Origin of the sequence: Pseudoalteromonas sp. DY56-GL79, from assembly GCF_041414765.1 — a bacterium.
Classification (GTDB): domain Bacteria; phylum Pseudomonadota; class Gammaproteobacteria; order Enterobacterales; family Alteromonadaceae; genus Pseudoalteromonas; species Pseudoalteromonas piscicida.
In genome coordinates this window covers 16802-74472 of sequence record NZ_JANHZS010000014.1, presented here as the reverse complement: position 1 = coordinate 74472, position 57671 = coordinate 16802, and the positions used below count along the sequence as shown (strand labels likewise).

Annotated in this window: 29 protein-coding genes and 3 tRNA genes (1 of these 32 cut by a window edge); 4 read left to right on the top strand and 28 right to left on the bottom strand. The window is 46.2% G+C overall.

Annotated elements, in window-relative coordinates; all coding sequences use genetic code 11:
* The 11 genes from NO992_RS11600 to ggt form a co-directional block, all read right to left on the bottom strand.
* Positions 1 to 848 carry the 5' portion of a prohibitin family protein gene (locus NO992_RS11600; protein ID WP_253105803.1) on the bottom strand. The gene continues 232 nt to the left of window position 1, outside the view, so the window shows 848 of its 1080 coding nt (coding positions 1-848); the start codon lies at positions 846 to 848; its stop codon lies beyond the left edge, outside the window.
* Positions 845 to 2506, bottom strand: coding sequence for a cyclic peptide export ABC transporter (locus NO992_RS11595; protein WP_253105802.1), 1662 nt, complete (start codon positions 2504 to 2506; stop codon positions 845 to 847). The genes NO992_RS11600 and NO992_RS11595 overlap by 4 nt, the downstream gene beginning before the upstream one ends.
* A 155-nt stretch (positions 2507 to 2661) precedes the next feature.
* Positions 2662 to 2838: a hypothetical protein gene (locus NO992_RS11590; RefSeq protein WP_017217212.1), complete on the bottom strand. Its 177-nt coding sequence runs from the start codon at positions 2836 to 2838 to the stop codon at positions 2662 to 2664.
* Positions 2839 to 2918: 80 nt separating this feature from the next.
* A complete protein-coding gene (locus NO992_RS11585) occupies positions 2919 to 3479 on the bottom strand; it encodes a YcjF family protein (RefSeq protein WP_010368778.1) in 561 nt (186 codons plus the stop codon).
* A gap of 266 nt (positions 3480 to 3745) precedes the next feature.
* Positions 3746 to 5122, bottom strand: coding sequence for a serine hydrolase domain-containing protein (locus NO992_RS11580; RefSeq protein ID WP_371377253.1), 1377 nt, complete (start codon positions 5120 to 5122; stop codon positions 3746 to 3748).
* Positions 5123 to 5203: 81 nt separating this feature from the next.
* Positions 5204 to 6172, bottom strand: coding sequence for a TauD/TfdA family dioxygenase (locus NO992_RS11575; RefSeq protein ID WP_010607107.1), 969 nt, complete (start codon positions 6170 to 6172; stop codon positions 5204 to 5206).
* 32 nt (positions 6173 to 6204) lie between these two features.
* Positions 6205 to 18261 carry an amino acid adenylation domain-containing protein gene (locus NO992_RS11570; RefSeq protein ID WP_371377250.1) on the bottom strand — a complete coding sequence of 4019 codons (12057 nt, stop codon included), beginning with the start codon at positions 18259 to 18261 and terminating at the stop codon, positions 6205 to 6207.
* Positions 18261 to 28088 (bottom strand): amino acid adenylation domain-containing protein, encoded by a 9828-nt coding sequence (locus NO992_RS11565; protein ID WP_371377247.1) that lies wholly within the window; start codon positions 28086 to 28088, stop codon positions 18261 to 18263. The genes NO992_RS11570 and NO992_RS11565 overlap by 1 nt, the downstream gene beginning before the upstream one ends.
* Positions 28088 to 38014 (bottom strand): amino acid adenylation domain-containing protein, encoded by a 9927-nt coding sequence (locus NO992_RS11560; RefSeq protein WP_371377244.1) that lies wholly within the window; start codon positions 38012 to 38014, stop codon positions 28088 to 28090. Before NO992_RS11560 ends, NO992_RS11565 begins: the two co-directional genes overlap by 1 nt.
* Before the next feature lie 722 nt (positions 38015 to 38736).
* Entirely contained in the window at positions 38737 to 40752 is a 2016-nt protein-coding gene (locus tag NO992_RS11555; protein ID WP_371377241.1) for an amidohydrolase family protein, read from the bottom strand.
* A 112-nt stretch (positions 40753 to 40864) separates the two neighbouring features.
* Positions 40865 to 42559 (bottom strand): gamma-glutamyltransferase, encoded by a 1695-nt coding sequence (gene ggt / locus NO992_RS11550; RefSeq protein ID WP_371377237.1) that lies wholly within the window; start codon positions 42557 to 42559, stop codon positions 40865 to 40867.
* 260 nt (positions 42560 to 42819) lie between these two features.
* On the opposite strand from ggt, the gene NO992_RS11545 reads away from it, so the two are divergent.
* From NO992_RS11545 to NO992_RS11530, 4 genes are all read left to right on the top strand, one after another.
* The gene (locus NO992_RS11545; RefSeq protein ID WP_371377234.1) at positions 42820 to 45282 is read left to right on the top strand and encodes an EAL domain-containing protein; all 2463 of its coding nucleotides are present in this window, start codon (positions 42820 to 42822) and stop codon (positions 45280 to 45282) included.
* Between the two features lie 126 nt (positions 45283 to 45408).
* The gene (zur, locus tag NO992_RS11540) at positions 45409 to 45843 is read left to right on the top strand and encodes a zinc uptake transcriptional repressor Zur (RefSeq protein ID WP_010368795.1); all 435 of its coding nucleotides are present in this window, start codon (positions 45409 to 45411) and stop codon (positions 45841 to 45843) included.
* A gap of 80 nt (positions 45844 to 45923) precedes the next feature.
* Complete coding sequence (locus NO992_RS11535) at positions 45924 to 46394, top strand: chemotaxis protein CheX (RefSeq protein WP_010368796.1); 471 nt, start codon at positions 45924 to 45926, stop codon at positions 46392 to 46394.
* Between the two features lie 23 nt (positions 46395 to 46417).
* Positions 46418 to 46849, top strand: coding sequence for a secondary thiamine-phosphate synthase enzyme YjbQ (locus NO992_RS11530; protein ID WP_371377231.1), 432 nt, complete (start codon positions 46418 to 46420; stop codon positions 46847 to 46849).
* 12 nt (positions 46850 to 46861) lie between these two features.
* Here NO992_RS11530 and alr read toward each other — a convergent pair whose 3' ends face one another.
* The 17 genes from alr to NO992_RS11445 form a co-directional block, all read right to left on the bottom strand.
* Entirely contained in the window at positions 46862 to 47944 is a 1083-nt protein-coding gene (alr, locus tag NO992_RS11525; RefSeq protein WP_371377228.1) for an alanine racemase, read from the bottom strand.
* A 19-nt stretch (positions 47945 to 47963) separates the two neighbouring features.
* On the bottom strand, positions 47964 to 49343 hold the full coding sequence (dnaB, locus tag NO992_RS11520; RefSeq protein WP_039494088.1) for a replicative DNA helicase: 1380 nt from the start codon (positions 49341 to 49343) through the stop codon (positions 47964 to 47966).
* A gap of 124 nt (positions 49344 to 49467) precedes the next feature.
* Positions 49468 to 50406 carry a DUF4097 family beta strand repeat-containing protein gene (locus tag NO992_RS11515; protein WP_349195108.1) on the bottom strand — a complete coding sequence of 313 codons (939 nt, stop codon included), beginning with the start codon at positions 50404 to 50406 and terminating at the stop codon, positions 49468 to 49470.
* A 10-nt stretch (positions 50407 to 50416) separates the two neighbouring features.
* Complete coding sequence (locus NO992_RS11510; protein WP_017217223.1) at positions 50417 to 50896, bottom strand: hypothetical protein; 480 nt, start codon at positions 50894 to 50896, stop codon at positions 50417 to 50419.
* A complete protein-coding gene (locus NO992_RS11505) occupies positions 50889 to 51440 on the bottom strand; it encodes an RNA polymerase sigma factor (protein ID WP_371377225.1) in 552 nt (183 codons plus the stop codon). The genes NO992_RS11510 and NO992_RS11505 overlap by 8 nt, the downstream gene beginning before the upstream one ends.
* A gap of 205 nt (positions 51441 to 51645) precedes the next feature.
* On the bottom strand, positions 51646 to 53388 hold the full coding sequence (locus NO992_RS11500) for a polymer-forming cytoskeletal protein (RefSeq protein WP_371377221.1): 1743 nt from the start codon (positions 53386 to 53388) through the stop codon (positions 51646 to 51648).
* 4 nt (positions 53389 to 53392) lie between these two features.
* Positions 53393 to 53881 carry a PilW family protein gene (locus NO992_RS11495; protein ID WP_371377218.1) on the bottom strand — a complete coding sequence of 163 codons (489 nt, stop codon included), beginning with the start codon at positions 53879 to 53881 and terminating at the stop codon, positions 53393 to 53395.
* Positions 53878 to 54300 carry a prepilin-type N-terminal cleavage/methylation domain-containing protein gene (locus NO992_RS11490; protein WP_371377215.1) on the bottom strand — a complete coding sequence of 141 codons (423 nt, stop codon included), beginning with the start codon at positions 54298 to 54300 and terminating at the stop codon, positions 53878 to 53880. The genes NO992_RS11495 and NO992_RS11490 overlap by 4 nt, the downstream gene beginning before the upstream one ends.
* Positions 54291 to 54749, bottom strand: coding sequence for a GspH/FimT family pseudopilin (locus NO992_RS11485; protein WP_010368806.1), 459 nt, complete (start codon positions 54747 to 54749; stop codon positions 54291 to 54293). Before NO992_RS11485 ends, NO992_RS11490 begins: the two co-directional genes overlap by 10 nt.
* Entirely contained in the window at positions 54733 to 55146 is a 414-nt protein-coding gene (locus NO992_RS11480) for a type IV pilin protein (protein ID WP_371377212.1), read from the bottom strand. Before NO992_RS11480 ends, NO992_RS11485 begins: the two co-directional genes overlap by 17 nt.
* A gap of 414 nt (positions 55147 to 55560) precedes the next feature.
* Positions 55561 to 56013 carry a 50S ribosomal protein L9 gene (rplI, locus tag NO992_RS11475; protein ID WP_010368808.1) on the bottom strand — a complete coding sequence of 151 codons (453 nt, stop codon included), beginning with the start codon at positions 56011 to 56013 and terminating at the stop codon, positions 55561 to 55563.
* A 35-nt stretch (positions 56014 to 56048) separates the two neighbouring features.
* Positions 56049 to 56276: a 30S ribosomal protein S18 gene (gene rpsR / locus NO992_RS11470; protein ID WP_002962753.1), complete on the bottom strand. Its 228-nt coding sequence runs from the start codon at positions 56274 to 56276 to the stop codon at positions 56049 to 56051.
* An 11-nt stretch (positions 56277 to 56287) separates the two neighbouring features.
* Positions 56288 to 56617: a primosomal replication protein N gene (gene priB, locus NO992_RS11465; RefSeq protein WP_010368809.1), complete on the bottom strand. Its 330-nt coding sequence runs from the start codon at positions 56615 to 56617 to the stop codon at positions 56288 to 56290.
* A gap of 38 nt (positions 56618 to 56655) precedes the next feature.
* Positions 56656 to 56997: a 30S ribosomal protein S6 gene (gene rpsF, locus NO992_RS11460; protein WP_010368810.1), complete on the bottom strand. Its 342-nt coding sequence runs from the start codon at positions 56995 to 56997 to the stop codon at positions 56656 to 56658.
* Between the two features lie 206 nt (positions 56998 to 57203).
* Positions 57204 to 57279: transfer RNA gene (locus NO992_RS11455), tRNA-Gly, on the bottom strand.
* Between the two features lie 117 nt (positions 57280 to 57396).
* Positions 57397 to 57472 (bottom strand) — tRNA-Gly (locus NO992_RS11450).
* 117 nt (positions 57473 to 57589) lie between these two features.
* Positions 57590 to 57665: transfer RNA gene (locus NO992_RS11445), tRNA-Gly, on the bottom strand.
* Positions 57666 to 57671: the final 6 nt, after the last annotated feature.

Genomic DNA, 57671 nt, shown 5'->3' with positions numbered 1-57671 from the left:
ACTGTTTCTTGGAAGTCGGCTATCCCCTGAGCCTCCACTTTCTTTCGCTCAGCCTCTTTTTCAGCAACATCTAAACGCATTTTATATTCTTGGTATAAGTGCATTTGATTTACCTTCGCAACAATCGCACTATGCACGCCTTCAGGAATATCAACCTGACGAATAAGCATATCGTCTAGATTCACCAAATTGTGCCCTTGCATTTCGCTTTTTTCTTGTTTGAGTATCGACTTTTCTTGTAGCTGAACTTCTCTCAACACAGTGCTTAACAGTTGATCTTGGATCTTTAATCGCTGATTAGCATAGACCTCTTCAGCGGTATAATCAGAAACAATCATGCGAACCGCTGATGCAACTTCAGGGATCACAATTTCATCTAAATAATCCTCTCCAACTAATTTATGTAGGTAGGGAATATGTTCCACAACAGGACGGTACCGCACTGTTATTTCCATTTTGATCCTGAGACCCTCAGAAGTGATGGCATGGATCTCTGTGGTCGCGGTTTGGAATCGACTCGAATAAATCGTCAATGTATCCCAAGGATAAACTAGCACCGTGCCCTCATAAAATGGATGTTCTACGAACGTACCGCCGCCAAGGCGCTTCCACAGCACTCCAACTTGACCTGAGTCGACCTTGATAAAAATGATCTTGACCAATGCAACGGCAATAAACAGTAGAATAAGTAACGTCACACCAGCGCGAAAACGCCAAGACAAAATACGCTTATGCCACTTGGGCTTGTAACGCTTTAACACCCGCATGAGCAAATTAGATAGGATCAGTGCCAGTATTAAGCCGCCAGCGACGAGTAAGGCAAAATCCCCTGAAATATTAATGTTCATGATGGTACTCCATTACTTTCACTGTCGTGGTGTGCTAACAACTGACCTTCCTCCATTTTTAAGTGCACATCGGCCAAATGGAAGTAGGCGTCGTCATGGGTGATGGCAATAATGGTGTTACCACGCGCTTTTAAACGAGGTAACACTTGTTCGTAGAATTTTCGTCTAAAGATAGGATCTTGATCTGCCGCCCACTCATCAAAGATGTAAATGGGACGATTTTCTAAAATGGTACTCAAAAGCGCTAAACGCTTGCGCTGGCCTGATGATAAATCTATGGTGCTAAACGCCCCATTTTGAATACCCACTTTGGCACGCATCTCTAAAAAGTCCAACCATTCGTCGATTTCTTCAGTACTCAAATCACGAATACCATAGAGCTGCTGGAACAAATGAAAATCCGCAAAAACGGCTGTGAATAGGCTTCGATAAGCAAGGCGATTATCTTCCGTAACCGCTTTGCCATTCAAAAGGATTTGTCCGCTCTGTAATTCATAAAGGCCAGTCAACATCCGTATAAACGTTGTTTTACCGCTACCATTACCACCGGTAATAAAAGTGGTTTTCCCTTGCTCAAAGGTGATATCCACTGGCCCCACAGCAAACGGACGATCGCTCGATTTTTTCTGATGTTGATAAAACGCTCCCGCTAAGGTGATGGCATTAAATGAGGTTAGGCTTTCACTCGGTTCAGGTCGTTTAATCTCTTGCTCATCTTGGACATTTTTTAAATCGCGCTCCAATGCTAAGACGTTTTGCGCCGCCTCTGTTGCGGTGGTGAAAACGGGGATCCCACCAACAATACTGGTAATAGGGCCGATTAAAAATAGCGATGCGGTGGTGACTTTAATGACCACATCGGTATATACATCCGAAAGCATAGGGACGATAAACACCATAGCGCCAGTCGCTGCGAAAAAGGTGATTTGCGACAGGATAAAGTCGGTCGCAAACAAGGTTTGGGTTTTGGTTTTTGCACGCCTTGCACGATTCGAATCGCGGCGGTATTCATGTTCTAAATCTTCAGCTCTTGGCTCACTGAGCTTTACTTCTTTAAAGCCATCGAGCAAGTCAGATAAGCGTTGAATAAGCTGATTTTCGCTTTCAAAAGAAATGCGCATGTTGCGCTGGATTTCATTGGCGCGTAAACGGTGAATACTGGCTCCGACCAAAATCAGTGTAGAGATAACCATAAACGCCACAAAAGAGTGCCAAGCAATATAGAGCGATGTGAAAAACACCAAACTAATGGATTGACCAATGATCACAAACAGCTGCGCCGACTGAGATATAGTCTGCAACTCTTTGCTGATGGTATTAAAGATCCGCTCTTTGCCAATTTTCTCTAGTGTTGACAACTCGGTATGACGAATGCTTTCAAACAGATCGACTCTCAATTTGTCTATGGCACGCTCCACCATTTGCGCGGCTTTAGTCATCAATCTTTGCTGAGTGAACCCATATATTGCAATCGTCAGTGTAAATAGCACTAAGTAATAAAGAATATGGTTTTCTTTATTAATATCAGAGATATTGGCAGCTACGTTGTTGATAAGCGCAAGCACCAACGCATTGGCCAAACCAGAAATGCACCCCAGTGCAATAAAGGTCCTTTTCTTTATCTGAATATGTCGGCGAATTAATTCGTACAATACCATTGTTATTATCTTTTATTGTTATTGGGCTACCGCCCGCGCATGCTACTTAGCATAGTCCCTAAAAATCAAAACTGCCTGTTGGATTTAAATAAATATTGCATTAAAACATTAAGTTATATTTATAAATCGCCCAGTTTTACCGGCAATGTAAAATCTCATTCCTCGTCATTCACCTCTGTGGGCTTGCGCTTTTGCCCAACTAGTAAAATGATCAAGCCAACAATAGGCGTAAACATCAGCGAAATTAAAAAGAAGCCCACGGGCCCCGCAAAGGTGTTTCGTCCCCAATAACCAGTTAAAATGCATAACACTAAATATAAAGCGATAAGCATAATTTTCTCCAAGTTGTTGATAAATTCGGTGCGGAGAATAAACCAGCAGTTGCCTGCCGGTTTATGTCAGCCAGTATCGGTTATACTGTGGCTTTATCCGCTGTAGCTGTTGCGTCCGCATTCCCTTTATTTGCACGATACTTAGCTGCGATGTCTGCGATATCCCCTTTCATACTTGCTAGATTCAGGTCTATCAGCGTGCCGCCATTTTCAAAGTGTCGAACAAAAGTTGCGCCTACTGCGTGTGTTGATGCCGCAGACACAACTGGCATAAATGCGATTGCGCTTAACGTGCCAAGGACAGGAACCGCCTTCAAAAAGCTGCTTAGTCCCGCGCCCCCTAAGGTTTGTGGAAAAGAGCCGCCGATCAATGCGCTTACTGTGCCACGCAACTTGTTGTCACCATATGATTGACCATAGACTTTCGCTACTTCGCCTATCATCTTCATTTGGATCCCTGTCAACGCCACCAAATCAACCGCAGGAACGGGAATAAACCCAGAGCCAAACGACCATTTTGTGTATTTGTCGACAATCAGCTGAGCAACGGCTGCTCTGTCTTCATCAGCAACAAGTTGTGATTCCTGTTGTTCTGGAGCGTCGCTCGCCTTGTCATCCTTCGCTGTTTTTGTCACTGCCATAATTCATCCTCTATGATTTATTTAAACAGTTGTCGAACTCATCAAGCACCATATTGGCACTTGCCCTAGTACCCAAAATCAAACAAGCTGCACTTATTCAACTCTGAGCTTTACCGCCTTCATCCATGATGAAGAAGTAAACCTAAGAACAACCAAGGATTTGCACAGTGTCACAAATACAACTGAGCGAAACGTTGCCACCTACTGCAGGCGTTCTATTAATTTGTTTAACCGAGCGCGAAAGCTCAGTGTTTTTCCCTACCGCGTTATGCCTGATTCAAATCTTGCTGGCATTGCTCGGTACGGTGTTTATCACTATAGAAGATAATGTTGCGGATCTCCTTGGCGATACAATCTGACTCAATTCCCTCTTTCACATAGTTGCTAAACACCATGATGCTTTGATCTCGTTCCAGTAAACGAGTAAAACTGGTCACCCATGAATAGGGGTAACTACCAGAGTACTGTAAAAATTTTTCATACATTCTGAGATTTGCATCGGCTGGGTTTTCGGGGCAATTTGCCACTTTGCCGTACTGGTTTGGGTCAACATAAGTCACAAACCAACCATAGCCATAGTATTCACACTCGTCGCTGCTACCAGTGTTAGAGTATGGAGCAAAGGCCGCTAGTTTCTGGGTATCGTTTAAGATTTGAGTGCCATACAAGCCTTGATCCCATTTATGCATGTCTTCCACTGTGGAATACAAATCTCCAGCTGAATACAGTACTAATGGGTTGCTATATGGATTCACTAAAATGTCTTCGTAAGGTGCAGGTCCACCTGTAGCTGGTGGACGGCCATTGGCAAGCGATAAGTATTGGTTTTGATTATAAATATAACCTGTGGTCATATTTGCATAGACACCAATCGCACTGTAAGAGCCGCTGTCCGTCATGCTAAGCGGATTTAGAATTTGCTCTTGAACGATATTGGCAAACCAATACTCACGACCGATATTGCCTTGTTTTCCGGCCGCTAATTGCTCGATGATATTACCAATAAGATAGTAGTTACAGTTGCTGTATTCATACTTACTGCCGGGCGTAAATGACGGTGTGCCACTTTGCCCCGCTTCGGCACCACAGGTGCAAAAGCGATTACTAAAATCTTCCGGACCGTTAAGGTCTAGACTCGAGTTATATAAATAAGGCCGCCAACCGTAATTATCGTATACGGCTTCGTTGTCGCTGTAGTTATTGATCCCTGACGACATGGTAAGCAAATGATGTAGCGAAACATCCGCACATTGGTTATCTGGGTACCAAGGCAAGTGATCGCCAATGGTTTCCTGCCGTAAGTCCTTGCCATCTAACATCTTCATTAAAATAGCGGCCGAAAACGCTTTGGTATTGGAGCCGATGCGATACTTAGACTTAACGCTGTTATCAACATCATATTGCATGTTCTGTGGTCCGCAGTTGGACTGGTACACCACCTTATCAACCGAGGTGATATAAACCGTGCCAAAGAATAGGTTGGCATCGCAATATTCATTCACCACCGCCGCTATCATTTCTAATTGATTAGGCATAATGGTGTGATTATCTGCGATGCTCTTTTTCTGCAAACAAGAAGCCAGTGCTAAGGTGATGCAAAATAGCATCATCATTCTTAGCCGTAGTTGTATTAGCCATTTCATTTTTTCATTCCTTACATTGCCAACCACGTAACCACTAACAAATGTTGTTGCCCGATTTTCATCGGAATGAGTACCAACTAGTTATGCTGACGCGATATTTGCCATGCCAACTAGTACTTTACGAGTGCCTGTATAGGCCTCTCTGCCATGAGTAAACAGCATATTATCCAGCAGCAAAATATCGTTTCTTTGCCACGGGTAAGCAAAAGTGAGGTCTTGATAAACCTGATTGATGAGCTTGATGTCTTGGTCACTTATTTCGCTACCATCACCAAAAAAGGCGTTACGAGGTAAAAATTCGCTGCCGATACTGTCACGCATTTGTGCACTGAGTTGATTATCTAGGCTCGAGCAGTGGAACAAGTGAGCTTGATTAAACCATACCTTTTCACCACTTTTTGGATGGCGCATGACCGCCGGACGCCATTGCTTGGTTTGTAGCCTTTTATCATCAAGCCAAGTAAATTCGATTTCATTTTGTCGGCAATATTGCTCAACTTCGGCTTTACTCTCAGTCTGAAAAACCTCTTGCCAAGGTAGGTCGATATCACCGTAGTTACGCACGTACTGCACACCTAAACGCTCAAACTTGTCTCTTAATTCACTGGGAATACGACGATATACTTCACGGCTGTCGGCAAGTGGTGTGCACCCACCCGTGGTTGCTGGGATCACACAAAAAAAGCCCATTCGCATCGGCCAAACATTGGAGTAAGCATTTTCGTTATGCTGCAGGATCACTTGATCGGCATGATATTCCGTGGTGGTGTAAATATTGTTGTTCAGTGCCGTTCGTGGCGAAGAGCGATAAACATACTGGCTTAAACGCTCACCAAACAAGGTCTCAAGTATGGCGCTAAACTGATTCGTGCTCACAATATTTAAGCCACGAAGCAATGCAAAACCATCTCGCTCAACCCAGTTATTCACCTCTTGAACGTGGTTTTTCACCCATGCCATGCCGCTTTGTTTAACCTCAGATAAGTCATGTATCCGAGAGTCTGCTGCAATTGTTGTCGGATCCAATTCCAAAGAAAGTGCGTGATCCATTGTTTTCCCATCCTTAAAAGTAAGTACTTTTGCTAGTGCAACACATAGTTGCGCTCAATTATGTTAACCAACTGCCCCACTTGCTCGGCTTGTAGGCAGGACAAATGATCTCCTTTGACTTCATAACAAGAGAGAGAGTGACTAAATGGTTTCCACCCCATGTCTTTATTCACAGGACGGCCTTCAAATTCTTGCGTTTGCTGCGTTTTTACAACGCAGATTGGGGTGTCGCTAAGCATAGACGGCATCTCAATATTTGCTCGCAGTTGGGCACTAAAAACTTGTTGAAAGTGGCGTAGATGCGCATCACTAAAATTAAATCCAGCTTGATGTATCCAGCGATTGAGATAGGCAATGCGTGCTGAAGCATCACCTTGCTTATAGGCACTGATTTCTGCATCAGAGACACTAAGGCGGAAAAACGCCACCAGATTATCCAGCATCATTTGTGCGATTTGCGCTTCCCCTAAGTTAAGCGTTGGGCTGCTCGGTACAGGCGTATCAATCACAGTTACCAAACAGCCAATTCGACCTTGTTGCTCAAGTAAAGTGGCAAGTTGATAGGCAATAAAGCTGCCAAAAGAATGTCCGACCAAATGCACTTGTTCACCAAGTTCAGCACCTGCTAATACACTCAAGTAATACTCTGCGGTGCGGCCAATAGAGGTTAGCGTCTCGGGTTCCTCGGTAAGCGCCTCTGGCTGCAAGCCATAAACGGGTATACGGCTATCAAGCCCATTCACTAACGCATGAAATGCCATTAGCCAACCTCCCGCTCCCGCAATCAACACCACAGGTGTAAAGCCAAGCTCGCCCTCTTGCAAACACACTAAGGTTTCAAGCGATTGAGGTTCGCCTTGGCGTTCGCCAAGACCATCTCTCAATGCTTGAATATACTGACTGAGCCCACGCACAGTCGGATGCTCAAAAAGTGCCGACAGTGGCAAATTGAGTTGTAGGTGCTGATTAATATCACCCACAAGACGCATCGCTAATAGCGAATGACCACCTAGATTAAAGAAGTTATCGTCAAGGCACACTCCATCCACCAGCAAACGACGGGCAAACTGCTGCGCTAATTGAGTTTGTAGTGGTGTGAGCCTTTCCAGCTTATCCTCTTGCCGCAAGGATTGAGGCGGAGTGTATGAACCGGCCAGTGCAATGAGCTGCTTGCGATCTATCTTGCCGTTCGTTGTAAGCGGAAGTTGGCTAACTGATTGGAACAACTCAGGGACCATGTAAGCGGGTAGTACTGCGAGTAACTGCGCTCGCACAGCAGCATCATTCACTTCCGTATGCTGCGTTGGCTGTACAAATGCCACCAATTGCGCGTTGTTGCTGCTATCTTCGCGCACCACCACAGCACAAGCAGCAACTTCGTCTATGAGCTGAAGTTGTCGTTCAATCTCACCCAATTCGATGCGGTAACCGCGCACTTTAACTTGGTCATCACCACGGCCTAGATACAGCAATTCATTTGAAGCTAAGCAGCAAGCGCGATCGCCAGTTTTATAAAGTCGCTGGCCGCTGTTAGGCTCAATAATAAAGGTCTGCTGCGTCTTTTCTTTGTCATTGAGATAGCCTCTGGCAAGGCCAATACCCGCAATGTATAAATCGCCTTCCACACCGGTGGCTACCGCTCGAAGCTGCTCATCAAGTAAATATAAAGACAAACCCGCGACGGGCTGACCGATCGGCACACGCGCACCGCTGAAGTGTGTGACATCATTAAGGGTTGCAGAAATGGTTGCTTCTGTCGGGCCATAGGCGTTAATAATTCGAATACGGTCACCATAGCGCTGCTGCCAATCGGTGAGCGCGGCTACCTGCATTTGCTCGCCACCTATGGTGATGATCCTCAGCGAGGTTGGCAAGGTGACTGAAGTCGCTGCAAGTTGATGCCAATACGCTGTTGGCAAACTCATCAATGTTAACTCGGCATCTTGGCTTAATTGCGCCAACTTGTTGGGGTCCAACATGTCGTCTGTCGGTGCCATCACCAGCGTTGCGCCATGAAGTAAAGTGCAAAAAACTTCTTCCGCAAACACATCAAAGCTCATGCTGGCGAATTGCAGGTAATTGTCGCTTGCCGTAATCGCATATTGCGCGGCTAATGCCTGCACATAATTAACGACACTAGCATGCTCCACCATCACCCCTTTTGGCATGCCCGTGGTGCCCGAGGTGTAAATTACATAACAGAGGTCGTCAATCTGGCATGGCGCAGTAAAGCAACGACTAGGCTGCTCGGCCAAAGCGCCCTGAATACTATCTAAATCGACTTGAGGCACCACTTGCTCCGAGCTACCCTGCCAATATTCTGTTTTAGTAACCAGCATGGCTGCATTGGCATTTTGCAGCAGCAAACGACGTCGAGACTCGGGTAGTGATGGTGCAATTGGTAGATAAGCCGCGCCCAATTTGAGTACCGCAAGCATAGCCACAATAAGCTGGTAATTCGCCTCTAAACACAGGCCAATAATAACGGGGGCTGTACTCGGCTCTTGTCGTGAAGCAAGGTAATGGGCGAGCTGATTGGCGTCTTTATCCAGCTGTGAATAGCGATAACAGCTTGCCTCCCCAGAGGCGGCACCATATTCACGAATAGCAATATGCTCAGGAAACTCGGCAGCAACTTGAGCAAATAATTGCTGAATAGGTAAATTTGGCGTTTGATATTGCGCCGCTTGCGTCAGTGCAAAAGTAGGCAGAGGCAGTGCCTTGCTGTACGGCGCGTGTTGAGGCTGCCAAGACAATTTTCCGAGTGTTTGCTCAGGCTGTTGTGTCGCAGCTAACATCAGCTGCTGCATCGCCGCAAGGCTTTGCTCGATAAACACTTCATCAAAGCATTGCTGCTGATAGCTCAGCGTGAGCGATAAACCCGCCCCTATGCCTACCACAAAGGTCAATGGATAGTGCGTTTCGTCAACTTCACTTAAGGTTGTTGCGATAAATGGCAGCGCAGCGCTATTTTGTAACGGATCTTGCGGATAATTTTCAAAAACATACAAGCAATCAAATAATGGACTGTCATTCTCAATACCCGACCACTGGTGAACTTGTGTCAGTGGTGTATGCGGGTGCTGCGCCAAAGCCGTAAGCTGCGACTTCACCGCTTGCAGGTAATCTTTCACACGCGCATTTTGATCTATCGTGACATGGACCGCTTGCGTATTAATATACAAGCCAACGCGCTGCGCCATTCTACTAAGCGCTGTAGGTCTACCCGCAATGGTTTGACCAAATAAGGCATACGGTTCGTTGCAGCAACTTGCCACCCAATACGCCCATAGCCCTTGGATAAACTGATTGACGGTAAGTCCTTGCTCGCCTGTAAAGCGAGTCACTGCATCTTGCAGCGATTGCGGTAACGTCACACTAAGTTCTTTAACACCAGTCACTTTATTTTCAGTATGTAGTACCTTTTCGCTAAGCAATGTGGGCGCGGTGACTCCACCCAAATACTCCCGCCAAAACGCTTCGTCGCGGTCGACATGCGTATGCAAATATTCGATATGATCGCGGAAATTATCTACCACAACGGGGCGTAATTCACCTCGGCAACGGGCTTGATAAAATGCCAATAATTCAGCAAATAACACCGGCAGCGACCAGCCATCCATAATAAGATGATGATAGGTCCACACCACCCCAACATTGCCATCATCAAAAGCGATTAAGCTTAACCGCATACAAGGCGCTTGCGAGAGCTTAAGCGGCTCGGCAAGCTCCACCGCGGCCTGTGATTCCACTATTTGCGATTGTTCTTCTGCAATGACGCTGCTGTGCAGCAGTTTGAGTGGCACATCGGCATGTTTACAGACCACTTGTAGCGGCTCGCCAGCAACATCTATAAAGGCCGAGCGTAATATGCTGTGCTGTTTAATTAATTGCTGCCAAGCGTAACTCAGCGCCTCTATATCCACACAACCTTGTAGCAATAAGCTGGTTTGCTCGACGTAAGGTAGCGTGCTTTGAGTGTGCGTCTCACGTGCCGTTTGACTGTGGAACCACATGCCTTGCTGCAAACCAGTTAGAGGGTAAATATCCTCAACTTCCTCGTCAAATTGCCCAAGTATGCGCTGTAACTGCCGTTCAGAAATGCCGCTGAGAAGTGCAAAGTCACTGACTGTGTAATGACGTTGAGGCTGGGATTGGCAATGCTCGATGACCTGAATTAGACTTTCGAGTATCTCTTTACTTAAACGCTCTGCTGCTTCAGATGCTAAGCGCTGGCTGTCAAACTCCAGCGTTAACGCCAATTGACCATCGACAACAGCCGCTGTTAGCTGCGATCCAAAGTAACTGAGATTTGACTCTGCAACCAAAGTGCCTGTCGACTCACGAGCATCTCCCAGCAAACCTTGTTGCTCAATGACTGTATCTAGCTGGCCTAAATAGTTGAAAAACAGTAAGCCTCGGGTATCAATCTCAAGCGATGAGCGAACGTTTGGCTCTGGGTGTAAATACCGTGCAGCACCATAACTACTGGCAACTTTAGCGCTCCTTTCAAGCTCTGCCTTGATACTACAAATCACATCATGCAAGCGGCTGCCATTACTAAATAACTGCATTGGATAAAGCGCCGTTAACCAGCCGATGGTTCGGCTGCTATCCAGTGCCTCGGTTAGTAACTCGCGGCCATGTCCTTCTAGCATGATCACTTCACTGCCTGCACCACGCTTTTGCGCACACCAAGCAAGTGTACTGAGCAGCAATGCTTGCGCCGTCGTACCATAACTGGTGTTGGCGGCTCCCAGTAGCGCACGGGTGTGCATTGCTGACAATGTGTGGCGAACTTTGGCTATGGTTGGGGTTGCGCTTGTATCTTTAAGACTCAATAAGTGCGAAGTTTCAGCCAGTGCAGCTACCTTCTGCCATTTGCGCAAATCACGCTCATTGGTCGCAAGTTCACGATAAAAATCGGCAAGTTCAGCCAAATTCGCGCTTGCGGCAGGAAGCTCCAACGGCACATTGTTTATTTGCTGCTGTAGTAGCTGGCTCACATCTTCAAGTAACACACGCCAAGAGACGCCATCCACTAGCAAGTGATGTGCGCTGAACAACAAGCGATTATTGGCCTCACTGTCAGGCGTAACATATAACACCGCTTTAAACAGTGGCGTGCCAGTAAACGCAAAGCCTTGCTGCACTTGCTCACTGAACTCGCTCAGCTCAGCTTGCCATGCGTCACGCTCAAGCGTATGCGCCGTAAATACCTTTTGAATATCAATGCCATCACGTATAAATAGGGTATTTTCATCCGCAACCACCAAACGTAGCGCATCGTGCTGGGCTATCAAGTACCCTATCACTTGCATGAGCTGCGCTGGTGTAACGGATTTATCTACACTCACCAGCACGCTCTGATCCCAATGACTGGGGTTGGCAAATTGTTGGGCAAAAAACCAATGCTGAATTGGTAATTTATCGAGTTGACCTACCAATGGCTGCCTTTCTTTACCCATCGACAGGTGAATATCTTGCTGGGCAAGTCTTGCTGCAAGTGCCGAAACACAGGGGTAGGTAAACACGTCGGTAGCGCTAACAGGTAACTTGAGTGCTTTGGCTTTACTGGCGATTTGAATACTCAAAATAGAGTCGCCGCCTAAAGCAAAATAGTCGTCTTTAGCGGTCATGGATGGCGTATTTAATACCTGCCGATAAATCGCCAGTAACTGGGCTACGATGCTGTTAGCCTGTGATGTGACCGCGCTCTGCTCGGTTACTGTGGTAGTCTGTTGAGTTTTACTAAGCGTTGCCAAGGCACGATGGTCAACCTTGCCATGCGGTGTCAAAGGCAGTCTTGCGAGCATAACAAAATGCTCTGGTACCATATAACTTGGCAGTCTCTCCTTTAGCTGGGCTTGAAGCACTTGAGGCTCAGTGTTTGCCACCACAAATGCCTGTAACTGTGGCTGCCTTGACGCGCTTGTGGTTATCTGAACTGCACATTCTTGTACGCTTGATAGTAGCCCTATTTGCTGTTCAATTTCGGCCAGCTCAATACGATAACCTCGCAGCTTTACTTGTCCATCGTTACGACCCATATAGGCGATACGGCCGTTGCTCAGCAGGCGAACCAAATCTCCGGTTTTATAGGCACGCACCGCTTGCGATGGAGAGACTTGTAGCTCAATAAAACGCTCAGCGCTAAGCTGTGGTTGATGCAAATATCCTCTGGCAAGTCCTGCCCCTGTTACGTATAACTCACCGATCATCCCCGGTGGCACAGCCCGCAGTTGTGGATCTAAGATAAATAGCTGACTATTGTCGACGGGCAAGCCGATATCTGGCACCTGTTTGTCAAACTCAACCACACCAGAAGTCGCGACCACCGAAGCTTCGGTAGGTCCATAGTTATTGACTAGGGTAAATCCGTACTCTTTTGCTTGCAGCGCACCGAGTTTATCGCCGCCAACCAGCAAATAGCGCAAGCTTTGTGGATTAAACAAAGGCTCAGTGAGCAGCGCTTGAGCGATTGGCGTTGCAATAAAACTATGCGTGACTTGGTGCGTATTGAAGCAGGCAGTTAATTCGGCCGGTGACTGCAGCACGGTTTTTGGCACACACACTAAGCTCGCGCCAGCACATAGATAAGGCCAAATCTCCCAGGTTGCCGCGTCAAAGGCGGGGTTGGCGGTTTGACTCGCTACGCTATGATTATCCACCGCAAAGGCGCGTCGGTGCCAACCACATAAATTCGCCAGCCCTTGGTGGGCTATCATCACGCCTTTGGGGTTACCTGTTGTGCCTGAGGTATAAATCACATAGGCCAGCTGCTCAGCCTTAATTTTTGGAAACTGCTGAGGTAATGGTATTGCCGCAAGGCGCGTTTGCACGTTAGCGTCATCAACACACATAACATGTGGCGAGCGATATTCAGCTTCAAGGTGATTATCATCTAGCTCAGCTACCCCAAAGCGAGCGGCAAACTCACACTTTGTTAAAACCAGCGCTGCGCCGCTGTCTTTAGCGATGTAATTGACTCGCGCTTGAGGGTAATGAGGGTCCACAGGTACATAACATCCACCCGCTTTTAACACAGCCAACATCGCCACTATGAGATCTGTGCTCCCCGTCATCGCAACAAGTACAGGCTGTTCGGGTTGCAGCCCTTCACTTAATAACAGTGCCGCCAATGCCTTGGCTCTTTCAGTAAGCTCACCATAACTCAAGGTTTGATTTGAGTTTGTGTCAATTACCGCAATCCGCTCAGCTTGTGCAGGCACAGCCATATTTCGCTCAATTTGCTCAAGCACAGATAGCTCAAAATGTTCCGGCGCTGATTTACCTGAAATTGCATGATTCTTTAGCGGCTGCTCCTTGCAAAGTTTTATATCCGCAAGCGGGCACTCAGGTTGCGTGAGTAACTGCGCGATCACAACATTAAAACACTCAGCAATGCTAGCCACAGTTTCTCTTTCAAATAATCCACTGTTATATAGCCAGTGCAACCTTAACTCTTGCCCATTTACTGTTGCGCTGAGCTCTAGATCAAACTTGGCACGCACGTTTTCCGACGCTAAAACTTCCGTGCTAAGGCCTACAAACTCTGGTGTGTGCTGTAGCTCGGGATTAAACGCAAAACTCAACTGGAAAACACTCTGGTGACTCAACTCACGGCTAACACCAAGATGGTCAATGAGCTGCTCAAAGGGAAGTGATTGATGTTGATGTACTTGCTCGATCTGCTCTCTTTGTATATCGAGTAGCTGACTGAAACTCTGCTGCCAATCGACCTTCACGCGAATAGGCAAGGCATTGACGAAAAAGCCAATCAACTGCTCCACTTGCGGGTGATGCCGCCCTGAAAATGGCGCACCAACCACAATATCATCCACTTGGCTAAACTTAGCGAGCACCACCGCATACGCGCTATGCAACCAAATAAACGGGGTTATTGCCAAGCGCTGACAATGCTGTTGTAGCCGTTGCCAAGTCTCTGCGCTTAGCTGCTCATTAAATGCTTGCGCGCTATTATTCACCGCTTGCCCACGCGGCGTATCGAGCGGTAATTGGTGCAGTGGCGGCGCATCGTCAAGGTGCGCTGACCAAAATGCCATATCTGCACTTTGCTGCGCGCCTTGGCACAGTGATCGATGCCAATGGGCATAATCCGCGTATTGCACCTCAGGTGGCGCAATTAAGTCATGGGCAAGTTCACAGCCTTGGGTGTAATGGGCATAAAACTGCGTAAGCTCTCGCATTAATACTTCAATAGAGCGAGCATCACTAGCAATATGGTGCATATTGACGATAAGGCGATGATAACCTGATGAAAATCGAACTAGAGTTGCGCGGATCATTAGATCTTTACTAAGATCAAAACCCTGTGCTTGGTCGTCCCGTACCGCGCGCTGCCAAACCAAGTTTTGCCAAAGCGGCGATTGTGTGGAGACATCAATGAGCGTAACAAAATGCTCAGGCAAAGCCACAAGGTACTGTTTAGGCCCATCATTCGTGTTGGTGATAGCCGAGTGCAACACCTGATGCCGTGACAGCACCTTTTGCCAACTTTGCTCGAATGCGCTCAGATCAAACTCCCCTGAAAACGCCAATAACGCTTGAATTTGATATTGCTGGCTGCCCTGCTGCATTTGATCTAGTGTCCATAAACGCTGCTGAGCAAAAGACAACACTACGCCATTGGTTTTATCCACCACAGCAATAGCACTTAGCTGCGCGTCTTGCTTTTCAAGTGCAGCCGCTAAACCTTGTACTGTAGGGTGCGTAAAAATCGCTTGCAGCGGTAACTCAATGTGCAGCGTCTTGCGAATATGGTTTGCCAGTTTTGCAGCAAGTAGCGAGTGTCCGCCGAGTCTAAAAAAGTCGTCATAGCGACCAACCAACTCGCGCTGCAGTATCTCGGCAAAATAGCTTGCAAGTTGGGTTTCAAGCTCGCCAATCGGTGCTTCATAAGTGTTTTCGTTAAGGCTTATATCAAGTTGCTGCAGTAGTGCTTTTTTATCTACTTTACCATTGCTGGTCAGTGGCATGGCTGAAACCGCTTGCACTTTGGCAGGCAACATATGGTCGGGTAAATTTTGTTTTAAAAACTGCTGCATGACCAACGTGATGTCGTCGAACTCGACTTGTTTGTGTAACACCACAAAGGCGCAGATCCAGACATTTTCTGGGTCTTGCCGATTTAACAGCACTGTGACCTCAGCCACTTCGGGATGCTGGCGCAACTGGTTTTCAATTTCGCCTAATTCAATGCGATAACCTCGAACCTTTACTTGGTCGTCAATTCGACCAACATAGCTCAGCTCACCGCTGGCCATTAGCCGCACGAGATCCCCCGAGCGATATAGCCGCTGCTCAGACCCTTCATTAAAGGGGTTTTGAATAAAGCGGGTTGCGTTTAATTCATCACGTTGCCAATATCCCCGACAAACCCCCTCGCCCCCTACGTACAACTCGCCCACGGCACCTTGTGGCAAGAGCCTTTGCTTGTCATCAAGTACATAGCAGCTGGTGGTCGGAATCGCACGACCTATATTACTGGTGCCAAGCGTCAGATCCGCAGGCTCCAGCGCTTTAAAGGTAACATGTACCGTGGTTTCGGTAATGCCATACATATTGATTAACTGACAATTTGGTAAGTGCTGTGCCCAAGGTTGTAGCTTACTTGGCTGCAGCGCTTCACCACCAAAAATGACGTACCGCACTGCACATTGGCTCGCCAGCTGACTGTCATTGAGTAGCGTGGCTTGTAGCGCGTAAAACGCACTTGGCGTTTGATTTAAGACCGTAACACGAGCATCAACCAACAACTGAGCAAAAGCTTGGGTGTCTTGCGTAGTCGCTTTATCCACAACCATAAGACGACCACCAAAGAGTAACGCGCCATACATTTCCCACACAGAGAAATCAAAGCAAAAGGAATGAAACAGGGTCCAAACATCTTGCTCATTAAAATCGAATAAGTTGGGCTCTACATGAAGTAACCGCACCACATGACGGTGCTCAATTTGTACGCCTTTTGGTCGTCCTGTGGTGCCAGAGGTATAGATCATATAAGCCAAGTCTTGCGGCTCAATCTGAATAGCATCAAGCAGCTTGAGAGCTTCGCAGCTGACCTGATGTTCTGCCTGTGACACATTAATTAGCTGGTATGAAAGCTGACTAAACTGTGCCTGCGTAGCGTTGTCACAAAGTAGCCATGGGCTTTGCACGTCTCCCAAAATATACTCAATGCGCTCTTGCGGGTAGTCGGGATCTACTGGTACGTAGGCAGCACCGACTCTAAGCACTGCCAGCAAGGTCACTATCATCTCAACGCTGCGTGATACACTCACCACCAACATAGTTCGTGGCGTGACCCCTTTCTGTAACAGCATTACCGCCAGCGCATCGACTCGATCATTAAGCTCACGATAACTCAGCACAGTCGTGCTATCTTGCACGGCAGTGCGTTTGGCAAAGCGCTCGGCATAGCGCGTGAATAAACTGGTGATGGTGTCTTGCTCAAGCCAAATTGCTCCTTGGCATTGAGCGCCCGTTATTAAAGCTTGCTGCTGTTTTTGACTCAGTAAAGCAAGTTCACCAATTGCGGTATGAGGGGCTGTAACACAAGCTTGAAGCAGTGTGTGAAAGCAATCTGCCCAATGTTTGATGGTCTCTTCAGTGTAAAGATGGCTATCAAACTTCCAATGTAAATAAAGTGCCTGCTCATCAACTACGGCATTGAGTTCTAAGTCGCATTTTACCGCTATGCTGTCCGCCTGCTTTTTTTGCACTTCTTGAACCGATAATCCCGGAAGCGTAAAAGCACGCTCATCATGGGTTTCTAGTGTAAATAATATTTGTACTAGCGGGTGGTGACTTAAATCTCTTGGAGCGCCAATCGCTTCAACCACTTTATCAAAAGGAATATCGCGGTATTCAAACGCTGCTAAGTTGAGGTCTTTTTGTTGCTGCAACCATTGGCTAAATGGCATATCACTTTCGAGCTTTGCATGCATCACTAAGGTATTAACAAACAAGCCGATTAATGGCGTTAATTCGGGGTGATGACGGCCAAGCTCTGGCGTGCCTACAACCACCTGCTGCGATTGCGTAAGCCTTGCGATAAACAACATAAAAGTATTGAGCAGCCACATAAAGGGTGTGAGCTGGAGCGACTTCGCCTGAGTCGAGATCGCCGCAAATAACGACGCATCAAGCGCTTGGCGATATACTTTCCCCGTTAACGATTGCACCGCTGGACGGACAAAATCACAAGGCAATGACTGCAACGGCGCTAATTCGCTAAATTGCTGTTTTAATTGCGCCAGTGGTGCCTCGATGCGATCTGGCGTTAACTGTGTTCGCTGCCACTGGCTAAAATCGCCATATTGCACCTGCATAGTTGCAAGCGGTGTATAAGGTGCACCTATGTGTTTGCAATAGCCAGCCTCTATCTCTTGTGCAAGTAGCGCCATGGACGCGCCATCAGAGACAATATGATGCATATTAAATGCAAGGTGATGCTCATTGCCATCACTCACCACCAGCACGCGAAGTAAACAATCATGAGCCAAGTCAAAAGGCTTGTTCTGATGTGCTGCGATGCGCGAAGCAATGTAGGCTTGCCTTGTTTCCTCAGGTACTACACTGGCATCAAGCCACTCCAACGGCGTACTAATATCATCCGTTATTTGCAGCTGGGGTTGGCCATCTTGTTCATTTTTTACAAACCTAGCGCGCAGTATTTCGTGGCGCTGCACCACATTTTGTACGGCGCTGTGCATTGCTTGAATATTAAGCTTGCCGCGTAACAAAAACTCGGCGGGCATATAATACTGCTTGCTACCTTGCAGTTGCTCAATAAACCATAGTCCTTCCTGTGCAAAGCTCAGCGGTAAGATTTTCCCCGCGCTTGGCTGCGCGACTATTTTCGGCGATGAGTTCGCCACATCACGGCTTTGCTGTTGGAAATAGGCAATGATCTCTGATTTATATTCAACCACTTGCTGTTTTAGCTGTGGAGGAAATCCAGCGGTTTGCTTAAATGCCAGACCACCGTTTTTTTCATACAAGGTCACGCCAGCTGCCAATGCTTCTGCAATCAACGCCTCTATCTGTCTTTGCTGTTCATTCATCACAAAAACATCTCCTCAGACTGGCCGTTTTCGTCCGCCGCTTTGGCTGCACGGTGGATCTCACACCAAGTTGCAAGTGCACTTACGCTTGGCCGCTCGAACAATACTTTTAAGGTGATGGGCACCTCAAGCGCCTGCTCAATTAAGGCAACCGCTTGGCTCGCTGATAAAGAGTGCCCCCCTAACTCAAAGAAGTTACTGTTAATATCTCGAACTTGAGTGTTGAGCACTTGAGCAAAAATTTCTGCCAGCAGCATTTGTAGTTCAGTCATAGGAGCTAAAGGTGCTGTAAGCGCTTGCGCCTGTTTCGATTGCACCAGTTGTGCAAGCGCGCCTGCGTCTACTTTGCCATTATTAGTGAGCGGCATAGCAGCCAGTGCATACAGCTTGTAAGGCAACATATAACTTGGTAGGACCTCTGCTAACGAGGTTAAAATCTGAGTGTGTAGCGCCTGTTCAAGCTCACAGATGGTATCTCTTTGGGATGGCGTAGTTAGCACCACACAAGCCAGTAAGTTATCTTTACTTTCATTAAGCAACACATGTGCTTGTTGCACTGCATCTAGTTGCTCAAGTTGCGCCGCGATTTCTTCAAGCTCAATGCGATAACCACGCAGTTTAACTTGGTTGTCTCGACGACCAATAAACTGAAGCACACTAGAGCAGCCCTCTTCATCTAGCAGCCAACGCACTTGGTCGCCCGTCTGATAATAACGCTGCGAGTCATTGTTCAAAGACAATGACACAAATTTACTGGCGCTGAGCTCAGGCAACCCAAAATACGCCTGAGCCACATTATCGCCTGCGATGTATAGCTCACCGGGCATGCCTATAGGAACAAGCTGTTGATGCTGATCCAGCACCACCAAATGAGTGCCTTGAATGGCGCTACCGATTGGCACAAAGCGCTGCGATTGCTGCGCAAGCGAAACCGCATCTTGGCCATTACAGCGATACACACAGCACCCGACTGTTGCTTCTGTTGGGCCATATTCGTTATAAAAATGAGCCTGTGGCATCAGTGCCCCGACTTGAGCAACCACGCTGCTAGATAAAGCTTCTCCCCCCACCACAATGTGGTGCGCAGCATTGCTCGGTTGTAATCGTGCCAGCACGCCTTGCAAGTGGGCTGGAGTCAGCTTAAACAGCAATGACTCTTCGCGCGCTAAACACGCACTAAGCTCTGTGATTAACTGCTCACCATCGCTTAGCAGTACTACACCAAGACCATTAACCAGCGCGCCCCATAAGCTCGTTACAGTCGCATCAAACGCTAAAGGCGTGCTGACAACACTCTCTTGTATATCGCCTTGGAGATAACTGTGGCTAACGTGCTCAAGATAAAGGTGCAAATTACGATGGCTGACCACCACGCCTTTGGGTTGCCCTGTGGTGCCTGAGGTATAAATTATATAAGCCGGCGCATCAATATCACTTAACGGCGCAAGCGCTTCTACAGGCATGTTCAGCCAACCCTGCTCTGTGTCTATTAGCATCACACGGCAGCTGAGATCTGCGCTGTTTGGAAGTAGTGCTGAGGTGGTGATAAGGCAAGCCGCTTTACTGTCACGCACTATATATTGCTGACGCTGACTCGGTGCATTGGGGTCAAGCGGCACATACACGGCCCCGACCTTTAAGACTGCCAACAGTGCCACAACTTGCTCACAGCTTGGCGCTAAGCTTATTGCGACCTGCGACCTTGCTGTAACGCCTTGCTCAATCAAGTAACGCGCTAGTTGATTACTTTGGGACTCCAACTCGCCAAAACTTAACCGTTTTCCAGCCATATCTCGCACTGCATTATGGTTCGCGTGGTGCTGAGCAAAATGTTGTATTTTATCGCTGATAAACCACGGAGATTGAGGCTGTACTTGCGTGGCGAGCCCTAGCTCGCTGAGTGCTTTACTCTCAACTAATGGTAAGGTATTCACGCTTTGCTCAGGGCTTATGAGCGCAGCATCAATTAAGGTCACAAAAGCATCAACCATCGCCTGTACGCTAGTGTGTTTAAACAAGGCTTTGGCATAATTCCACTGCACTGCTATCTCACTGCCCGATTCTTGTGCATTCACTTCTAAGTCGAACTTCATTGCAGGCTTTAGATCAAGCTGTTGCTCAATTTTAAGGTGAGGTAGCTTGAAGTCACTTTGTTCGTTATTTTGTAATGCAAAGAGTATTTGTAACACGGGCGAATGCGCTAGGCTACGCGGAGGATTAATGGCATCAACAAGTTGCTCAAAGGGTAAGCTCTGATGGGCAAACGCCGCCAAGATCACCTGCTTTTGCTCACTTAGCCAGTCGTTAAATGACGGCGCCCCCACTTTGTGAGCGCGAATAGCCAAGGTATTCACAAAGCAGCCCAGTAACCCCTCTAACTCTTTCACCTCACGTCCGGCAATGGGCGAGCCAATAACAATATCCTGCGTTTGACTAAGACGAAGCATCAACAGCGAAAAAGCACTTTGCAGCCACATATACAAGGTCACCCCTTGTGCTTGGCAATGCGCTTTTATCGCCTCAACTTGCGATGTCGTAAGGGTATGACGAATACACTCACCATCCAGGGACTGAACTTGTGGTCGCTCAAAGTCCAGCGGTAATTCATGAACAACAGGACACTGCTGCAACTGAGTTTGCCAATAGGCAAGATCCGCCTGATAGCTATCTTGCTGTTGCTGCTGCCAGTAGGCAAAGTCTGCATACTGCAGCGCTAACGGTTTAGCGTATTGCTCTGGCAAAGGGTACGCTGGCGCTTCACTAAAGTGCCGATAAAACGCCACGAACTCTTTGACTAGTAGCGCCATCGACCAACCATCGCTGGCAATGTGGTGCATGTTAAACAAGAGTCCAAATTGGTTGTGACTAAACTGTACACAGATAACGCGCAGCATAGTGTCTTGGCATAAATCAAAAGGTTTGCTGAGTGATTGTTGTTGCAATGTTTGCCAACGCAGCTGTTGCTCTGCGTTATTCAGCCCAGACAAATCGACTAATTCCACAGGACAGGCTACTTGATCACGAACCTGTTGCACTGCACCGTGCTCACCATTTGCAGGAACGATGACCGTACGGAGTACTTCATGACGTGCAACAATCGCGCTTAACGCTTGTGTTAAAGCATCAATATCTAAGGCTCCCTCACACCAATAGCTCGCTGGCATATGGTATTGCAGACTCTGCTCATGTAACTGGTCAATTAACCACAAACGCTGCTGAGCAAAAGACAGAGGTAACGCTTGGGCTCTTGATACTGGCTCAATGGTATGGCTGTGTGCAATCATCGAACTTGCGGTTATTACTTCAGCAAACGCTACAATACTTGGCGCATCAAAGAGTTGTGGTAAGGTGATATCTCGCCGCTGCTCACTGCGCACTCGGCTTATCACTTTTATGGCAAGCAGAGAATGCCCGCCTAAGTCAAAGAAACTATCGTTAATACTCTGTACTTGGCTCGGCAGTAGCTCACGATATAACTCAAGTAAATAACGCTGTATGTCCGTGAGCTTAGATCCATCAATTACCTCAGCGACCTCTTGGCTTTTCGCCTGAGCCTGATAGGCAAGCTGTAATGCTTGCTTGTCTACTTTTCCGTTTGCAGTCAGTGGAAGATCAGCAACGATATCCAGCGCGGCAGGTAACATATAACTGGGCAACGACTGCGATAAAGCTTGGCGCAACTGCACGAGTGTGAGCTTAGCCTCACCATTTAAAACCACATGAGCCACTAGGCTTTCTTGTGCTTCATCAACACTCACAGCGCAGCTTTTTACTTGCGCCAACGCGTCGATTTGATGGGCGATTGCCACAAGAGAAATACGGTAGCCTCGCAGTTTTACTTGCTCGTCTAACCGCCCTAAATAACAAAGGTAGTCAGCCTCACCGCGCGCATTCGCCTGCCACTTTGCCTTGTCGCCACTGCGATACCAACGCATGCTTGAAGTACCAGACGCAGGCACTGCTTGCTCAACAAAGCGTGTTTGCGTCACACTCGCGAGATTAATATAGCCTTCACACACCCCATCTCCCGCCAACCAAAGCTCTCCGGGCATGTTAGGTAAAGCCAGTTCACCAAATTCGTCGACTACCGCAAGGGTCATATTATCGATAGTATGACCGATAGGCACTTCTTCGTGGCCCGCTAACAGGTGGCGCGACTCACGGCTTACAGCATAGATACTACAGCCGACTGTTGCCTCTGTTGGGCCATATTCGTTTATCCACTGGGCGTTAGAGAGCTTATCCATCAGCTTATCAACCAAAGCTGCGCTTAGCCCTTCACCGCCAACCACAAATCGGTGGGCGATATTGTTATGAGTTTGTGCGTCACTTAATGCAAATACCGCGCGTAAGTGAGCCGGTGTTAACTTGAATAACTTGGCTTCCGTAGCGGCAAAAATCTGTTCATGTAACGCAGGTAACAATTCGGCGTCCGTAGGAAGCAGCTCAAGCTCACCGCCTCGCATTAAAATAGGCACTAAGGCGGTCACCGTCGCATCAAACGCCAGCGGTGTACTGAGTACGGCCTTGGTTATGCCACCCGATTGTGGCAAGTAGCGCTGAGACGCAAAACGCAGATAATTATTGAGGTTGCCATGACTAATGGGCACCCCTTTTGGCTGCCCGGTTGAACCTGAGGTATAAATAACATAGGCAAGCTCGGCTTGGTTAAATGCAGATGCGTCTTCATCTACCAACAAACTGGTATCGTAAAACGCAAAGTTCCCTTCGGCTTCGAACAAATCATCAAGCAACAAAAAGTCACTACCGGCTTCAATCAAGCGCTCGGCATCTTCACTTAGCGCCAGCGTCAATACGATGTCTGCATCATCCATGATATAGGCTAAGGTATCGGTTGGCGTGTCATGATGAATGGGCACATAGGTATGGCGCGCTTTTAATATTGCCAGCACCGCAGCCACCATGTAACTTGAAGACGGCAGTAAAATAGCAATGCGACTTTGCTCGGCAAATGCCATTTCTAATAAGCTATTAGCAAGTTGGTTCGCGCATTTTTCTAAGGTGAGATAACTACAAGTGAATTCCCCCATGCGCACCGCAGTCTGTAGTGGTGTCTGAAGAGCAGCCTGACTAAACTGAGTCACCCATGGCTGCTGCTCTGTCACTTCTACCGCAACACTTTGCTGCTGTTTTAATAGCGCTAACTGCTGCTCAGCGGGCCACAATGACAATGCTGACAACGGGGTATTTGGCTCTGCAAGACATTGCGATAACACATAACAAAACTGCTGATGAAAACTAACCACACTCGCTTCTTGCCACAAATTGCTGTCATAAAGCCATTCAACGGTGAGTACATCCCCCTCGTCTATCACTGCGACTTCTAAATCTAGTTTGGCACCGCGTACTTTACTTTGGCAGGGCGTCACTTCCAGTTGCGCTAGCGTAAGGTTTTCATTTACCTGATTATTTACCCGAAACACGATTTGATGCAGCGGATGCTGGGCGCTTGAGCGTTCAATGTCTAACTCATCCACTAACACATCGAAGGGAATATGTTGATATTGCAACGCGTCATTGAGTAAGCCTTGGGTTTGCTGTAGCGCTTGGGTAAAACTGGTGTCTTCACTCCATTCGCTTCTAAGCACTAAGGTATTGATAAAATTACCAATCATACTTTCAAATGCTTTGAGGTGACGTCCTGATACCGGCGTACCAACAACCACATCGCGCTGTTGAGAAAAGCGGCTTAACCACAATGAAAATAGCGTTTGCAGTAACACAAATAAGGTTTGTCCTGAGCGAGTTTGATACGCTCGAAGCGCACTGACCAGCGACGCAGGTATGGACTCAATCACTAAGGCGCCGCGAGGTGAAATTTTCGCTTCTCTGTGGTAATCAAGCGGTAATTCATGAACTTTGGGCAGACCTTGTAATTGCATACGCCAATAGTCTAGTTCCTGTTGCCATAGCGACCCCTGTTCCAGCTGCTGTTGCCACATTACATAATCAACGTAATGCACCTCTTGTAGCGGTAAGGTTTCGCTGCTGAGCGCAGCTTTGTATGCCTGTCTTAAAGCCTCACTCAAACACGCAATAGACCAACCATCGGCAGCGATATGATGTAAGGTGATCACTAGCGTAGCCTGCATCGCCTCTTGTTGATAAAGACTGGCGCGCAGCATTAAATCACGGCTTAAATCGAAGCTGGTTGCGTAATCTTTTGCGATAGCCTGCTCTAACGCATGTGCTTGTTGCTCAGCAGATTTATCTGTCCAGTCGTGCTTAACCAGGGTAAATCGAGCATCAAGGTTAATGCTTTGGTGCGGTTCTCCTTGCGCATTTTGATGGTAATTAAACGCCAAGACTGGATGTTGCTTAATCACAGCAATAAAGGCTTGCTCTAAGGCCTCAGCATTCAGCTTGCCTTGCAATTGAAATATGCCCTGTAGGTTATACTGGTTGCTGTGCCCTTGCAGCTGGTCAACAAACCACAAGCGCCGCTGTGCAAATGATAAAGGATAACTAGGCTGTGATGGCGCAGGTTGTAGACTTGGTAAAGACGACTGTGACTGAGAGTTAGCCAGTATCTCGCTTAGTTCAAATACGCTAGGATTGGCAAATACTTGCTTTAAGCTCACCTCCACCGAGAGCTGGGCTCTTAGCTCATTGAGTAATTGCATTGCCAATAAGGAGTGACCACCGATGCTGAAAAAGCTATCGTGCAGCCCCACTTCTGGTGCGCCCGTTAAGGTTTGATAGAGTGTGATTAACTGTCGCTGCAGCGCACTTGTCACCTCACTACTTTGGCTTTGAGAAGTTAGTGCCAAAGACTGTAATTGTTGACGGTCTATCTTGCCATTACTCAGGGTGGGTAAGTGCTGGCAAAGCTCTATCCAGCTTGGGATCATCGGCTCAGGCAAGCGACGCTTCAAGCCTTGACGGATCACCTCGCGCAGATTGGTTGCGGCGCACTGGCTGCCATCAATACTTACCACAAAAGCAACCAAAGCATCTTGTTTGCCGAGCTTGCGCACCACGACTGCAGCCTGCGATACCTCATCAAGCGCTAACAGTGCAACTTCTATTTCATTAAGGTCAACGCGGTAACCGCGAATTTTCGCTTGTTTGTCAATTCGACCGAGAAATTCAAGCTCGCCGCTCGCATTCAGTCTAACGCTATCACCACTGCGGTAAAAACGGGCGCATTGGGCACTATGTTGCAAGCTACTTGTAAACTGAGCTGCGGTCTCTGAAGGCGCATTTATATACCCTTTGGCGAGGCTCGGCCCGCCAATATAGAGCTCACCGGGCATGCCAGCGGGTGTTAGCTTCCCCTGTTTGTTGAGTACGCAGGTAGTAACATGTGCCAACGGCGTACCGATTGGGTAACTGTGGCCGGTTAGTCTGCTGTCAGTGACTTCATGACAAACCACTCCAACACAAGCCTCCGTCGGACCATAATGGTTGAAAATACGCGCCCTTGGTGTCAGCGCACGAATGCTATCAACAAGCTGCTCACCTAATGCTTCTCCACCTAACACCCACTGCGAAATAGCGGGCTTTTGCTCAGCAAACTGAGGCAAAAGCACCGCGGCAAAAGAAGGGGTTAATTTAATCAAATTAACTTGCTCAGCTACTAACTTGGCTGCGATTTCAGCAGGTTCTGGCGCTTGGTTTGCAAGAGTGAGTACCACAGTGCCGCCATGAGTAAGCACCGGGTAGACAGCCGTTAAGCATAAATCCGTGGCAAGTCCTGTGACCACGCCCGCTCGCGTATCTTGGTTGTAACTCAATCTCGCTGCGATGCTGCTACAATAGTGACTCAGCGCGCCATGGCTGATCTCAACCCCTTTGGGCACACCAGTAGAACCAGAAGTAAACAACACATACGCGCTATCATCAAAACTTGGTGAATAAGTTTGCTGCGGCGCTCCCTTGTTTTGGCTCAGCTCACTATATGTAAGCACCTGAATGCCCGCATCTCGTAGCGCTTGGCAAAGTGGCGGCTCGACACTTACCACCACCGTATTACAATTAGCTTGCGCTAGCATTTGTAGCGCTCTGGCAGTGGGCATATTGCCATCAATAGGTAGATACGCGCGGCCACTTTGCATTACGCCAAGCATAGTGACAATGTCACTCATATCACCCGTTGTTATCAGCGCAATGATTGACGCTGAAACATCTAAGTTGTTGGCAATTTGTAGGCTTTGAGATTGTAGCTGCTGATACGTCAGGGTCCGCGATGCTTCGCCATTGCTGCTTGGCACAACCACTGCAATCGCCTCGCCTTGGGTTTGCGCTATATCTCTGATTGCTTGCGGCACAAGCATCGGCTGGCTGATGTTGTGATTGATACCCGCCGCTGTTGTTGGTACGTTCGTTGATTTGAGCACCAAGTCGTCAATTGGCAGCGCCTCTTTAGCACAATAGCACTGGACGAGTGCCAAATAGTCAACGGCAAATTGCTGAATAAGCGCATGGTCATAAAGCCCTGTTGCATAAACAAAGTCACACACAAGGCCATCATCTGTATCATCAACAGATAGGGTTAAGTCAAATTTTGCAGTGCCATTATCTAGGGCAATTAACTCGGCTTCTAATTGGTTATTTACCGACACCTTGCTACTTGCTACACCATTGTAGTTAAATAACACTTGAAACAAGGCGGAATGCGCAGCGGATTTTGGTAGATCCAGCGCTTCAATGATGTCTTCCACGGCAGCGTTTTGATTACTAAGCCCTTGCAATACTTTGTATTGCAGCGCCTTAATCGCCTCACTCATGGAGTGATGGCCGTTTATCTGCATACGCAGTGGCAAGGTATTAATAAAGCAGCCAAGCATAGCTTCAAACTCGCTTTGCTGACGATTTGCAACCGGCACCCCTAAAGTAATATCGGCTTGCTCACTGTAGCGATAAAGCAAGATGTAAAACACGCCCAGCAAGGCGGTAAAATGTGTTACGCCATCGCTGTGGCAAGCTTTATCTAATCGTTGTATTTGCTCTGCGTTAAACGCACAGCGAACCGTGTCACCTTGGTACTGCTTTTCTTTTTTTCTTGGATAGCTGGTGGGCAATTCAAACGGTGTAAATGCCTCTAACTGCTCAGTCCAATAAGCCAATTGTTGTTGATAGTCTGGGGATTGCCTTAATTGTTGCTCCCAGTGCACATAGTCAACATACTGTAAATCGGGAAGCTCAACACACGCCTCCGATAGCTCATACAGCAGTGCGTTGATAAATACAGTCACGCTCCAGCCATCACTAATAATATGATGCATGTTAACGAGTAACCAGCGGCAAACAGTGTGAGAGTTACTCACTAAAGCCGTCACTTGCAGCAGCGACTCGTTGGCAAGATCAAACTGATATCGCACAGCCTGTTTAATCGACTCTGGTAGCTGATTGGGTAGCACTTCTTCATCCACGGTCATCACAGCAATTTTCATCGCCTCAGCAGGTTCAATTTGCTGCACGACCTTCCCTTCAACCGTGATAAATCGTGCTCTCAAAATATCGTATTTAGCTATCAAGCGGCTCAACGCTTGTTCAATGTCCGTGACTGAAAATGGCTGCGATAACTTAACTAGCCCAGCCATGTTGTACGCCGCAGTGCCCCCTTCATATTTATCAATAAACCACATTCTTTGCTGTGCTGCCGAGAGCGCAGCAGATTGCTTTTGCTGTCCTTGAAGGTAGGTGATAAGCGCAGCTTTGTGCGCCTTTATCTTATCCAGAATACCCTCAGGCACCTGCCCATGCGGTGTTCTAAGTTTTAATTTATCCTGCTGTAAATAAACATAAATCTGTTGACGGTCCAGCTCATCTAACCACTGTTTTATTGCAAAGTTTTCCATCATTACAAGTCCATCTCCGTCATAGATTTATCACTTAGCGCAGCACTCAAATCTCGGTCGCTTACAATATCACTGACTTTCTCTACGTTTGGAGTCTGCGGCTCCACCGAAATAGCATCATGAGCTTGTTTTAGCGCTTCGATACACTCAGCAAGCTCTGCAATACAGGCGTGCTCAAAGATGTCGCCAATGGTCAATTTAATATTGAAAGCTCGGTTGAGTCTCGATACCAACTGCATACCAATCACCGAATTGCCGCCGCTATCCACAAAACGTACTGTGACGCCCAGCTGCTCAACAGGGAGAAGCGCTATATAATGTTGATGTAGCTGTTTTTCTGTTTCAGTGCGAGGAGCCAACGTGCATATTTCTGATACTTGCTCAGCAGCAGGCATTGGTAGTGCTTTTCGGTCGCGCTTACCATTTGGTGTCATCGGCCATTGACTTAACCAAACAAAATGCTCAGGCACCATGTAACTTGGTAACCATTCACCGAGCGCTTGGCGCAGCCGAGGCGAAGACCACTCAGTTGATAGCTCACCATCATCAATCATATAACCACACAGACATGGGCCAGTTTCTAGCGTTTGTACGCAAACATCGACTTCACTAATATTGAGTATCCGCCCCAAATGATGGCTAATATCGCCAAGCTCTATACGGTGACCATGGAGTTTAATTTGATTATCTAAGCGTCCTTTTACTTCAAAGCGGCCATCAGCTAAACGCCTCGCTTTGTCTCCCGTCTTGTATAAACGGCGGCTAATGGAAGCGGTAAATTGATGATTGATAAAGCGCTGCTTGGTCAGCTCCGCTTGATGTAAATAACCCATAGCAACACCACTACCACCAATGTATAACTCGCCCCATACGCCATCGGGTAAAGGCAACCCTTCACCATGACACTCGGTTGGGAGCACAAATAAGCTAGTATTTTGTATCGCTTTACCAATGGTTATCTCTGCGGCATTGTCGATATATGCCACCGCCGACCAAATCGTGGTTTCGGTTGGCCCGTATAAGTTATAAACCGCTTTGCTGTGACTAAGTAACTGCGCGGCCAGTGCCTGAGGTAAAGACTCACCGCCACTCCATACTTTTATGCCAGAAGTACGTGCTGGCGCCGCATTTAACACTAATTGCCATAGCGTTGGCGTTGCCTGCATCACCGTGATCTGCTGCTGTTCAATAAGCTCGCCAAGCACAGCAGGATCGCTAATACTTTCATCACTTGCCAGCACCACCGACGCACCAACGAGTAACGGCCCAAACAACTCTAGCAAGGCAATATCAAATGCCACTGTGGTAATGGCCAATAAGCGGTCATCTGTCACCAGCCCCGGCTCACGACACATAGACGCAAGCAGATTAGCAAATGCCCCGTGACTAACTTCAACGCCCTTGGGTAACCCCGTGGAACCAGAGGTATAAATCACGTAAGCACGCTGCTGAGCTTGAATTAGCAAGCTTGGGCTGCGAGTCGAACTTTTGGCAATGTCTTCGGCATCGCTATCCATACAGACTCGCTTGAAACGACCATGATTGAATAACGCAGACTCTGCACTGCTGGCATCACACAGCACAACACTCGCTTTGGCATCCTCTAAGATATGCGCGATGCGCTCGTCAGGAAAGGTGAGATCGAGTGGTAAAAATGCCGCTCCAGCTTTCATCACCGCCATGAGTGCTATCAACAGCTCCACCCTGCGTGGTAATGCCACCGCCACGATACTATTGGGCGTTACCTGCTGCTTCATCAAGTAGTGAGCGAGTTGGTTAACACGCGAATCTAGTGCCTCATAACTGAGACTCACATCATCCGTTACCAGTGCCGTACGTGCGCTGCAACGCGACACATTGTGCTGCCAAGTTTCAACGAAACTCGTCGCGACCTTAACCGATTTCTCTTGCTCTAGCGGTAACTCAACCAATCGATACACATCATCACTACTTTGTATCAGCTCATTTTGAGCCCCTATCGGTGTGTTGCCTTGAACCTGCGACAGCAAATGGACAAACTTAGCCACGTACTGGGCCATTAACTCAGTATCAAATTTCGCTGTGTGATATTCCACTAACAGTGACCACTGTCCCGCAACACAGGTCATATTTGTCGTCAGTTCAAATTGGCCAAATTTAGCTACACTTGGCTGTACCTCAACTTCTAGCCCATTAAAACTCGGCAAAGTGGTGACTTTATCTAGATTAAACATAGTGCTAGGTAGAATTAGCTGATCATCGGCAAGGCTTGCATACGGATGAGTTTGGTGATCAAAGGCATCAAGTAAAGTATTTTGCACCCGCTGTACCAGCTCACCGATAGTGCTAAGGCCAGCTATATCAACCACAATGGGCAAGATATTGGTGCAATAGCCCAGTAACGCTTGGTCGAGTAACTCAGGCTCAAACTGCGATGCCAGTCGTTGCCTATCCGATACCGGCACTCCTACACTTATCACAGTCTGGCCGCTTAACTTGTGTAGCCACAAGCAATAAAGTGCAAGCATTGTCGCAAATTGCCCACAGCGTAAAGACTGAGCAAGGCTCTCAGTATTTCGGATTGCACTCGAAGAAATGGGTAATGTGAGCTGATTAACTTGGTATGAAGCCACGCTCACCGTCGTTGATTTTGGCAGCTCAAGTGGTGTTGAACTCGCTAAGCACTGGTGCCAAAAAGCTTGGTTTTTTGCGGCTTCCGGTGAATGCGAATATGCCTGCAAGCTATCAACGTAGTGACTAAAAGAGACCGCTCGGCTCGCCACCTCATTTTGTTTTGCATCTTGATTGTAGCGCTCAGCGATTGCTGCCAGCACCATTTGTAGTGAAAGCCCATCACAGATCACATGATGGGCCACAACACTTAGATAGTGCTGCGCTTTGCCATCACTCAACAGCGTCACTCTACAAAGTGGGTCTTTTGCAAAATCAAACGATTGATAACGCAGCGCGGATAACCGCGTTTGCAATGTTACTTGGTCTTCTTCGTTCCATGGCTCAACATGCAACTCGGCTTTTTCCACTCGGCAATATTGCATTAAGCGGTCACTATCGACACCAAAACGCAAGATTGGGAAGTCGCGGCAGACCGCAGTAATAGCTTGTTGCAGCCGCGCTAAATCGAGCTTACCGGAGAGCTTTAATATCGCTTGTAATTGATATGCACTCGCCCCTTCGCTAGAGGTCAACGCCATCGCTAATAGCTGCTGCTGGCTATGACTAAGTGGAAATGCAGCATCGTCATCACTTTGGCTCGTTTCACCAAAGTAGCCCGCACGTTTTAAGCTAAGTACACTGGCTTCCACTGCGTTTATCACCGCTGTAATGTCTTCATCTGTGTGGGCGGCACTGAAAAAGCAGTTTCGCCCTTCCCAGATAAACACACCGCGCTCTAGCATTTCATAAAAGAACACATCAAGATTTTGCGAAAAGCGAAAACGGAATAATGAGGCAAACGCTTCTATTCGAATGGGTACGTCATGGGTTTCAAAAAACGCATTGAGATGTGCTTTAAATGCCGCGGTTTTGTCGTTGATTCCTTGTTGTAACGCTGGACCTTGCGACTGAATAGCTTGCAACACTGCTTTGGCACTTGCCATGGTCATTGGATGTTTGCAGAAAGTCCCAGCAAAGAAGGTGGTATCGGTCAAGGGGTAGGAGTCATCTCCGTATTGCCAATTGCCGCCGTCAATGGCATCGAGGTAGGTAGCGGCCCCCGCGACCACACCGATAGGCATACCACCACCGACGATTTTGCCGTAGGTTGCCATATCGGCCTTAACCCCTATCAAACCTTGAACACCACCGGGATGTGCTCTAAAGCCGGTGATCATTTCGTCAAAAATGAGGGCAATACCATGCGCTTCAGTGAGCGTACGTAGTTTACGTAAAAACGCCCAAGGTTGATTTTCAGGATGACGGCTTTGTACCGGCTCAACAATCACCGCGGCAATATGTTGCGCCTCTCGGGTAATAACCTCTAGCGACTCATCATCACCATAAGGTAAAACGAGATTATCGGAGATTGCGCCGTAGCGCACTCCAGCGCACATTGCCTCTACGCCTTGCTCTGGCGACTCAGTAGCTAAAGTACCATCATAGTGACCATGGTACGCGCCTGAGAACTGAACAATTTTATCGCGCTTAGTCACTGTTCTTGCCAAACGTAGCGCCGTCATGACCGCCTCTGTACCAGAGTTACAAAACGATGCACGCTCAAGCCCAGTCAGTTCACAGATAAGTGCAGCAACCTCGGGCGCATCAGGACTTGCAAGCCCCAGTTGCATCCCGGCTTCAAGCTGTTGCGCCAGTGCTTTTTTGATAAAGTCAGGGTTATGACCAAATAAGTTAGTACCAAAGTCCATGGTGATATCAATATAGCGATTATCATCGATATCCCAGATATATGCGCCTTCACAGCGCTTAGAAAACACCGGATAAAGTAGCTCTTTGCTCGACAGTCTGAAACCCGCCGAAGCACGGCAATCCGCAAGGCGTGCGCGATATTCGCTCACTAGCGCTTTTGAACTGTGCGTTTTCGCAATGTAAGCATCACTCAATGCAGCAAGATGTTGGCGTATGGCCGGGCTACTATTGGCACGCTGCACTTGTTTTTGTTGTGCCCCAGGTAATACAGATTGGGCTCTGCTTGGATGGGGTTTTGATACCAAGGTTGCTGTTGAGGTAACTGCACTGTTTTCAACTTTCACGCCCTGTATATGGCGTAACTGCTGCCCTACTACAGCTTCTAACGCGGCTCTTGCTTCAGCGTTGGTCACAGTGCTTGCCGCCTGCAATTGCGCCTGATAGATAGCGACAAGCGTCTGATTGTCAGCCCCTACTACACTACCTTTTGGCGTATCAGTCGTTACCGATACAGGTGATGGCAAACTGCCCGCTTGTTGAGGACCTTGCGGTGCTTTGAGATAGTCACTATGGCGTTGAATATAGGCTACTAACTTATCGACATCGCTGAGCTCTTGATAAAATTGACGAACACTAAACTCTAAACCGAATTCCCGCTCGTATACTCTAACGGCCTGCATGATCATCAACGAATCAACCCCCATTTCTAACAACGGAAGGTTGGTTTGGATAGCATCAGCGGGCATCGACAAGAGTCCCGCTAGGGTATTGAGCACAAAGCTGCGGATCTGAGCATCACGGTCACTCGCTTCTACCACTGTCTGTGCTTCGAGCTGTGATTGTTCAGTACCAAAAATCCAGTATGAACTGCAATCAAATGGATATTGCGGCAAACTCACTCTAGCGCTCGGGCGATTGCCATACACCTGTTGCCATTCGAGCGCCCCGCCTAAATCGAGGTATGTGCCTAAACACTCGACGAACTTCATGCTGTCATCGCCTTTGGGGTGCAATACATGGGCATAATTGAGCGTTTTGTCATTACTGTTTTCTTGCAGTAAGCCACTCAAAATAGGTTTGGGACCAAGCTCAATCGCTAAGCCATGCTCTAGTGACTCCAGAGCAGTTACACAGTCAACAAAGCGAACCGGTGCCATAATTTGCTCAACCCAATATTCAGCTGTTGCGATACGTGCGCTCTCTACATGTCCTGTCATGGATGAAACAAAAGGCAGCAGAGGCTGTTGAAATCTAACCTGTTCAGCGACTTCCCTAAAGGCGTCTAACATGGGAGTCATCAATGGAGAGTGGAAAGCGTTTGCCGTATGCAGAGATTTTACTTTAATTTGCTGTGCTGCTAGCACCTCACTGAGGGCCGTGATTGCTTCATCAGCACCGGAGAATACTACCCCTGCCTCACCATGGAAGGCTGAGATAACCACTTGCCCCTGAGTCTCGCTCAAGCAATTGCGTGCGACTATTTCATCACACCTTGCGGCGATCATGCTGCCTTTTATCGGTAATTCATGCATTAGCTGACCACGCGCTGCAATCAACTCAACGCCATCACGAAGCGAAAACACACCCGCAATACAAGCCGCTGCATACTCACCAACGCTATGACTGAGCAGCTGAGATGGCTTTACCCCATAATACATCAATAAGTTTGCCAAGCTGTATTCAACGGCAAACAAGCTCACTTGCGTCCAACGCGTTTGCGCCAGTAGTTCACTATACTTTTCATCGAATAACACATCCAACAGGCGTGCACCAAAGCGCTCGCCAACCAAACTGTCAATGTCATCTAACTGGCTACGAAACACTGCGTGGTGTTGATATAAAGCGTGAGCCATCAAGGGGTATTGCGAACCTTGTCCGGTGAACAAAAACACAACTTCTGGCGCAGCATTTACCGAGGACTGTTCGGCAATAATAGAAGTATTCAGTTGCGAAATAAGTGTTTCTCTACTCACACCACTAAACGTTTTATGCACACCTTTAAGCGGCACTTGCTCGGCATTTTGTGCACAAAAGTCATCAAACGCTTGAGGAGTCAGACTCGACAATCGTTCACTATAGTGACCAGCAAGATGCTGCAATGCAGCTTTCGATTTAGCAGCGAGAGGCAATAGATAAAACGAAGGCGGTGTTACTTCAGCTTGTGTGTCGGGTTTAGGCGCTGGAGCCTGTGCGCAGATCACATGTGCATTAGTACCACCAAAACCAAACGAGCTTAATCCAGCGGCTCTTATTCCCCCCTGTTGTACAGGCCATGTCTGCATGCTTTGCGGCACCATAAACGGAAGTTTTTGCCATGGAATATGCGGATTTAACACCTCACTATAACGCTGCGCAGGAATTTGCCCATGCTGTAAACACAGTAGCGTTTTGATAAGTCCAGCAATACCCGCGCCGGACTCAAGGTGGCCAATATTCGCTTTTACCGCACCGAGAATAACCGGATTATGACGACTATGGTGTTCTCCATACGTGCGGTTTAACCCAGTGATCTCGATAGGATCGCCAAGCTCCGTACCCGTGCCATGAGTTTCCACATAGTGGATATCTCCCGCCTGCATCTTGGCATTACCAAGGGCTGCATTGATCACTGCCTGTTGCGCGGCACTATTTGGCGCAGTAATACCATTGCTGCGGCCGTCTTGATTAATTGCGCTGCCTTTGAGTACACCAACAATCGGGTCGTTGTCTGCCATGGCTTGTTGTAGCGGCTTTAGCATCACCACCCCAACGCCTTCACTTCGCACATAGCCATCCGCTGCCTGTGAAAAAGTTTTGCAATGGCCGTCTGCTGCCAACATTTGTGCGTTTTCACAGGCCTTAGTCACATCATCGCTCAGAATAAGATTAACGCCCGCTACCAATGCCGCGTTCGTTTCTCCATTTCTTAGTGCTTGAATTGCATGATGAAGCGCCACCAGCGATGACGAGCACGCCGTATCAATCGCCACACTAGGGCCGGTAAAATTAAAGCTATAAGAAATGCGGTTTGCAGCAATGCTCAGCGCTGTACCCGTGCCTAAATACGCGGTACTTTTTTGCTGTTGTTGCGACAATAAAAAGTAGTCATTTTGCGATATACCAACATACACGCCAATATCGCTACCTGCGAGCGTGGCGGGTTGGTAACCAGCATGCTGTATGGCGTGATAAGTCGTTTGGAGCAATAATCTATGTTGTGGGTCGATATGCTTAGCTTCGAGTGGCGAGATGCCGAATAATGCAGCGTCAAACTCATCGACATTCTCTAAATAGCCACCGAGACGGTCGGCTTCAAGGTTAGGGCAAAGCTGCTGGCGCTTGGGATCTGGCGTGGTGATGCCATCGCCCTGCTGGCATAACAGCTGCCAAAATGCCTCAAGCCCATTTGCTGAAGGATAACGACAGGCCATGCCAATCACGGCAATATCTGTATCCGCAATATCTTCAGTTCGGCGAGAGGCTTGCGTCTTATTCGTTTGCTCAGTAGTACCTTTCGACTCGTTAAGCTCTGTCTGTCCTAGAGCTTGAGTAAGCGTACTAAACTGACTTAAATACTGGGCTAGTTCGCGAATTGAGGGATATTCGTAAAGTACCGTAGGCTCAAGATCTAGCTCGTGTACTTCCATTAACTCCCCTGAGATCCGCACCGCTTTCATCGAATCCACACCTAATGCCAAGAATGGCGCGTCGATATCCAAACTACGCGCGGGCTTATCTATTTCTTGTGCGACTAACTCTTGTAATAACCGCTGAATTTGCTGTAGTGACGATGAGGATGATGACACCTCAGCTTGTTGTGGCGTAGCTTCTTCACGGGCACGCGCAATTACTTCAAAATTATCGGTTAAATAACTGCGTTTATTCTCCTGGCGCTGAATTTTACCGCTCGATGTTTTATGAATGCGACCAGGCTTTATCAATACGATGTCATAAGGCGTAATGCCGTGGTGCTCAACGATCGCAGCGGTGATCTGCTGCAATACCTTCTCAGTATCTAACTTTCTAAGCGCGGTACGCTTAACTTGCTGCACAATCACCAAACGTTCTTCATCGCCATTGGAAGCTACCGAAAACGCCGCACCGCCATTTTGCTCTAAGCTATCGCTTGCTTCTGTAATCGTAAGTTCTATATCTTGCGGGTAGTAGTTTTTACCGCGGAAGATAAGCACGTCTTTGGCGCGTCCTGTAACGAATAATTCCCCACGCAGGATAAAGCCTAAATCACCAGTACGCAGATAAGCCCGCTCGTCAGCACCTTTAATTCTGGCATGAAACGTAGCCTTAGTTGCTTCTGGGTTATTCCAATATCCCTTTGCTACACTTGGTCCAGTTACCCAAATTTCTCCGGTTTCACCATTATTGCAGGCTTCAAAAGACTCTGGGTTAACAATCGCAATACTATGCTCGCCCCAACTCACGCCAGAAGATACTGCGTAATAAGGCTGCTGTTCATCAGCCACATCTAACGCATAAAACGCATCTACTGTATCTTCATCTGCGACTTGTTCGGCTTTACCCTGCTGTAACTTGGTCGCATCAATACGTAATACCCTTGGCTTTTCTAGAAGACGTCCACCTGTTGCAAATAAGGTGGTTTCTGCCATGCCGTAACAAGGTGCGATACTTTCTCTTTGTAAGCCACACACTTTAAACTTTTGATAAAAGCGCTCTAACGTGCTGGCACGCACTGGTTCTGCGCCATTTAATGCTGAGCGCCAATGGGACAAATCTAAGTCTTTAAGATCTTCATCTTTGACGGTGTCCACACACAGGTCATAGGCAAAGTTTGGCGCGCTTGACGTCAATGCTTTGGTTTGTGAAAGCAGTTTTAGCCAACGTAGCGGTTTTTGCAGGAAATAAGCCGGATTCATCAGCGCCGCTGTCGCACCAATGTAGATTGGGTGCATAATGCCAAAAATCAGTCCCATATCATGGAAATGAGGCAACCAACTTACAATCGAAGAGTTGCTATCGTGACCAAACGCTTCTTTCATTAGCGCCTGATTATCAAGAATATTGTCGTGGGTTACCATTACGCCTTTAGGTGTGCCCGTCGAGCCTGAGGTATATTGCAAAAATGCCAGTTGCTCACCACGGATCTGTGCACGAGGCCACTGTTGAGTCGTCGATTTAAGTGCAATGTTATCGGTAGTAAATAGTGCTAACTGCGCTAGACTTGGCTCAGAATCAAGCAATGGCTTGGCGATTTCATTGATCTTTTCACTGGTAAGCGCACCTTTGGCACCTGCGTCTTCGATGATGGCGCGCAGACGATCAACATTTTGATTCTTTTTAGGAGGATAGACCGGTACTGCAATAATTTCTGCGTATAAACAAGCAAAAAAGGCCTCAATAAATTCAAACCCAGAGTTGTACAGTAATAAGGCTCTGTCACCCGGTTCAAAATATTCACTCAATTTCTCAGCAATAGAGGCTGCACGCTCATGCAGCTCTTGGTAGGAAATGGTTTTACTTGGTAATGCCTCATCGTAAAAATACTGATAGGCAATATCTTGAGATCGAGTACGCGCTAAACCCGCGAGTATAGTAACAATATTTGTATTCATGCCATCCCCATAACTTGGTTGGGATTCCTTTGGCAACAGCGCGAGCAGTATCAATTTGGCTTGCGACAGTTAACCATCAGTAACGTTGTAAAAAACCAATCAATTACTTAACCGCAACAAACACAGTACCCACTTAAGTAGGAGAACGTTTGTAGGGTATATCTATAAAGGTTAACTAACCGCTAAAACCGCGAGCCAAGTTAATCAACAGCACCTTTTGCTATTTGCTTGCAGCATGCATACAACATTGCTGTAATCACTCACTGTCACTTTAACGCTTGAATATGGCAACTTTTTTACCATCTTTGTAGCGAGGGTGACGACATCAAAGTCTCAAATAGAGTTATAAAAAAGACCATACTTAAGCTGGTAAAACACACACAATTTGTGTGGCTTCACATCAACGACTCATGATCTGTACTGAAAAAGGCTAGCACAAGAAACTGATAAATAAACCGCTTTATTAACAAAAAAGTAAATTTATCCATTACACAAGATTACACCGAACCGCTTTTAGGAACTTTTTATTAGGTAGTAACAGGAAAGTCAGAACGATTTGTTCACTTACTGAACAAGCCTCTGTTTTAGAAACATTTTTGATAAAACTCAGAAATACAATTTAGCCTGATATCGAGGTAACGAAAGTAAGACCTGTGCAAGTTTTATATTTATTTGCACTGGTCTTACAGCATCAAACTATTACTTTTGTAATGTGCTTAATATTACTTTAGCGAAGGTGAGGTAGTAAACGGCTTCACTCCAATCGCTTGGTAAATTTCAGCAGGCTTAAACGCTTGCTCACCTTTGATCACCAATGTCGCTTTTTGCAGTGCTGTAATGTCCTTAAGAGGATCGCCGTCGATCAACACTAAATCTGCTACTTTACCCTTGGCAATTGAACCGGTTTGATGTGCGACGCCCATCAATTTGGCACTCTCTAGCGTTGCCATATTCAGCACGTCAGCCGCAGGAATACCCGCATCAACGTAAAGCGCAAGCTCACGGATCAAGGTAAAGCCTGCAATGTTATCCGTTCCAGGTACCATTGGAACACCAGCGTCATAGAGCTTTTTCAGCATTTGTTGCATCGCTTCACCCGACTCTTGGTAGCTCAGCTTAAACTGTTCATCAACATGCATCTCAGCTCCTTTTAAACCACGAGCGAATGCAATTGGCATATGCTCTGAAATAGCAGCATATTCTGGATTGATCTTTTGATCTTCTGCCATCAATAAACTTCTGAATGTAGATACAGTAGGATCCACAACGATGCGCTTATCGCTTAGTAGCTTAATGAACGCATTCATCTGTGGACTATCGAGTGATAAACCTGACGCTTGCTCTCCCATCAGTGAAAACCGTTTTTGTGTTCTGGTATCCACTTCTTCACCCGCAAGGAAATTCAGGAACAGCATATTAATGTGCTGAATCTCATCATAGCCATTTGCAATGGCTTGCTCTGCCGTCATAAACGCGGGCACGTGACCGCTAAGTCTCAATCCACGACTATGCGCACGCTCAGAAATAGGCTTTACCCAGTTCGGATCGATAGAAGAATATAGCTTCACTTGAACATAGCCATTATCGGCAAAGAAGTCGACCGTCTCAAGCGCTTCTTCCAGTGACTTTACACTTAAGCCAGCTGAGTTTTCGCTGTATTTATCCATAAAGCCAGCACGGTACACGCGAGAACCCAGCACTTGGTTAGTATTAAAGAGCGCTTCAATTTCCATAATATTGTCATGATCGTTCCCCATATCTCTAACGCTGGTAACACCGTTCGCAATATTAAGAATACCGTTATCTTTTGATAAATGACCGTGCATATCCCAAAGCCCTGGGATCAAGGTTTTCCCTTTTCCATCAAGGCTAGCTACGCCATTTTGTTTTTTAATATGTTTAGTTATTTCTACAATCTTGCCATTTTTAATTAACACATCATGGTTTTTCAGCAGTTTTTTCTGCTCACCATCAAAGACGGCAACATTTTCAATCAGTAATGCAGGGACATCATGTGTCAGCTTGCTAGCGAGGTTTTCTAAATACTGCTGTTCGGCTTGTTTTTGGATAGCCTCGAGCTCTTCGAACTGTGATTTGGTATAGCCGTCACGCAAGACATACATTGATCCCCAACTTTGTGCGAAGTAGTTACCATCGTCGTCATACCATGCAAAATTAGGAGTAAGACTAAGACCACTCGTTACTAATAGATGAACGGTTTGCTCCCCCAACTTCATCGTCTTCATTTTTTCGATAAGCATTTTACCTTGAGGGTAAACATCTAATTCGTATTTATTATTTTTTAGAACATAACGCATCGTCGCGTTATCTAGTGCAAGGTGGTTATTAGACGGTACGTAGAAATCGAGTGTCGCGTCAGCCTTAATGCCTGATTCATTGACACTTTTCCACTGCGCAATGCCTCTGTTATAGCTAAACGTTTCATCAATTGCGGAGCCAAAAGCAGAACGCCCTTTAAGACTAAAATTGATGGGTAGTCCTTTTTCATTCAACTTTAAGGTTTCATCAATTAAGATCCGACGGTTGTTCCAGCCGAACTCAATTTTAGCTTTATAGTTTTGATCGTCGATTTTTTCTTGGGTTAGCGTGCCCGCTAAGCCTTTTTCTGAGTAAACATTATTGGTAATGGTGTCAGCAAATACCGCCCAACTTTGAGTAGTTAAAAGCGCCGCAACGAGCGTCGACAAGGCACTTCGCTTTGTTATTATTTTTGTCATGTTCTTGTTCCTTACATTTCCGTTTAACAACAATGATATTACATCAAGATAACAAAAAGCGAAGTGCTTTAACTGTTACAATTCGTGTTCATTTCACCACTCAAACAGGCTTTTAGTAACCTGCTGCTTGACCATCTTTCCTTGTTTCGGATGCACCGTAGTACACTCCAGTTTTACCATCTCGCATAATCGCTTGATAACCGCCATAGGGACCAACTGCTTCTTGTAATTTGTGACCCTTTTTTATCAGCTCTCTACGGGTTTCCATGGAAAAACCAGACTCGAGACTGACATACCCTCCATCAGTCATGATTTCACCGGTTGGTTGCGATGAACCACTGTGCAAAATTCTAGGCGCATCGCCCGCTTCTTGTAGATTCATACCAAAATCAATCATATTAATCAGGATCTGGGCATGCATTTGCGGTTGAGTAGCGCCTCCCATCACGCCATAACTCATCCATGGTTTACCATCTTTTGTGACAAAGGCAGGAATAATGGTGTGAAAAGGTCTTTTTCCCGGCGCATAACCGTTGTAATGGTTTTTATCTAACGCAAATAGCTCGCCTCTATTTTGCAAGACAAATCCAAGTTTAGCTGGAGTCATACCCGAGCCCATACCACGGAAATTACTTTGGATCAGCGACACCATATTCCCTTCTTTATCGGCAGTCGTAAGATAAATGGTGTCCCCTTCTACAGGACCTGCATGATCGCGTTTTGCTGCTTTATTTGGATCAATCAATGCGCGTCTTTTATCTGCATATGCTTGCGAAATAAGTGTCGCGACTGGTATCTCATTAAAGTCTGGATCGGCGTAGTATTTTGCTCTATCCGCAAAGGCTAGTTTTTTTGCTTCAACAAAGGTGTGAATATACTCTGGGCTGTCGAATCCCATTGCCTTGATATCATAGCCTTCTAAAATATTGAGAATTTGCTGGGCGGCAATGCCCTGACCATTGGGAGGTAGTTCCCATAATGTGTAGCCGCGATAATCAGCACTTACGGGGTCAACCCACTCACTGTGGTGCTCAGCCAAGTCTTGGTAACTTAAGTATCCACCATTTGCCTTCATGTAACGGTCAATTTCTTTAGCAATTTCGCCTTTATAAAAAGCATCGCGGCCTTTATCTGCAAGTAACTCATAGGTATTAGCGAGTGCCGGATTCTTAAATATCTCCCCCTTTTTAGGCATTTCCCCATCAGGCATAAATACTTCTTTAAATCCGGCATATTGCTCACGAGCCGACACCGAGCGCTGCATATAATAAGCAATCAACTCAGAAACTGGAAAGCCGCTTCTAGCGTAGTCGATACTGGGTTGAAGTAACTGTTTCATTGGCAGTTTGCCAAATTTGTTGTGTAGTTCAAACCAACCATCGACCGCACCGGGGACAGAAACAGGAAGCGGCCCATAGCTTGGAATTGTATCGCCTTGCTGCTGTAATTTTGCTAGCGAAAGGCTTTTTGGTGAGCGCCCCGAAGCATTGAGACCAAATAACTTTTGTTGCTTCGCGTCCCACACAATCGCAAATAAGTCGCCACCAATACCGCAACCTGTAGGCTCCACTAAGCCAAGCATGGCATTGGCTGCAATTGCAGCATCTATGGCGCTTCCGCCTTGCTTCAATACCTCTATTGCAACTTGTGTTGCCAGTGGTTGAGAAGTTGCCGCCATGCCCTGGGTGGCAATAACCTCAGAACGACTAGCGAAAGCTTTTCCCGTGATCCTGTCATAAGCGAGAGCCGCTGAGCTTACTGATGCACAAAGCATAGTAACCAGCGTGCATTTAACTACCTTATTCATTATTTTCTCTTTTGTTGTTTTCTTTTTAACCAATATAAAAAGCCAAATTGCTTACAGCAATTCATTTGCGGTCAAAGCGAAAGAAAACGAGATTGGACCTAATGCGAAAACTCAACAATCCATTGTCATAGTACTCGCTCTACCACGAGAATATTCGCCCAAATTTGATACAGGTTTTTGCAGCTGGACTACACTAATGTTGAAGTGCTCTGCAGGAAAAAATAAACGCAACGGGATCGGGGTAATTGAATTGGTTATTTATGAGTAATCGGGTTATTTCTATAAATTTAAAACAAACACTGACTTGGGGCACAGTACTCTGTGGCTTGGTGATCTCGTCTCTTATTGTCTCCATTTCATATGTTAACCAACGAGACATGCTGCTCGAAAGCCATGAGACAAAACTAAAACAAAATTTAACCCATTTAGGTAAACATCTTTTTACTGAGTTTGTGGAGGGCAACAATAATCAAGTTAGCCTGACCCTCGAGGATTATTATTCTGACAGTAAATATAAAGCGCTCTTCCTTATTCAAGGAGAAACGCTCATCAACGAAACCCAACACTCAGCGATTGGACTACAAGTATTTAATCAAGTTATCAGTCAGGCAGAAGCCACAACAACACTACGCACTCTTGATCTCACTGTGACATTTGACCCTAATCTGCAGCACTTTCTCGCTGCCATTCCCATTTCACCTAAACTGCCCGTCGTTAAGTCCGCGGATGTAGTTAGGCTGATTGCAATTTATGACGTAAGCACCGTTTTTCTTTCGTTAAGGCAACAATTGATAACGAAGGCGAGTATTCTGACGGTATGTTTAATACTCATCATTATCGCGCTACTAAGCTTCACCCATTACTTCATTCATAAACCAATCAAAAGGCTGATCCAAGTAGGCGATGCATTATCCACTAAGTCTTTGAGCAGTAGAGCCGACATCGTGGGACATGGCGAGCTTGGAGTCCTAGCCAAGCAATTCAATGTTATGGCACAAACGTTAGAGAAAAACTGGCAACAACAATTACAAAGCTCCCAAGAATTACAGCGTCGACACGCTCTTATTAATAGTGTTTTTGAAGCTTTACCGGATATTTTCTTTATAATCAATACGGACGGCATCATATTAGAATGCCATACCGGAAAATCAGACGACTTGTACATGTCGCCTGAGCAGTTTATCAACAAGAAAATGGCGGAGGTACTGCCCTCCCATGCAGCAAAACAATTTAGCCAAGCAATCAAGTCTGCCAATCAGCGCCATCAATTAACCCAAATAGAATATCCACTGACAATTGCTGCTCAAGCGAAGCTATTCGAAGCTCGCTTATCCCCTATTCCAGGAACAGATCAACTGGTAATCGCAGTGCGCGATATCACCGAGAAAAAGCGTCAAGAAGAAGTCATTTTACATCACGCTTTTTATGACTCATTGACCGACTTACCAAATCGTTTTTTAGCGATGGAGCGGCTAGCGCAGCAACTGTTTGATGCCGAACGCAACGATGAACTTGCGGTAGTGTTTTTTATTGATTTAGATGATTTTAAAAGGATCAATGATTCACTCGGACACGAAACGGGCGATCAAATTCTCATCGCTTCAGGAGAAAGGCTCAAGCAATCGCTACGTGAGCAAGATACCGTGTCACGTCTTAGTGGTGATGAGTTTATTGTGTTGATGGGAGGATTTAAACATACTGCAGACATTACCTCAGTTGCCGATATGCTCATCAAACTTTTTCATCATCCCATTATTGTCGACGATAAAGATTTTAATATTTCAGTCAGTATAGGTGTTGCTATCTATCCTTTAGACGCGAGCTCCCCCCAAGAGTTACTTAGCTGCGCTGATACCGCAATGTATAATGCCAAAAGTAATGGTCGCAACAACTACTGTCTATTTAATCAAAAGATGAGCCAACAGCTGTCTCGGCGCATTGAAATTGAGGAAGCACTACGCGTAGCACTGAATGAAAACGAGTTAGAAGTGTTTTACCAACCTCAATTTTATATTGAAGACAGTGATGTATTTGGCGCGGAAGCTTTACTCCGCTGGCACAGTAAAACACTGGGTAATGTCCCTCCTGCGGAGTTTATTCCCGTTGCGGAACAAAGCGGTTTGATCATCGACATCGGATTGTTTGTGCTCTCAACGGCTATTAACCAAGCACACCAATGGCAGCAACACTTAAACTCCGACATCCGTATCGCAATCAATTTATCACCTAGGCAGTTTAAAGACCCAAGCCTTTTGAAACAGATCGAGCTATTGGTAAAAGATATCCCGATTGCCAATCGTTTTATCGAACTGGAGATCACGGAAGGCGTACTGATCTCAGGGCAGGCACAGGTAAAACAGACCTTAACCCAATTACATCAGTTAGGGTTTAAATTATCTTTGGATGATTTTGGTACGGGTTATTCATCACTGAACTATCTCCGTCATTACCCCTTCGATTTACTCAAAATAGACCGCAGTTTTATCAGCGATATGCTCACCACTCACGAATCTAAAGCGTTAGTTAAAACGATTATTGCCATGGCGCATAATTTATCGATGAAGGTAGTCGCCGAAGGCGTGGAGACGCTTGAGCAATTGCGTTTATTGCAGGAGCTGGAGTGTGATTTTGGTCAAGGATATTTGATCAGCAAGCCGCTTTCTGCAGCACAATTTGAAACCTTTTACCATACTAAGATCGAACCAGTTAAGCGCTCATCTTAGCAAGAAAAACAAACTTTAAAAGTAACATCGCGCCCGAATATCCACTTGAGATAATAAATCAGGGTAAACACAAGACTAATAAAAATAATATGTTAGTATTGCAAGGCAGTGTAAGGATTTTGAATCATGAATATAGAGTTACTAGTTAGCAAAGCCAAGCAAGTATGTGACAACCGTGGTGCACGATTTACTCCTATTAGAGAAAAAGTATTTAGACTACTCGCCTCTAAACAAGGTGGCGTTGGCGCATACGACTTACTTGAAGAGCTCAAGTTGACGGAAGCGGCTGCAAAACCCGCTACCGTATATCGTGCCTTAGACTTTCTTTCTGAGTTGGGTTTTATCCATAAAATTGAAAGTACTAATGCGTTTATGCTTTGCCATCACTTCGACCACACACATCCAGTGCAGTTACTGATCTGTGATAGTTGCGGTAACGTTCAAGAGTTACACTCAAACACGATCTCGCATGAACTGAACAGCCTAGCTGCAGAAACCGGATTTGTGGTTACAGAGCAAACCATCGAGGCTCATGGCCGTTGCGAAAAATGTAAAGATTAAGTGCAGTGAGCAAAAAAGCCCACTACACTTATCACTAAGAGCGACACTAATTTATTAAAAATGCGTAAGGGAAAGTCCATATGAATGTAGAGTTCATCAACCCCTTTTTATCATCTCTAATCAATGTATTGGCTACAATGGCGCAAACAGAATTGACGCCGGGTAAGCCAAAAGTGAAGAAAGACGAAGTCGCACAAGGTGATGTATCGGGTCTGATTGGCATGGTTGGTCCACAAACGAAAGGGTCATTTTCGATCACCTTTGAGGAGAGCCTAGCGCTAACCATTATGGAGCGTATGCTTGGTGAGCGCCCTGATTCCATTAATGAAGACGTCACTGATATGGTTGGTGAAATCACCAACATGGTCACTGGCGGTGCTAAAAACCTGCTCGGCGAAAAAGGCTACGAGTTTGATATGGCAACACCGGTTGTCGTTTCAGGCCCAGGCCATACCATCACCCATAAATGTGATGGCCCTAAACTTATTATGCCATTCACCTCTCCTGACGGTAATGCCAATATCGAAGTCAGCTTCGACAAACTCGCCTAACAGTTAAAAACACACGTTACTTTATGAGTTGGACTCAAAAACAAATTACCTTGAAGCCTCGAAAACGAGGCTTTCACTTGATAGACGACGAGATTATCTCTCAGCTTCCTGAACTACATGACTATCGTATAGGGCTGCTGCACCTGTTTATACAACACACCTCCGCTAGCCTAACAATTAACGAAAATGCCGACCCAACGGTACGTATGGATATGGAAAGCCACTTTAATCATTTTGTACCAGAGAGGCAAAGCTACTACCGCCATGACTATGAGGGCGATGACGATATGCCTGCACATATCAAATCCAGCACCTTAGGATGTGAAGTAACCATTCCCATTTCTGAAGGCCGCCTACATTTAGGTACTTGGCAAGGTATTTATCTCGGTGAGCATCGTGACCATGGCGGTGCAAGACGCGTTATCGCAACGCTTCAAGGTGACAGAACAGGCTAGGCACTCAAGCGCTTAGCCTTCGATGTATTCGTAGCTTACTCTTGGGGTGACGTTACACAGCAGCTCATATGGAATAGTACCTGCACATTGTGCTATTTCTTCTACGGGCAGGTTTGGTCCCCACATTTCTACTTCGTCACCAACTTGAATGCCATTAGGGTTATCACCAATATTCACACTGATCATATCCATAGACACGGTACCAACTATGCCATAACGCTGGTTACCAATAACTACTGGAGTGCCAATTTTAGCGTGTCTGGGATAACCGTCTCCATAGCCAACACCAATAACGGCAAGATAGGTGTCCTGTTCACATTGCCAACGTCCTCCATATCCCACCGCTTGATGCGCTCTCACCCGCTTGATGGCAATAACTTTAGTGGTTAAGCGCATGACTGGCTTTAAACCGTGTTGCTGGCCCACACGCGCAAGCATAGGAGAAACGCCATAAAGCATTAGGCCCGGGCGGATCCAGTCGCCATGAGATTCAGGCCAACCTATGATCCCCGCGGAGTTTGCCAAACACAATGGTGCGTGACTTTGGCCAACTAAAGACTTAAATAGCACTTGTTGTACTTCAGTTTTATTGTCTTTGATATCATCGGCACAAGCAAAATGTGTCATTAAGTGGATTTTATCAGCAACATTTTTTGAGCGCTTAAGGCGGGCATAAAATGCTTCAAACTCTTCAGGCTCAACACCGAGACGATGCATACCGGTATCTACTTTTAACCAAACGGTGAGCGGCGCATCTAAATTAGCACGCTCAATGGCTTCAAGCTGAGAAATGTCATGCACTATGGTTTGCAAATTATTGGCAAGTAGAATAGGTAAATCAGAAGGATGAAAAAAACCTTCTAACAGAACAATTGGTTTAGTAATACCACCTGTTCTAAGCGCGAGCGCTTCATCAACTCTCGCCACAGCAAATGCATCCGCATCTTGCAAATGCTGAGCTATTTTAACCAAACCATGGCCATAAGCGTTGGCCTTAAGTACCGCCATAATCTTACTTTGTGGCGCCAGTTTTTGCGTTAGCTGTAGGTTTTCTCTCAGCGCGGTTAAATCTATTTCAGCACTCGCTAGTCGCATTTCACTACTCAATTGACAGTTAATATTCGTCATCCATTGCTGGACCCGCATAGTTATCGAATCGAGAGTATTGACCTTGGAAGGTTAACCTAACCTTACCGATCGGACCGTTACGTTGCTTACCTATGATGATTTCGGCCGTGCCTTTGTCTGGACTATCGTCGTTGTAAACTTCATCACGATAAATAAACATGATTAAGTCGGCATCCTGCTCGATAGAGCCTGATTCACGTAAGTCGGAGTTTACTGGGCGTTTATCTGCACGTTGTTCTAGCGTACGGTTAAGCTGAGAAAGCGCGATAACTGGACATTGCAGCTCTTTGGCTAACGCCTTTAATGAACGAGAAATCTCGGCAATCTCAAGCGTACGGTTGTCTGAAAGGCTCGGTACGCGCATGAGCTGCAAGTAGTCCACCATGATCATGCTGATCCCACCGTGATCGCGTGCAATTCGTCTAGCGCGTGAACGCACATCCGTTGGCGTTAGACCAGATGCATCATCTATGTACATCTTGCCCTTTTCCATCAGTAAGCCCATGGTGGATGACAGGCGTGCCCAATCGTCATCATCTAATTGACCGGTACGTACCTTGGTTTGGTTGATACGGCCGAGTGAGGCGAGCATCCTCATCATGATCTGTTCTGAAGGCATCTCTAGCGAGTAGATCAGTACCGGCTTATCTTGCGTCATCGCGGCATGCTCAGCCAAGTTCATCGCAAACGTGGTTTTACCCATCGACGGACGCGCTGCAACAATGATCAAGTCAGAAGGCTGTAGTCCTGCCGTCATCTTGTCTAGGTCGCCGTAGCCTGTACTTACCCCGGTAACACCATCTTGTGGAGATTGGTAAAGTTCTTCAATTTTATCAACGGTTTTTTCTAGGATGCTGTGAATACTCTGCGGACCTTCAGTACTTTTAGTGCGCTGCTCAGCAATCTTAAATACCTTGCTCTCAGCTAAATCTAACAGCTCATGGCTATCTCGTCCCTCAGGATTAAAGCCTGCCTCTGCTATTTCATTCGCCACACCAATCATTTCGCGAACAACCGCACGCTCACGTACGATACTCGCGTATGCATCAATATTTGCAGCACTTGGCGTGTTTTTAGCAATCTCAGCAAGATAGGAGAAACCGCCTATGATTTCTAACTGGTTGTTCTTTTCTAGATTCTCAGAAATCGTGATTAAGTCGATAGGTTGACTAAGCTCTACCAGCTTTTCCATTGCTTCAAAAATCAGCTTATGGGTTCTGGTATAAAAGTCATGAGACACCACCAATTCCGCAACACGGTCGAAGGCTTCATTATCTAGCATCAAGCCACCGAGCACAGATTGCTCAGCTTCAATTGAGTGCGGTGGAACTTTTAAGGTATCGACTTGTATATCTGGTTTAGCCATATCACAACATTGAGAAATTGAAGGCCCTCTATTGTATCTGGTCTACCCATAAGTGCAAATAACAAAAGGCCAGAGTTTGGGGGAAACTCTGGCCTTTTGCTGTTCTTACTGCTCTATTGCTTCACTAGTTACGCTTTAGCTCAATATTGCCGCTAACGGTATCGATTTCTACATCTGCATTACCACCGTTAAGCACAAACTCAAGTGAGCGAGCTGGGCCATATTTGGCTTTTTTAACTTGATCTGAACTTAGCTCATTGGTGATATGGCCGCCTGAATGCGCGTTGATTTCAAACCTTGCCGATACATCTGCAGGGAAATAAAGCTCAATATCGCCACTAACGCTGTCCATATTTATATTGGCGTTATCCAGTAACTTTGCCGCATATACTGCAATTTCGCCGTTAACGGTAGATAAGCGCAAGTCTTTTAACTCTGCCATCTTTAACTCGACTTCGCCGTTGACGTTTTCCAAGCGCAGCTCGGTTGCAGTGGTTTGTGTTTTAATTTCGCCATTAACGGCGTTAAACCTTAGTTTACCGCTCGAAGCGATATCTTCAATGTCCCCATTGACGGTTTCAAACTGAATATTGCCATCTAAGTCACGACTATCGATATCACCATTTACCGTTTCTAATGCAATTTTGCCGCTGATTTTACTCGCTTTAATATTACCGTTGACTGTTTTGATACGGGCGCCCGCCGTTAAATCAGCAGCCTCAACGTCAACCACTACCCCTTCAAAATTCAATTCACTGCTACGAGGCATGGTAATGGTGAGTTTAGAACCATCACCCCCGCCCCAACTTTTATAGCGTCTTGGCATCTTCACGATAAACTCGGTTACCTCACCAGAGGTTTCTAGTTTATAACCCTCGGCTTTATCGTCTAACTCGCCTGTCACTTTGAAAACGTTTTTATCCCATGTTTTTATCGTTACGTCACCGCGCTGATTCTCGATGACAACTTTACCATTTGCAGGAACCGACAGTTCTTTATCGATAGATTCTCCGGCGAACACTATCGCAGGTAGCGCCGCTAGGCTAATAATTAATGCTTTCATCCTAATTCTCCTAAATTTGTTGCCAACGAGGTTGGTGAACCTTATTGATTAAGTCGAGTTGCTGCTGATAAACCTGAGCTAACATTTTTAACAGCGCAGCGTTCTCAGGATCTTGCTTTAAAGACAGCTTAATCGCTTGTTCCGCCTGCTCGAGCTCTTGCAATTGTGTCTGCCAATCAGAAGTCAGCGCTGGCTGCGTTTCATATTGAACCAGTAAAGACTGCTTTTGCTGCTCAAAAAAAGCGCTAATATTAGCCAATGAGTCTTGCTTAGGCTGATTCATAATGACTTGCCAAGCGAGTAAGCCCGCAATAGTACACGCAGCAATACCAGATAACTTTTGCCAATTATTTTGCTTTGGCGACTGCATCGGTTGTGCTTGATTGATTGCACGCTCAACGCCTTGCCATAAGTCACGTTGTGGCTTTGGCTGCGACTGCTCGTCATTCAGTGCGGTATGCATAAATTCATCAAAAGATGGTTTAGTCATTGTTGTACCACTCCTGTAATAAGTTACGTGCTCGGTGATATTGCGATTTACTCGACCCTACGGCCATGTTTAACATATTGGCAATTTCCTCGTGGCGATACCCTTCGACAGCATGTAATACGAAGACCAACCTGGCACGTTCCGGCAATCTGACAATGAGTTTATCTAGGCCATTTAGCTCTCCTAGCTGCTCAGCTCCTTGCTCATCCAGTCCGGATTGTTCAAAGCTTACGACCTTTTGTAACCAGTTTTTTTGCTTTCTAAGGTAGCTGATAGCAATATTACTGGTCACACTATGTAGCCAAGTCGTAAATTGTGATTGCCCTTTAAATTGGTCTATCTTTTGCCACAATTGCACAAAAACTTCCTGACATGCATCTTCTGCATGAGCGGGCTCAGCGAGCAATCTAAGACATAATGCATATACGCGATGGTGATGTTGCTCAAATAGTTCGCGAAATGCACCTTGGTCCCCTTGCTGGCACCTAGCCACTAGCGCATCGGTTTGTTCTTGTGTAAATGCCTCTTTGGCATTAATTATCATGCGTCTGTTCCTTTGGGTTGATTCCTTCATCTTCGCATATCGAATGGAACAAACAAAGTCACCAACGCTCAATTGCCAATTTCTACTTTTTATAAAGTACTTATTTAGACGCAGATAAAATCAGAAATGGTTTAAAAGGGTTGGAAAAAATTTTACTTTTTTATTTAGCAGCAAAAAGTGGAGCCTGACGCTCCACTCAGGAAAGTTACTCAGCGCTGTTAGCCTCGCTCTCGTCGGCAACTTGGTAAGGTTTATAGTGCCAGCCCTTAAAGACTAATTTCGGCTTTTGTCCCGGCGGCTGTACACCAATGCCTGCATTTTTTAATGCTTGATCAAAGTGGATCCCTGTACCACCGGTACCAGTAATCGATGCGCCTCGAACTGTACCGTACAATTGCCCACTGCCGTTCAACAGAATAGAAGTTAACGGTGAATAAATGGCAGCATATAAAGAAGACGCGCCGCTAAATACAAAACCATTAGGACCATCAAATGAAGAGTAAACGCTAAACACGGGCAGTTTGCTGTTCTTGGTTAAGCCTTCTTGCTCAGCAATAACCTTAGCACTTGCACCAATAGAAACTTTGCCGGTAGTGAACACGGTCAGAGAACTTTCTTTTTCTATCCAGATATGGGTGTCACCAGTTAATGTGAGGTCACCATCAATCAACCAAATCACATCGCCACCTGAGATCTTGATTTTGCCATCAGATCCTAACTTCAACCCTTTAAATGGAAACGCGAGCTGCGTTTTTTCTGTCGCTGTGCCGAGGTTTTGATCCACTCCTTGGAATAAATAAATGGTGTGCTCTTTGGCAACATACACGCTCGATCCATTACGCTCATACACTGCCTGTTTTGGTTTAAAATGTAAGATTTGTTGCGCGCCTACATTGAGAGGAGTAAATCGATTACGAGGATCGATAATGCTATCCATATTAAAGGGTAACGCCAAAGGATCACACTCTTTATTAGGCTTTGCAGGATCGTAGTCGGGAGAATCAGGATCGTACACCTTTACCGGCTCAACCACTAAATCAGCGACTCTAAATTTAGCATCGGAGTAATGCACACCATCTTGAACTTGCAAGCCAGTATCTTTAAATTGACCACTGCCAGTATATTGAATATCGAACGCATCGCCATTTTGGTTGATGATCTCAGCGCCCCACTCCATTTTCGCGTCACCCATGGCGCGCACATAACCTTGGATCTTGCCGCCTCTATGGGTAAAAAAGCCGCGGCTGTAGACATTACCTTCTACTCGAATACCACTTGATGACGGCGAAATATCTACCCCAGTATTTGATCTAACGTCACCCAAAATCGGTGAAGAACCTTTTAAATAAATCACACCAGATGCTTCAACATCGCCTTTAATCGGAGAGTGACCTGATAGCACCACATCTGCATCACCCACCACAGTGTGTACATCACCATCATGGCTTTTTGTTTCTTCGTAAGTGCCTTTCGATGAGTCATAGCTATCGACAGAGCCACTACCAGATAGGTTCACACCTTTACAACCAGTAACCGCATTTTGGAATATGGACTCTTTCGCTGCTGGCTGTAACTCGAAGCGCGCAACTAGCCGATGGTTCGCGTGATCACCATGACGCTGACCTAAGCTTTCAATTTCAAACTCATTGCCATTGGCATTAACCGAGATCTGATATTGCGAATCAGAGATCGTTCCACTCCCTGTTTTACTAATACCATTTATCAGCGCATTGACATCTTGTGGATTGCCACTTAACGCCGCATCCAGCTTTTGACGATATTCTCTGATCCCTTGTTCAGCCACTAATCTTGCATTAATGTCTTTTTGGAAGTTACCACTTAACCTTTCTTGTACAACACCTTCCTTGAGGGAAGCGAATACCACAACGCTAGCCATGCCGCCGAGCAGCATCACTTTAACCAGTGTAAAACCTTGTTGTTGTTTCATTGTATTAGCTACCTAATCCAGCGTAAAAATTCATCTGTATGCCTGTACCGTATTGTGTCGGAAAACTACTACCTTGTATTGTGACTGTAATTAACTGACCACTGGCATCGATTGCAAACGCGAGTCCAGTTACCCCTTTCAAAAGATTGATATCGCCAGTGCCGCGATCGCACACTAAATACCCATCTTGTAAAAAATAGCGCTCAGTGTAGTCAACCGTGGGGACACTGCCATCACAAGCGGGCACCCCAGCCAATTGCCGGACCGTAATATCGGTCGCCGTCACAGTAGGGATTTCCTGAGTTTGCTTGATGCTGCGCATCATCACTCGATTGGTATAGCGAACAATCTCTTGCGATGTTGCCAGCTGTTGGCTTGTCGTCACCGTTTCTTTTATCGACGTGTATGACGTTGCAATCCCAATCACTAATACTAATCCCACAACCATCGCGACCATGAGTTCCAGTAAGGTATATCCCTTTATTTGTTTCATACGCCTCCTCCTGGTGGTGGAGCGCAAGTATCCTCAACATTTGGGTAACTGGTAGTCAAAGAAATTTGGTTTTCAGCAGAGTTTTTTACCCGTTTATCTTCCCAACTCACTGTAAGCTGCATGTTATTGCTATATATTGGAGGCAGCACTAACGTAAAGCGACTATCCGTTGGATGTAGCTGTTGAATAAGCGGATTAGCGAGTGTCATATCATTGTTGTTATGTTGTAATTCACATAACAAAGGCCATATCCTCTCAATTGCATTCTGGCCATGAATTAACGCCATCGTGTATTGAAAGCTATTGGAGGCAAACTGTAATGACTTAAGCTGCGTCGCAGCAAGACCAAGCAACATTAGCCCAGCCACCAACATCGACACCACGACCTCAATGAGAGAAAACCCCTTACTTAACTGCAATTTTGTTCCGCCTCAGCTAACCAACTTTGACCACTGACCAGCACACATAAACGATAATCCTGGGTATCGGTAATGTTGTCGGTGATCAATATATTGTTTGTTGCCAGCACTTCGCCACTTTCACGCACAACTTGGTCAGCAAGTGCCACTTCTATCGAGCTATGCTTAATAGAAAACCGCCCCACTTCGGTCAATTGACCATTCTCATTGGTTTTCACAACCCAGTCACTGTCCTCAACGACCAGTGATACCTGTTGCTCACGTCGAACCGCTTCACTGCGGGCCAAGCGATATACCGCCTGCAGTTGATTAGCATGTGTCGTAAGTCTGTCTTGCTGAATTTGCTTTATAAAACTTGGCGCAGCTATCGAAGCTAAAATTGCAAGTATTGCCATGGCAATAAGCAGCTCAAGCAAGGTAAACCCTAAATGTCTATTGCCAGCAATCATTGTTCTTCGGTCCTTGTTCACCAAGATGGTTGATACTTAGCACACCACATTTATCAGTCGTTTGTGCTTTTCCCACTATTGGCGTGGCTGTAAATTGATATCCCAAATTACGGTACTGCCCAACTGCGCCATTTGGTTTATCAGTGGGAATATATTTAAACGTGTAGAATTTAGATTCAGGCAGATCTGTAAGTAAACTCGCATCAGGGTAGCCACTATTACGGCTGTATATGCGTTCAATCACCCCCGCCATTTCCAACATTTGCTGCTGTGCTTGCGAACGACGTCCATCCTGAACGTATTCCACATATGACGGATATGCCACGCTGGCTGTGATCGCCACTATTGCAACGGCAATTAATAGCTCCGTAAGCGTAAAACCTTTATTTACAGACATTTAATTATTCCACCACTAAATTGATAGCGCTGTCATTTTATTCCACTGTATGACAGACAAAAGACAAAGAAAAGGACTAACCTATAATATGTAAACATAACATGGAGCGAAAGTTTCTAAAAAGGAAACTTATTACACCACATTACAGCAGTATTGCCTTTTGATATAAGGCAAACTTTGAGCGAGAGGATCATCCATGTCACACCTTAAATTGGTATGAATAAGATTATTATTATGATTTTCTTCGAGGGGTTACTTAATTCAACCTAAAAGTTGGATACCAACAAAACCAATAGTATTAAGAATATCTGTTAACTAGGTTTTTACTATCCGAAACTCGGGATCATTTAGGTAAATTAAGTGAATAAAAAGCCGTGTATAAAAATACACGGCTTTTTTAAGCTCAATTAAAAATTAAGCTTCAGCAATTACGATTACTTTGATCGTAGCTGTAACGTCAGAGTGTACTTGGATAGCTACGTCGAACTCGCCAGTCTCACGGATAGTACCAAGAGGTAGACGAACTTCTGACTTAGAAACCTCAACACCTACTGCAGAGATAGCATCAGCAATATCGCGAGTACCGATAGAACCGAATAGCTTACCTTCGTCACCCGCTTTAGAAACTAGAGTTACTTCAGCTAGTGCTTCTAGTTTTTCAGCGCGTGCCTGTGCAGCAACTAGCTCTTCAGCGATTTTCGCTTCAAGCTCAGCGCGACGTGCTTCGAAAGTTTCAATGTTAGATTTAGTTGCAGGAACTGCTTTACCCTTAGGGAATAAGAAGTTACGTGCGAAGCCAGATTTAACATTAACCTGATCACCTAGGCTACCTAGGTTTGCAATTTTGTCTAGTAGAATAACTTGCATGTCTCTACACCTTTTAAAAACTAGTAATCAGCTGCTTACTTGTGTAAGTCAGTGTATGGAAGAAGGGCTAGGTAGCGAGCACGCTTGATAGCAGTTGCTAGCTGACGCTGGTATTTAGCGCTAGTACCTGTGATACGACTAGGTACGATTTTGCCACTTTCTGTTACGTAGTTTCTAAGAGTAGCCAGATCTTTGTAATCAATTTGTTGTACGCCTTCCGCTTTAAAACGGCAGAACTTACGACGTCTGAAATAACGTGCCATGAGTAATTTCCTCAATTAATTCTTTCAATATGTTGTGCGTGCAATACCAGCTGACTCAAGCCATTTCGGCTCTCGTGGCGATTTATAAAACCGCGAACTTGTAATGCTTGCCCAACGTATAAATGCTCAGTTTGGTTTCGGAACTGTTCTCCACTGGCAACCACTTGAATACGCACGTAGGCATTTCGAGTAAGGTCAGCCTCTAATTGCATTGATTTGTGCTCAAGTACAAATATGCAATGTGGGATCCCAGCTGGGCTTTGACTAAATTTAGGTGTTTTACAAATCACGCCCGAAAGCAGATATTGATTGGTATACAGGTCAACCTGATTACTCACCATTACCTCGAAAGGTTAGTCAAATCCGAAATCAACAACGATTAAGCAGAAGCTGCTTCTTTTTTCTCTTCTTTTGCAAGAGGAGACGCTTCAGTTACCGCGTTTTTAGTACGCATAACTAGGTTACGAAGCACTGCATCGTTGTAGCGGAAAGAAGTTTCAAGCTCGTTGATTACTTCAGTTGGTGCTTCAACGTTCAAAAGAACATAGTGTGCTTTGTGAAGCTTTTCGATTGGGTAAGCCAGTTGACGACGACCCCAGTCTTCTAGACGGTGAATAGTACCGCCAGCTTCAGTGATAGCACCAGTATAACGCTCGATCATACCAGGTACTTGCTCACTTTGGTCTGGGTGAACCATGAATACGATTTCGTAATGACGCATGGATATTCCTTACGGTTAGTATAGCCTTGTCCCGTTTCGGCCAGTCGGGGTAAGGCAAGGAACGATAATAGTAAGGCCGAAAGAGCGCGTATTTTACGCGTAGCATTAAAATTAAGCAATCAGTTTGTTATGAAAAATTGGTGGAATAAAGCTATATCTGCAAGGGGTTTTTAGAATGATTGAAAAATAAGAATATTTAGGAGAGTTGGAGCGGCACACGAGGTTCGAACTCGTGACCTCGACCTTGGCAAGGTCGCGCTCTACCAGCTGAGCTAGTGCCGCATTCCATAGTTAGCTCGTTATGTTGTCGGTAATAAAGGCAAGGTCGCGTTGATTACCTACTGCAGCTGAGCTAGTGCCGCATCACATTTTTTAGTTTATACACCTAAAGTAAGTGTTTGGAGCGGCACACGAGGTTCGAACTCGTGACCTCGACCTTGGCAAGGTCGCGCTCTACCAGCTGAGCTAGTGCCGCATTCCATAGTTAGCTCGTTATGTTGTCGGTAATAAAGGCAAGGTCGCGTTGATTACCTACTGCAGCTGAGCTAGTGCCGCATCACATTTTTTAGTTTATACACCTAAAGCAAGTGTTTGGAGCGGCACACGAGGTTCGAACTCGTGACCTCGACCTTGGCAAGGTCGCGCTCTACCAGCTGAGCTAGTGCCGCATTCCG

Bases quoted from the DNA above. Each gene is read 5' to 3' on its own strand.
- NO992_RS11595 (WP_253105802.1), bottom strand. From the start codon at position 2,506: ATGGTATTGTACGAATTAATTCGCCGACATATTCAGATAAAGAAAAGG.
- NO992_RS11590 (WP_017217212.1), bottom strand. From the start codon at position 2,838: ATGCTTATCGCTTTATATTTAGTGTTATGCATTTTAACTGGTTATTGG.
- NO992_RS11585 (WP_010368778.1), bottom strand. From the start codon at position 3,479: ATGGCAGTGACAAAAACAGCGAAGGATGACAAGGCGAGCGACGCTCCA.
- NO992_RS11580 (WP_371377253.1), bottom strand. From the start codon at position 5,122: ATGAAATGGCTAATACAACTACGGCTAAGAATGATGATGCTATTTTGC.
- NO992_RS11575 (WP_010607107.1), bottom strand. From the start codon at position 6,172: ATGGATCACGCACTTTCTTTGGAATTGGATCCGACAACAATTGCAGCA.
- NO992_RS11570 (WP_371377250.1), bottom strand. From the start codon at position 18,261: ATGAATGAACAGCAAAGACAGATAGAGGCGTTGATTGCAGAAGCATTG.
- NO992_RS11565 (WP_371377247.1), bottom strand. From the start codon at position 28,088: ATGATGGAAAACTTTGCAATAAAACAGTGGTTAGATGAGCTGGACCGT.
- NO992_RS11560 (WP_371377244.1), bottom strand. From the start codon at position 38,014: ATGAATACAAATATTGTTACTATACTCGCGGGTTTAGCGCGTACTCGA.
- NO992_RS11555 (WP_371377241.1), bottom strand. From the start codon at position 40,752: ATGACAAAAATAATAACAAAGCGAAGTGCCTTGTCGACGCTCGTTGCG.
- ggt (WP_371377237.1), bottom strand. From the start codon at position 42,559: ATGAATAAGGTAGTTAAATGCACGCTGGTTACTATGCTTTGTGCATCA.
- NO992_RS11545 (WP_371377234.1), top strand. From the start codon at position 42,820: ATGAGTAATCGGGTTATTTCTATAAATTTAAAACAAACACTGACTTGG.
- zur (WP_010368795.1), top strand. From the start codon at position 45,409: ATGAATATAGAGTTACTAGTTAGCAAAGCCAAGCAAGTATGTGACAAC.
- NO992_RS11535 (WP_010368796.1), top strand. From the start codon at position 45,924: ATGAATGTAGAGTTCATCAACCCCTTTTTATCATCTCTAATCAATGTA.
- NO992_RS11530 (WP_371377231.1), top strand. From the start codon at position 46,418: ATGAGTTGGACTCAAAAACAAATTACCTTGAAGCCTCGAAAACGAGGC.
- alr (WP_371377228.1), bottom strand. From the start codon at position 47,944: ATGCGACTAGCGAGTGCTGAAATAGATTTAACCGCGCTGAGAGAAAAC.
- dnaB (WP_039494088.1), bottom strand. From the start codon at position 49,343: ATGGCTAAACCAGATATACAAGTCGATACCTTAAAAGTTCCACCGCAC.
- NO992_RS11515 (WP_349195108.1), bottom strand. From the start codon at position 50,406: ATGAAAGCATTAATTATTAGCCTAGCGGCGCTACCTGCGATAGTGTTC.
- NO992_RS11510 (WP_017217223.1), bottom strand. From the start codon at position 50,896: ATGACTAAACCATCTTTTGATGAATTTATGCATACCGCACTGAATGAC.
- NO992_RS11505 (WP_371377225.1), bottom strand. From the start codon at position 51,440: ATGATAATTAATGCCAAAGAGGCATTTACACAAGAACAAACCGATGCG.
- NO992_RS11500 (WP_371377221.1), bottom strand. From the start codon at position 53,388: ATGAAACAACAACAAGGTTTTACACTGGTTAAAGTGATGCTGCTCGGC.
- NO992_RS11495 (WP_371377218.1), bottom strand. From the start codon at position 53,881: ATGAAACAAATAAAGGGATATACCTTACTGGAACTCATGGTCGCGATG.
- NO992_RS11485 (WP_010368806.1), bottom strand. From the start codon at position 54,749: ATGATTGCTGGCAATAGACATTTAGGGTTTACCTTGCTTGAGCTGCTT.
- NO992_RS11480 (WP_371377212.1), bottom strand. From the start codon at position 55,146: ATGTCTGTAAATAAAGGTTTTACGCTTACGGAGCTATTAATTGCCGTT.
- rplI (WP_010368808.1), bottom strand. From the start codon at position 56,013: ATGCAAGTTATTCTACTAGACAAAATTGCAAACCTAGGTAGCCTAGGT.
- rpsR (WP_002962753.1), bottom strand. From the start codon at position 56,276: ATGGCACGTTATTTCAGACGTCGTAAGTTCTGCCGTTTTAAAGCGGAA.
- priB (WP_010368809.1), bottom strand. From the start codon at position 56,617: ATGGTGAGTAATCAGGTTGACCTGTATACCAATCAATATCTGCTTTCG.
- rpsF (WP_010368810.1), bottom strand. From the start codon at position 56,997: ATGCGTCATTACGAAATCGTATTCATGGTTCACCCAGACCAAAGTGAG.